The following is a 57671-nucleotide window of genomic DNA, read 5'->3' as shown; positions in this document are numbered from 1 at the left end:
CTCGTGAAGTAAGTTTATGGCCCCTCGAATAGTTCAATTTTTTTGAACAGAGGGGTCAATTTTCACCCTCTATCATCCCAGGCAGATCGGGTCCACACTAAGCCCATCGAAATCATTCAGGGGGCGAATACAAATGATCTACTTACGCAAAGCAAATGAACGCGGTCATGCTAATCATGGCTGGCTGGACTCCTGGCATACTTTCTCTTTTGCCAATTATTACGATCCGAACTTTATGGGCTTCTCCGCGCTGCGCGTGATTAACGACGACGTGATTGAAGCAGGGCAGGGCTTCGGCACTCACCCGCATAAAGATATGGAAATTTTGACCTACGTGCTGGAAGGTACTGTTGAGCATCAGGACAGCATGGGCAATAAAGAACAGGTTCCGGCGGGCGAGTTCCAGATTATGAGTGCGGGTACGGGTATTCGTCACTCAGAGTACAACCCAAGCAGCACTGAGCGTCTGCACCTGTATCAGATCTGGATCATGCCAGAAGAAAACGGTATTACGCCGCGTTATGAACAGCGTCGCTTCGATGCCGTGCAGGGCAAACAGCTGGTGCTCTCGCCGGATGCGCGTGACGGTTCGCTGAAAGTGTATCAGGATATGGAACTGTACCGCTGGGCGCTGGTAAAAGATGAGCAGTCGATACATCAGATTGCCGCTGAACGCCGCGTCTGGATCCAGGTGGTGAAAGGTAATGTCACTATTAACGGCGTAAAAGCCTCGACCAGCGATGGTCTGGCGATTTGGGATGAGCAGGCGATTTCCGTCCACGCTGATAGCGACAGTGAAATCCTGCTGTTCGATTTACCGCCAGTCTAAATTTATCTCACAAACCTTCCTGAGGAATCAGGAAGGTTGTGATGCGTCCGTGGTAAACTAAAGGAATCTATCCCTTTTGTACCTTTCAGGACGATGAAAAAGAAAAGACCCGTACTTCAGGATGTGGCTGACCGTGTAGGCGTGACCAAAATGACGGTCAGCCGTTTTTTGCGTAACCCTGAGCAGGTTTCCGTCGCTCTACGTGGCAAGATTGCCGCCGCTCTTGATGAACTGGGTTATATTCCCAATCGCGCGCCCGATATCCTCTCTAACGCCACCAGCCGGGCGATTGGTGTCCTGTTACCTTCTCTCACCAACCAGGTTTTTGCGGAAGTATTACGCGGAATCGAAAGCGTCACCGACGCGCACGGTTATCAGACGATGCTGGCGCACTACGGTTATAAGCCGGAAATGGAGCAAGAACGCCTTGAATCGATGCTCTCCTGGAATATCGATGGCCTGATCCTTACTGAACGCACCCACACGCCACGCACCTTAAAGATGATTGAAGTGGCGGGTATTCCGGTGGTGGAGCTGATGGACAGCCAGTCGCCGTGCCTCGATATCGCTGTCGGTTTTAATAACTTTGAAGCGGCACGCCAGATGACTGCTGCCATTATTGCTCGCGGGCATCGACACATTGCTTATCTCGGCGCACGTCTCGACGAACGTACTATCATCAAACAGAAGGGATATGAGCAGGCGATGCTGGATGCAGGCCTGGTGCCATATAGCGTGATGGTTGAACAATCTTCTTCTTACTCTTCCGGTATTGAACTGATTCGTCAGGCGCGGCGGGAATATCCGCAGTTGGATGGCGTGTTCTGTACCAACGATGACCTGGCGGTCGGCGCGGCGTTTGAATGTCAGCGTCTGGGGTTGAAAGTTCCTGACGATATGGCGATTGCCGGTTTCCACGGTCATGACATTGGCCAGGTGATGGAGCCACGGCTGGCAAGTGTGCTGACGCCGCGTGAGCGGATGGGCAGCATTGGCGCTGAACGCCTGCTGGCGCGTATTCGTGGCGAAGCGGTGACGCCGAAAATGTTAGATTTAGGTTTCACCTTGTCACCAGGTGGATCTATTTAAGCCTACAAATTTGAAGTAGCTCACACTTATACACTTAAGGCACGGATGGATATTGCTTCTGATTTTGTCCGGCCGGACAATGTTACCGATAACAGTTACCCGTAACATTTTTAATTCTTGTACTGTGGGGGCACCACTTTGAGCACGACTAACCATGATCACCACATTTACGTTCTGATGGGCGTCTCAGGCAGCGGCAAATCTGCGGTCGCCAGTGAAGTGGCGCATCAACTTCATGCCGCGTTTCTTGATGGCGATTTCCTCCATCCGCGCTGCAATATCGAAAAAATGGCGTCTGGTGAACCGCTGAACGACGACGATCGCAAACCGTGGTTGCAGGCGCTGAACGACGCCGCGTTTGCCATGCAGCGTACCAATAAAGTGTCGCTGATCGTCTGCTCTGCACTGAAAAAACACTATCGCGACCTGCTGCGTGAAGGTAATCCGAATCTCTCTTTCATCTACCTGAAAGGCGATTTTGATGTGATTGAAAGCCGCCTGAAAGCGCGCAAAGGCCATTTCTTTAAAACCCAAATGCTGGTGACGCAGTTTGAAACGCTGCAGGAGCCGGGTGCGGACGAAACCGATGTACTGGTGGTGGATATCGATCAACCGCTGGAAGGTGTTGTGGCAAGCACCATTGAGGTTATTAAAAAAGGCAAATAAGTAGTGACTACATTAACGCTTGTTTTAACAGCAGTAGGGTCTGTTTTACTGCTGCTGTTTTTAGTCATGAAGGCGCGTATGCACGCTTTCCTGGCTTTGATGGTGGTGTCTATGGGGGCTGGCCTTTTTTCCGGTATGCCGCTCGATAAAATCGCAGCGACGATGGAAAAAGGGATGGGAGGCACCCTCGGCTTCCTGGCGGTGGTTGTCGCCCTGGGAGCCATGTTTGGCAAGATATTACATGAAACCGGCGCAGTCGATCAGATTGCCGTCAAAATGCTCAAATCCTTCGGTCACAGCCGCGCGCATTATGCCATCGGCCTTGCGGGGCTGGTCTGCGCGCTACCGCTGTTCTTTGAAGTGGCGATTGTTCTGCTGATTAGCGTTGCCTTCTCGATGGCGCGCCACACCGGTACGAATCTGGTGAAACTGGTAATCCCATTATTCGCAGGCGTGGCGGCAGCGGCGGCATTTCTGGTGCCTGGACCAGCGCCGATGCTGCTGGCATCGCAGATGAACGCCGACTTTGGCTGGATGATCCTGATTGGCCTGTGTGCGGCAATTCCGGGGATGATCATCGCTGGGCCGCTGTGGGGCAATTTCATCAGCCGTTACGTTGAGCTGCATATTCCTGACGATATCAGCGAACCGCATCTCGGCGAAGGCAAAATGCCGTCTTTTGGATTCAGCCTGTCGCTGATCCTGCTGCCGCTGGTGCTGGTAGGTCTTAAAACCATTGCTGCGCGTTTTGTACCAGAAGGATCAACTGCTTACGAATGGTTTGAGTTTATCGGTCATCCGTTTACCGCGATTCTGGTTGCTTGTCTGGTAGCAATTTATGGCCTGGCAATGCGTCAGGGCATGCCAAAAGACAAAGTGATGGAGATTTGCGGTCACGCGCTGCAACCGGCGGGGATCATTCTGCTGGTGATTGGTGCGGGCGGCGTGTTCAAACAGGTGCTGGTTGACTCTGGCGTAGGTCCGGCGCTGGGCGAAGCGTTAACCGGCATGGGCCTGCCGATTGCCATCACCTGCTTCGTGCTGGCAGCTGCAGTGCGCATCATTCAGGGGTCTGCCACCGTTGCCTGTTTAACGGCGGTGGGGCTGGTGATGCCGGTCATTGAACAATTGAATTACTCCGGTGCGCAAATGGCGGCACTGTCGATTTGTATCGCTGGTGGTTCGATTGTTGTCAGCCACGTTAACGACGCTGGTTTCTGGTTGTTCGGTAAATTTACCGGTGCGACCGAAGCCGAAACGCTGAAAACCTGGACCATGATGGAAACCATCCTCGGCACTGTTGGTGCCATCGTCGGGATGATTGCGTTCCAGTTGTTGAGTTAAGTCTGTTTACCCGGTAGGTCTTACACTACCGGGCTCCTTCCTGGTAATGCCTCTCGTCACCCCTTCATCCACATCCGAATGCCGTCGAGGAACATCTGGGTTGCCATTATCACCAGAATCAATCCCATCAGACGTTCCAGCGCATTCACTCCTTTCTCGCCCAGCAGACGTAAAAATAGCGATGACTGTAGCAGGATGACAAAGGTGCCGCCCCAGGCCAGCAGCAGCGCAATCACCAGATGCCCCATCTGATTCGGGTACTGGTGAGACAGCAACATTAATGTGGCGAGGATAGTCGGCCCTGCCACTAATGGGATTGCCAGCGGCACAATAAACGGCTCTTCACCTGCCGGAAGCCCACTGCTATTGCCTGAAGCACTGGGGAAAATCATCTTAATGGCGATCAGAAAGAGAATGATGCCGCCAGAAATGGAGACGGTTTCTGCCCGCAGGCTAAGAAATGCCAGAATTTTCTCACCCGCAAACAGGAACACCAGCATCACCATGAGAGCAATAAGCAACTCTCGCACCATGATTGCCCGACGTCTTTTCGGTTCTGTATGTTTCAGTACGGACATAAAAATAGGTAGATTTCCGAGCGGATCCATAATCAAGATCAATAAAACTGCTGCAGAAATGATTTCATTCATAACTCAAGTTCCCTGATAATTGCCGTGGACTTTCTGCGTGCTACGAAAGCAGGATAAGTCGCATTACTGATGGCTTCGCTATCATTGATTAATTTCACTTGCGACTTTGGCTGCTTTTTGTATGGTGAAAGATGTGCCATGAGGACACCGGCACATATATACAGCACACATCTTTGCAGGAAAAAACGCTTATGAAAAATGTTGGTTTTATCGGCTGGCGCGGTATGGTCGGCTCCGTTCTCATGCAACGCATGGTTGAAGAGCGCGACTTCGACGCCATTCGCCCTGTCTTCTTTTCGACTTCACAGTCTGGTCAGGCTGCGCCTTCCTTCGGCGGTGCTTCTGGCACACTTCAGGATGCCTTTGATCTGGAGGCGCTGAAGGCTCTCGATATCATCGTAACCTGTCAGGGCGGCGATTATACCAACGAAATCTATCCAAAGCTCCGTGAGAGCGGATGGCAAGGTTACTGGATTGACGCAGCATCGTCTCTGCGCATGAAAGATGACGCCATCATCATTCTTGACCCAGTCAATCAGGACGTCATTACTGATGGATTAAATAAAGGCATCAGGACTTTTGTTGGCGGTAACTGTACCGTAAGCCTGATGTTGATGTCGTTGGGCGGTTTATTCGCCAATGATCTTGTAGATTGGGTTTCCGTTGCAACCTACCAGGCGGCTTCCGGCGGTGGTGCGCGACATATGCGTGAGTTGTTAACCCAGATGGGCCAACTGTATGGCCATGTAGCGGATGAACTCGCGACACCGTCCTCTGCTATTCTCGATATTGAACGCAAAGTCACGACTTTAACCCGCAGCGGCGAGTTGTCAGTGGATAACTTTGGCGTGCCGCTGGCGGGTAGCCTGATTCCGTGGATCGACAAACAGCTTGATAACGGTCAGAGCCGCGAAGAATGGAAAGGGCAGGCAGAAACCAACAAGATTCTCAACACATCTTCCGTTATTCCGGTAGATGGTTTGTGTGTGCGTGTCGGGGCGTTGCGCTGCCACAGCCAGGCATTCACCATCAAATTGAAAAAAGATGTGTCTATTCCGACCGTGGAAGAACTGTTGGCGGCCCATAACCCGTGGGCAAAAGTGGTTCCAAACGATCGCGAAATCACTATGCGTGAGCTAACCCCAGCTGCCGTCACCGGTACGCTGACCACGCCGGTAGGCCGTTTGCGTAAGCTGAATATGGGACCTGAGTTCCTGTCAGCCTTTACCGTGGGCGACCAGCTGCTGTGGGGGGCCGCGGAGCCGCTACGCCGGATGCTTCGTCAACTGGCGTAATGTTTATTCATTAAATTTGGGGCGTAATGCTGCCCCTTTTAGTGCGTAGTACAGGAGTAAGCGCAGATGTTTCATGATTTACCGGGAGTTAAGTAGAGCATTGGCTATTCTTTAAGGGTGGCGGGATACATACGTATTCAATGCCTTACCTGAAGTGAGGACGGCGTAGAGAGGATGCACAGAGTGCTGCGCCGTTCAGGTCAAAAAAATGTCACAACCAGATGTCAAAAATTAGTTGGATGGGGTGACACAATAAAACAGGAAGACAAGCATGTCCGATCGTATCGATAGAGACGTGATTAACGCGCTAATTGCAGGTCATTTTGCGGATCCTTTTTCCGTACTTGGAATGCATAAAACCACAGCGGGACTGGAAGTCCGTGCCCTTTTACCTGACGCCACCGATGTGTGGGTAATTGAACCAAAAACTGGACGCAAAGTCGCTAAACTGGAGTGTCTCGACTCTCGTGGATTCTTCAGCGGCGTCGTTCCTCGGCGTAAAAATTTTTTCCGCTATCAGTTGGCGGTTGTCTGGCATGGCCAGCAGAATCTGATTGATGATCCTTACCGTTTTGGCCCTTTAATCCAGGAAATGGACGCCTGGTTGTTATCTGAAGGTACCCACCTGCGCCCATATGAAACCTTAGGTGCGCACGCAGATACTATGGATGGCGTTACCGGCACGCGTTTTTCTGTCTGGGCGCCAAATGCCCGCCGTGTCTCGGTTGTTGGGCAATTCAACTACTGGGATGGTCGTCGTCACCCGATGCGCCTGCGTAAAGAGAGCGGCATTTGGGAACTGTTTATCCCTGGCGCGCATAACGGTCAGCTCTATAAATACGAAATGATTGATGCCAATGGCAATCTGCGTTTGAAGTCTGATCCTTATGCCTTCGAAGCGCAGATGCGCCCGGAAACCGCTTCCCTTATTTGCGGACTGCCTGAAAAGGTCGTGCAGACCGAAGAGCGCAAAAAAGCGAATCAGTTTGATGCGCCAATTTCTATCTATGAAGTTCACCTGGGGTCATGGCGTCGTCATGCCGACAACAACTTCTGGTTAAGCTATCGCGAACTTGCCGATCAGTTGGTGCCTTACGCTAAATGGATGGGCTTTACCCACCTCGAACTGCTGCCAATTAACGAACATCCATTCGATGGCAGTTGGGGCTATCAGCCGACAGGTTTGTATGCGCCAACTCGCCGTTTTGGCACTCGCGATGATTTCCGCTATTTCATTGATGCCGCCCACGCAGCAGGTTTGAACGTGATTCTCGACTGGGTGCCGGGTCACTTCCCGACAGATGACTTTGCACTTGCCGAATTTGACGGCACAAATCTGTATGAACACAGCGATCCGCGTGAAGGCTACCATCAGGACTGGAACACCCTGATTTACAACTATGGCCGCCGTGAAGTCAGCAATTTCCTTGTTGGTAATGCGCTGTACTGGATCGAGCGTTTTGGTATCGATGCGCTGCGCGTCGATGCGGTTGCTTCGATGATTTATCGTGATTACAGCCGTAAAGAAGGCGAGTGGATCCCGAACGAGTATGGTGGACGCGAGAATCTGGAAGCGATTGAATTCCTTCGCAATACCAACCGTATTATCGGTGAACAAGTTCCTGGTGCAGTAACGATGGCGGAGGAGTCTACCGACTTCCCGAACGTTTCCCGCCCGCAGGATATTGGTGGTCTGGGCTTCTGGTACAAGTGGAACCTCGGCTGGATGCACGACACTCTGGATTACATGAAGCTCGACCCGGTTTATCGTCAATACCACCACAATAAACTCACCTTCGGGATGCTCTACAACTACACTGAAAACTTCGTCCTGCCGCTGTCGCACGACGAAGTGGTGCACGGCAAAAAATCGATTCTCGACAGGATGCCAGGCGATGCATGGCAGAAGTTTGCCAATCTGCGAGCCTACTATGCCTGGATGTGGGCGTTCCCGGGCAAGAAACTGTTGTTCATGGGTAACGAATTTGCCCAAGGGCGTGAGTGGAACCACGATGCCAGCCTCGACTGGCATCTGCTGGAAGGTGGCGACAACTGGCATCACGGTGTCCAGCGACTGGTACGCGATCTGAACCATACTTATCGTCACCACAAAGCTCTGCACGAGCTGGATTTCGACGCCTACGGCTTTGAATGGCTGGTGGTGGATGACCATGAGCGCTCGGTGCTGATCTTTGTGCGTCGCGATAAAGAGGGTAACGAAATTATCGTTGCCAGCAACTTTACGCCGGTGCCGCGCCATGATTATCGCTTTGGCATTAATCAGCCAGGTAAGTGGCGTGAGATTCTCAACACCGATTCCATGCACTACCACGGCAGCAATGCTGGCAATGGCGGCGCGGTACATAGCGATGAGATCGCCAGCCACGGTCGTCAGCATTCATTGAGCCTTACTCTACCACCGCTGGCCACTATCTGGCTGGTGCGGGAGGGAGAATGACACAACTCGCCATTGGCAAACCTGCTCCCCTTGGCGCGCACTATGATGGCCAGGGCGTCAACTTCACGCTCTTTTCCGCTCATGCCGAGCGGGTAGAGCTGTGTGTGTTTGACGCTCAGGGCATAGAACACCGGTATGACTTGCCAGGACGCAGCGGCGATGTCTGGCACGGTTACTTGCCGGATGCTCGCCCGGGTTTGCACTATGGGTATCGCGTACATGGCCCCTGGCAACCTGCCGTGGGGCATCGCTTTAACCCGGCGAAGTTGTTGATTGATCCTTGCGCGCGGCAAATTGAGGGTGAGTTTAAAGATAACCCGCTGCTGCATGCAGGCCATAATGAACCTGATTATCGTGACAACGCCGCCATTGCGCCGAAATGCGTGGTGGTGGTCGATCACTATGACTGGGAGGATGATGCCCCGCCGCGCACGCCGTGGGGCAGCACCATCATTTATGAAGCCCATGTCAAAGGATTAACCTATCTGCATCCGGAGATCCCGGTTGAGATCCGCGGCACCTATAAAGCGCTCGGCCATCCGGTGATGATCAACTATTTAAAACGGTTGGGTATTACCGCACTGGAACTGTTGCCAGTGGCGCAGTTTGCCAGTGAACCGCGCCTGCAACGTATGGGGCTAAGTAACTACTGGGGCTACAATCCGGTGGCGCTGTTTGCGCTGCATCCGGCATATGCCAGCTCGCCCGAAACGGCGTTGGACGAATTCCGCGACGCAGTGAAAGCCCTGCACAAGGCGGGTATTGAAGTTATTCTCGACATCGTACTCAACCACAGTGCGGAACTGGACCTGGACGGCCCGGTATTCTCACTGCGCGGGATCGACAACCGTAGCTATTATTGGATAAGAGAAGACGGCGATTATCACAACTGGACCGGCTGTGGTAATACGCTCAATCTGAGCCATCCGGCGGTAGTGGAGTACGCCAGCGCCTGTCTACGCTACTGGGTGGAAACCTGCCACGTTGATGGTTTCCGCTTCGATCTCGCAGCAGTCATGGGGCGAACACCGGAGTTTCGTCAGGATGCGCCGCTGTTTACGGCTATCCAGAATTGCCCAGTGCTTTCGCAAGTGAAGTTGATTGCCGAACCGTGGGATATCGCGCCAGGTGGTTATCAGGTGGGCAATTTCCCACCGCTGTTTGCCGAGTGGAATGATCATTTCCGCGACGCCGCACGCCGTTTCTGGCTGCACTATAACTTGTCGCTGGGTGAGTTTGCCGGGCGTTTTGCCGCCTCCAGCGATGTTTTTAAACGTAATGGCCGTCTGCCGAGTGCTGCGATTAATCTCGTTACTGCGCATGACGGTTTTACGCTTCGCGACTGCGTTTGTTTCAACCATAAACACAATGAAGCAAATGGAGAGGAAAATCGCGACGGGACCAACAACAATTACAGTAACAATCATGGTAAAGAAGGGTTAGGCGGTACTCTTGATTTGATTGAACGGCGGCGCGACAGCATTCACGCCCTGTTAACGACGTTGTTGCTCTCCCAGGGTACGCCGATGTTACTGGCAGGTGATGAACATGGTCACAGCCAGCATGGCAATAACAATGCCTACTGTCAGGATAACCAACTAACGTGGTTGGACTGGTCGCAGGCAAACAGTGGGTTAACGGGGTTTACCGCCGCGTTAATCCATTTGCGCAAGCGCATTCCTGCTTTGGTAGAGGATCGCTGGTGGGAAGAAGGCGATGGCAATGTCCGTTGGCTGAATCGATATGCTCAACCTTTAAGCTCGGATGAGTGGCAAAACGGGCCAAAGCAGCTGCAAATTTTGCTTTCGGATCGTTTTTTGATCGCAATAAACGCCACGCTTGAGGTAACAGAGATTGTTTTACCTGCTGGGGAGTGGCACGCCATTCCCCCATTCGCTGGAGAGGATAACCCAGTGATTACGGCTGTCTGGCCGGGACCTGCACACGGATTGTGTGTGTTCCAGAGATGATAAAAAAGGAGTTAGTCATGGTTAGTTTAGAGAAGAACGATCACTTAATGTTGGCGCGCCAGCTGCCATTGAAATCTGTTGCCCTGATACTGGCGGGAGGACGTGGTACCCGCCTGAAGGATTTAACCAATAAGAGAGCAAAGCCTGCCGTACACTTCGGCGGTAAGTTCCGCATTATCGACTTTGCGCTGTCCAACTGCATCAACTCTGGGATCCGTCGTATGGGCGTGATCACCCAGTACCAGTCTCACACCCTGGTGCAGCATATTCAGCGCGGCTGGTCGTTCTTCAATGAAGAAATGAACGAGTTTGTCGACCTGCTGCCCGCGCAGCAGAGAATGAAAGGGGAAAACTGGTATCGCGGTACCGCAGACGCGGTAACTCAAAACCTCGATATTATCCGCCGCTATAAAGCGGAGTATGTGGTGATCCTGGCTGGTGACCACATCTACAAGCAAGACTACTCGCGAATGCTTATCGACCACGTCGAAAAAGGTGCGCGTTGTACTGTTGCTTGTATGCCAGTACCGATTGAAGAAGCCTCTGCATTTGGCGTTATGGCAGTCGATGAAAACGATAAAATTATCGAATTTGTTGAAAAACCTGCTAACCCGCCATCAATGCCAAACGATCCGAGCAAATCTCTGGCGAGTATGGGTATCTACGTCTTTGACGCCGACTATCTATATGAATTGCTGGAAGAAGACGATCGTGATGAAAATTCCAGCCACGACTTTGGTAAAGATTTGATTCCAAAAATCACCGAAGAAGGCCTGGCTTATGCGCATCCATTCCCTCTCTCTTGCGTACAGTCTGACCCAGACGCCGAGCCGTACTGGCGCGATGTGGGAACGCTGGAAGCTTACTGGAAAGCGAACCTTGATCTGGCCTCTGTGGTGCCGGAACTGGATATGTACGATCGCAACTGGCCAATTCGCACCTACAATGAATCATTGCCACCAGCGAAATTCGTTCAGGATCGCTCTGGTAGCCATGGGATGACCCTTAACTCACTGGTTTCCGGCGGTTGTGTAATCTCTGGTTCAGTGGTGGTGCAGTCCGTTCTGTTCTCGCGCGTTCGTGTTAATTCATTCTGCAACATTGATTCCGCCGTATTGTTACCGGAAGTATGGGTAGGTCGCTCGTGCCGTCTGCGCCGCTGTGTCATTGACCGCGCGTGTGTCATTCCGGAAGGCATGGTGATTGGTGAGGATGCAGAGGAAGATGCACGTCGTTTCTATCGTTCAGAAGAAGGCATCGTGCTGGTTACGCGCGAAATGCTACGGAAGTTAGGGTATAAACAGGAGCGATAATGCAGGTTTTACATGTATGTTCAGAGATGTTCCCGCTGCTTAAAACCGGCGGTCTGGCTGATGTTATTGGGGCATTACCCGCAGCACAAATCGCAGACGGCGTTGACGCTCGCGTACTGTTGCCTGCATTTCCCGATATTCGCCGTGGCGTGACCGATGCGCAGGTGGTATCTCGTCGTGATACCTTTGCCGGGCATATCACGCTGCTGTTCGGACATTACAACGGGGTTGGTATTTACCTGATTGACGCGCCGCATCTCTACAATCGTCCCGGAAGCCCGTATCACGATACCAACTTATTTGCCTACACTGACAACGTGTTGCGTTTTGCGCTGTTGGGGTGGGTCGGGGCAGAAATGGCCAGTGGGCTGGACCCATTCTGGCGCCCTGATGTGGTGCACGCGCACGACTGGCATGCCGGCCTTGCGCCTGCGTATCTGGCGGCACGCGGGCGTCCGGCGAAGTCGGTGTTTACTGTGCACAATCTGGCCTATCAAGGCATGTTTTATGCACATCACATGAATGACATCCAATTGCCATGGTCATTCTTTAATGTTCACGGGCTGGAGTTCAACGGGCAAATCTCTTTCCTGAAAGCCGGACTGTATTACGCTGACCATATTACAGCGGTTAGTCCGACCTACGCTCGCGAGATTACTGAACCACAGTTTGCCTACGGTATGGAAGGTTTACTTCAGCAGCGTCATCGTGAAGGGCGACTTTCCGGCGTACTGAACGGCGTGGACGAGAAAATCTGGAGTCCAGAGACGGACTTACTTTTAGCCTCGCGTTACACCCGCGATTCATTGGAGGATAAAGCGGAGAATAAGCGCCAGTTGCAAATCGCAATGGGGCTTAAGGTTGACGATAAAGTGCCGCTTTTTGCAGTGGTGAGCCGTCTGACCAGCCAGAAAGGCCTGGATCTGGTGTTAGAGGCCTTACCGGGCCTTCTGGAACAGGGCGGACAACTGGCGCTGCTCGGCGCGGGCGATCCGGTATTGCAGGAAGGTTTCCTTGCTGCAGCAGCGGAACACCCCGGTCAGGTTGGTGTACAGATTGGTTATCACGAAGCATTTTCGCATCGCATTATGGGCGGCGCGGACGTCATTCTGGTGCCCAGTCGTTTTGAACCGTGCGGCTTAACGCAACTTTATGGATTGAAGTACGGCACGCTGCCGTTAGTGCGGCGTACCGGTGGGCTTGCTGATACGGTTTCTGACTGTTCTCTTGAGAACCTTGCAGATGGCGTCGCCAGTGGGTTTGTCTTTGAAGATAGTAATGCTTGGTCGTTGTTACGGGCTATTCGACGCGCTTTTGTTCTGTGGTCCCGCCCTTCATTGTGGCGGTTTGTGCAACGTCAGGCTATGGCAATGGATTTTAGCTGGCAGGTCGCGGCGAAGTCGTACCGTGAGCTTTACTATCGCTTGAAATAGTTTTCAGGAAACGCCTATATGAATGCTCCGTTTACATATTCATCGCCCACGCTTAGCGTAGAAGCTCTTAAGCACTCTATCGCTTATAAGCTGATGTTTACGATTGGCAAGGATCCTGTCGTTGCCAATAAACATGAATGGCTGAACGCAACGTTATTTGCTGTGCGCGATCGTCTCGTGGAGCGCTGGTTACGCTCGAATCGTGCCCAGCTGTCGCAAGAAACTCGTCAGGTTTACTATCTGTCGATGGAGTTTTTGATCGGTCGTACTCTCTCCAACGCCATGCTGTCGTTAGGTATTTATGACGATGTCCAGGGGGCGCTGGAGTCGATGGGGTTAAATCTCGAAGAGTTGATTGATGAGGAAAATGACCCTGGCCTCGGTAACGGCGGTCTGGGGCGTCTGGCGGCCTGCTTCCTGGATTCTCTGGCGACTTTAGGGTTACCAGGTCGCGGCTACGGTATTCGTTACGACTACGGCATGTTCAAGCAGAACATCGTTAACGGCAGCCAGAAAGAGTCACCGGACTACTGGCTGGAATACGGCAACCCGTGGGAATTTAAACGACACAATACGCGCTACAAAGTGCGTTTTGGCGGACGTATTCAGCAAGAAGGCAAGAAAACTCGCTGGATTGAAACTGAAGAAATTCTGGCCGTTGCTTATGACCAGATAATCCCCGGCTATGACACTGACGCAACTAATACCCTGCGTTTATGGAGCGCACAAGCCAGTAGCGAAATTAACCTGGGTAAATTCAATCAGGGTGACTACTTCGCGGCGGTGGAAGACAAAAACCACTCCGAGAACGTATCTCGCGTACTGTACCCGGACGACTCCACTTATTCCGGGCGTGAACTGCGTCTGCGTCAGGAATACTTCCTGGTTTCCTCGACCATTCAGGACATTTTAAGCCGCCATTATCAGCTGCATAAAACCTACGATAATCTGGCAGATAAAATCGCGATTCATCTCAATGACACCCATCCGGTGCTGTCGATTCCTGAATTGATGCGTCTGCTGATTGACGAGCATAAATTCAGCTGGGATGACGCTTTTGAAGTGTGTTGCGAGGTCTTCTCTTACACCAACCACACGCTGATGAGCGAGGCGCTGGAAACCTGGCCGGTAGATATGCTGGGTAAAATTCTGCCGCGTCACTTGCAGATAATCTTTGAAATCAACGACTATTTCCTGAAAACCTTGCAAGAGCAGTATCCGAACGACACTGACCTGCTGGGACGGGCGTCAATCATTGATGAATCCAACGGGCGTCGTGTGCGGATGGCCTGGCTGGCGGTTGTCGTGAGTCATAAAGTCAACGGTGTTTCGGAGTTGCACTCTAACCTGATGGTGCAGTCACTGTTTGCTGATTTTGCGAAAATCTTCCCGGGTCGTTTCACCAACGTTACCAACGGTGTGACGCCGCGTCGCTGGCTGGCGGTAGCAAACCCATCGCTTTCAGCCGTGCTGGACGAACACCTGGGCCGTAACTGGCGCACCGACCTTAGCCAGCTGAGCGAGCTGCAACAGCACTGTGATTTCCCGATGGTCAACCATGCGGTGCATCAGGCGAAGCTGGATAACAAAAAACGTCTGGCCGAGTACATCGCCCAGCAGTTGAATGTGGTGGTGAATCCGAAGGCGCTGTTTGATGTGCAGATCAAACGTATTCACGAATACAAACGTCAATTGATGAATGTGTTGCACGTTATCACTCGTTATAACCGTATCAAGGCCGATCCGGATGCTAATTGGGTGCCGCGCGTGAATATTTTTGGCGGCAAGGCCGCTTCGGCTTATTACATGGCGAAGCACATTATCCATTTGATCAACGATGTTGCTAAAGTGATCAACAACGATCCGCAGATTGGCGACAAGCTGAAAGTGGTGTTTATTCCGAACTACAGCGTTAGTCTGGCGCAGTTGATCATTCCGGCGGCCGATCTGTCTGAACAGATTTCACTGGCGGGGACGGAAGCCTCCGGCACCAGTAACATGAAGTTTGCTCTTAACGGCGCGCTGACTATCGGTACGCTGGACGGCGCGAACGTCGAGATGCTGGATCATGTCGGTGATGACAATATCTTTATCTTTGGTAACACTGCGGAAGAGGTGGAAGAACTGCGTCGTCAGGGTTACAAACCGCGTGAATACTACGAGAAAGATGAAGAGCTGCATCAGGTGCTGACGCAAATCGGCAGCGGCGTGTTCAGCCCTGAAGACCCAGGCCGTTACCGCGATCTGGTTGATTCGCTGATCAACTTTGGCGACCACTATCAGGTGCTGGCGGATTATCGCAGCTATGTCGATTGTCAGGATAAAGTCGACGAACTCTACGAGCGTCAGGAAGAGTGGACTGCAAAAGCGATGCTGAACATCGCCAATATGGGCTACTTCTCTTCAGACCGTACGATAAAAGAGTACGCCGATCATATCTGGCATATTGATCCAGTGAGATTGTAAGTTCGTAAAGTGATAACTGCCGTGTGTTCCCTTAAAGCTACCGTTAATGGGCACACGGCATTTTTATATCAGATAAACAAAATATCATGAAAATTTACATATGCTATCAATATATAATTAATATTTGTTATTTATTAATAAGGTACCTCATCAGGGAATGTTCCATATAACGAACATTATAAATAAATAATAAATCATTTGTCGTGTTTATATATTTACTCACTCCTCAGTTCTTCTTTCTAAAATAAACTCCTTTGTTTTCAAATGACTGTATTTTTATATAAAGTCAATTATTGCGAGCATTGATTCTTTTAGTTACATTACCAAGCAGCTCATATAATATTTTCCAGCCATTCTATCTCTTAATTTTTCTGGGATTAACCACACCAGCTTTATTCATTTAAATAATGTGATTTGTTAAAGCTGAATGTAAAAATAATCGCCAATATTGCTTGGATTTTTTAACAAAAGGAAAGGTATAAATGAAATTCAATCTATCTAATTTATCCGTAGTTTTACTCGCATCAGGTATGCTGATGTCAACTGCGGTAACTGCTGCGCCAGGCGATGCATCACAATTTGGTGGTGCGGATACAGACTGGAGCACCGTTGATTATCCAAAACTCACCGATATGGATAGCAACACCGATGCGATGGGCGGAAACATCCGCTTTACTGGTCGTGTGGTTAAAGCGACGTGTAAGGTTGCTACAGAATCGAAACAGATTGAAGTGGTACTGCCAGTCGTACCTTCTAACGCTTTCACGGGCATTGATACCGAAGCAACGGGTGCCAGTAACCAGACTGACTTCAACATTAAACTGACCGACTGCAGCAATACAGACAGTCAAAACATTGAATTTCGTTTTACTGGCGTAGCAGACAGTGCCAACCAGACGCTTGCCAATGAAGTTGAAGGGGCCGCTGATGCTGATAGTACTGGCGAAGCAGGTGCAACAGGTGTAGGGATTCGTATTTATTCTAAAAACACTACAGCTGATGGTCTGATTAAACTGAATACACAAACTCCTCAGGGGAGTAGTTCTTCGGCAGCTTACGTGATTCCTGGCGATGCAGCCAAACATGATTATACTGCGGCATTTACTGCGGGCTATGCGCAGAACGGTAGTACCGTTGCACCAGGTCTGGTGAAAGCTACGGCAAGTTTCGTTGTGCTGTACGAATAATTACAGCAAGATAATTTCAGGTTACAGTTAATTGTAGCCTGAAATTAATATTACGTGTTTATTTATAATAAATAGACACGTATCAGCAATTACAATTAATTTCATCTACAAGGATGCAGTATGAGATGGATTTCAAAAAATAAATGTTTAGCCAATAGAAATATAAATTCTTTGCTGAAGACTCAATATGCCATAAGGGCAGCGGCTCTATTTTTGCTGTCCGCCATATCTGTCAACGCTATGGCTGCGGGTGGTTTCGGTCTTGGTTCTACGCGTCTGGTTTATCCATCTGACAGTCAGCAGATTACGTTAAGTGTACAGAATGGTGGGGCTAACACCAGCTATTTAATCCAGTCATGGATTGATGACAATCAAAGCAGTAAAAAAAGTCAGGATTTTGTGGTTACGCCTCCTTTATTTATGTTGCCAACCCGAAAAGAGGCATCATTGAGGATAATGTTTATTGGCAAATCGCAGTTACCGACTGATCGAGAGACATTATTCTGGATGAATGTGAAAGCGATTCCGCCGACGGATGAGAAGAATACTCAGAAAAACACGTTACAACTGGCGTTACAAAACAGAATTAAATTATTTTACCGTCCGACTAATTTACCCATTCAGGCTGGTAAAGCACGGGATATGCTGCGATTTAAATACGAAGGTAAACAGCTGAGAATCATTAATCCTTCTCCCTATTACCTGACGGTGACAGGAATCAGGATGCAAGGGGCAAAATTACCCAATGCGTTTGTTCCCCCGAAAAGTGACATCACAGTTTCTTCTCCGGTGACGTTAGCGGGCGAAATTACTTATCAAACTATCAATGATTACGGTGCCACAACGGCCAGGCAAAAGGGAACGATGCAATAAACCTGGAAGATTAAAACGTTAAAGCAACTCAGGTCAGGGATATGAACCTAAAGCTCAGAAAACTCGAACACTGGATGGCAAGGAAAAAGCAGATGAGGCTGTGTATACCGCTTCTCCTGACACTTTTGCCTACGTGTTCAGTGGCGGGTATGCGCTTTAATCCTGCCTTTTTGTCGGGTGATACAGAAGCTGTTGCTGATTTATCTCGTTTTGAGAAAGGGATGACGTATCTGCCAGGTAGCTATGAGGTTGAAATATGGGTCAATGATTCGCCTTTGACATCACGTAAGGTTACTTTCAAAGCTGATGAGCAGAATCAGTTGATTCCCTGTTTTTCGCTCGATGAGTTAGTTACTTTAGGAATTAACAAAAGTGCATTGCCGGAGCAGGCGCAAGCAGAGGGAAATCATTGTCTCGATTTACGTATATGGTTTGCTGAAGTTCAATATACTCCTGAACTGGATGCGCAACGACTCAAACTGACCTTCCCGCAGGCAATATTAAAGCATGAAGCACGTGGTTATATCCCACCTGAGGAATGGGATAATGGTATCCCGGCAGTTCTTATTAATTATGACTTTTCTGGTAACAGCGATCGTGGAGACTATGCGTCTGATAGTTATTATTTAAATCTTCGTTCAGGTTTAAATTTAGGGGCGTGGCGTTTTCGTGATTATTCTACATGGAGTCGTTCAGCTAATTCATCGGGTAAAATTGCACATGTGAGTAGTACGTTACAACGAGTAATTATTCCTTTTAAAAGTGAGTTAACACTAGGTGATACCTGGTCTTCATCGGATATTTTCGACAGCGTGAGTATTCGTGGTGCTAAACTTGAATCCGATGAAAACATGCTACCAGATAGCCAAAGTGGTTTTGCCCCCACTGTGCGCGGTATTGCTAAAAGTAATGCTCAGGTAACGATTAAACAAAATGGCTATGTTATTTATCAGACATATACTCCTCCCGGACCTTTTGAAATCAACGATCTGAACCCTACGTCTTCCGCAGGGGATTTGGAAGTTACGATCAAAGAGTCTGATAATTCCGAAACTGTCTATACTATTCCTTACGCCGCTGTACCCATCCTTCAACGCGAAGGACATATTAAATATTCCGCAACTGCCGGTAAATATCGTAGTAATAGCTATAATCAAAATAATCCGAATATCTTTCAAGGCGATTTGATTTGGGGGTTACCCTGGGATATTACCGCCTATGGAGGGATACAATACTCTGATAATTATCGGGCAATAGCACTCGGGCTTGGGTTCAACCTTGGTATGTTTGGTGCGACCTCATTTGATTTGACGCAAGCCAATAGCACACTTGCTGATGGCAGTAAACATCAAGGGCAATCGTACCGTTTTCTATATTCAAAATCGTTAGTGCAAACAGGTACAGCTTTTCAGATTATTGGTTATCGCTACTCGACGGAGGGATTTTATTCGTTGAGTGATACCACATACAAACAAATGTCGGGTACGGTTATCGATCCAGATACCCTTAATGAAAAAGACTATGTTTATAACTGGAATGATTTTTATAATTTACGTTATAACAAAAAAGGAAAATTTCAGGCAAATATATCACAACCATTGGGCGAATATGGCTCTATGTATTTGGCAGCGAGTCAACAAACTTACTGGAATACGAATAATAAAGATACCTTATACCAGGCTGGCTATAATACGAGTGTGCATGGGGTTTATTTAAACATTGCTTATAATTACAGCAAATCACCAGGTTCAGATGCGGACAGAATCTTATCCGTCAATATATCATTGCCGATCAGCAATTGGTTATCACCAGCAGTCGATGGGCGCACTGCGACAAATTCTATGACAGCGACCTATGGTTACAGTCAGGATAATAGCGGTCATGTGAATCAGTATGCTGGAGTATCTGGCTCACTGCTGGAACAACATAATCTCAACTATAATATTCAACAAAATTTTGCCAATCAGAATAATACCGGAAATGGCTCGGTAGGTTTAAATTACCGCGGTACTTATGGTTCACTAAATTCCGGATACAGCTACGATAATAATGGTAACCAGCAATTCAACTATGGTTTAAGTGGCGCCTTGGTTGTTCACGAAAATGGTATCACGCTAAGCCAGCCGTTAGGTGAAACAAATATACTGATAAAAGCACCTGGGGCAAACAATGTAAATGTGGAACGCGGAACGGGGGTTAAGACAGACTGGCGTGGCTATGCTGTCGTACCTTATGCCACGGAATATCGGCGTAATAATATCTCTTTAGACCCTATGTCTATGAACATGCATACAGAATTAGATGCCACTAGCATGGAAGTGATACCCAGTAAAGGCGCTTTAGTTCGCGCTGAGTTTAATGCCCATGTCGGTATTCGTGCTTTATTTAATTTGAGCTATCGTAATAAACCAGTTCCATTTGGTGCGACGGCCAGTGTACCCACTGAGGGAACCACTCAGATTACAGGAATAGTGGGTGACAGTGGGCAGGTTTATCTCTCCGGTTTGCCTTTGCAAGGCATAATAAATATACAGTGGGGAGAAAGTTCTTATCAGCAATGTCAGGCAAGCTATCAATTACCGGAAAGTGAGCTAGATAATGCTATTAGCTATGCAAATCTGGAGTGCCGCTGATGAATATATTACAGAAATTTATTTTATTAATTTTCACTTCATTATCCATGATGGTGGTTTCATATAATGCACTGGCTAACGATACCGTAGTGGTCACATTTACAGGCCAGTTATTAGCAAAAACGTGTGATATTACAGCTGGAAGTAAAGACCAGCCAGTAAACATGGGAACTTATGACGTCAATGATTTTTTAAATGTGGGAGATGTTTCTGGTAGCCGTACATTTACAATAAATCTGGAAGGGTGTCCAACGACAACCAGCACTGTTTATAGTTCAGGAGTTAGTGCTAATGTGCGGTTTAGCGGGGATACAGATGCTATCAATACCACCTTATTACGCCTTACTTCCAGTGCAGATAGTGCAACTGGAGTGGGCGTCGAAATTTTAGATAGCAATGATAAAATTATAGCAATTAATGGTGAGTCAGGCTTCCGGGAATTAGTTTTAGATAATAATGGCGATGCCAGTTTGGCCTTTAAACTCCGCTATAAGTCAACTCAGCAAAACGTACATGCGGGGCAGGCGAATGCACTGTTGTACTTTGATATAGACTATCAGTGAGGATAATATGACGCGCTATTGGAATTTAATTGCTCTGTTATTCTCCGTGATATCAATACCATCCATTGCTGATGATACAACGCATGCAGGTATTGTACGTATAGAAGGAATAATAACGGCAAAGACTTGTATTGTTGCCGATGAGTCTAAAAATTTCACGGTTAACATGCCTGATGTTCCCAGTTATAGGGTTAAAAATTCAGGGGATATCACTGAAAAAATTGACTTCTCTATAAAATTAACCCGATGTGGCAGTGATGTCAGTAATGCCAATATCAAATTTGATGGAGCATCAGTGAGTGAAGATACCACTCTGTATAAACTGGAAGAGGGATCTGTTGAGGGGTTAGCACTGGCTATTTATGATAACAACAAACAAAGTATTAGTAATGGTATAAAAAGTACCAGTTATGCCCTTACGCCATTGGTAGATAATACATTGCATTTCTTTGCTGCTTATAAAGCGATAAAAAATGATGTACAACCAGGAGATGCGAATGCATCAGTTTCCTTTATCGTCACTTATGATTAATGTGCTGATATGCTTTTTAATATGTTGCGTAAATGCGCAAGCAGGGGTTGTCGTTGGCGGTACCCGTTTTGTTTACCCAGAAAAGCAGTCATCAATTTCGGTCGAGCTTAAAAATACTGCCAGTAAAGATATGCTGGTTAAAATTTCCGTGACACCTGATGATGGACGTCAGTTAAATGGGACAGTAGAATCTCAGCCTTTACTTCCAGATAAGGCATTTATTGCTACGCCACCATTATTGGTTCTTAAACAAGATAAAAATACCAAAATAAGAATTAATCGCGTAGGTGGTCAGTTACCTACAGATCGTGAGAGTTTATTTATACTGAATGTTGCTGCGTTACCTGCTCAGGAACAAGACTCACAGCTTAAGCACGAAAATCAACTCCAGGTAGCTGTACGCAACCGGATGAAAATATTTTATCGCCCGGAGGCGTTATCAGGTAATCCACTTAACGCTTATCAGCAGTTACGCTGGTCGCGAAGCAATGAGGCTGTCACTGTTTTTAATCCTACACCCTGGTATGTGACACTCTATAATTTATCTATTGATGGTAAAAACATAAATGGTGGCATGGTCGCACCATTTAGCCATCGTCAACAGAATTGGTGTCAGGGGCAAGGATATTGCGAGATTAATTGGCAGACGTTGGATCTTTACAATAATGCTTTACCTGTATGGAGTGTGAAATTAAATGTTTTGCAAAATAATGCTATGGGTACAGCAGCGATACATGGATAACTGGAGAGGCATGATGTTTACTTGTTTTTGGGGAAATGTAAAAGCAATTTTTATATTTTCTATTCTTTTAATCAGTAATTTCTATAACATTGTGTATGCTGAAGATATGGGACGTGATCGCGCTTTTTGTTATCCTGGTTCTCCTGGTAATAACAGTACGCCAGCAGTATTTTCTTATAATTTTGGTACTATTACTGTCTCTGATGTTAATAATAACTCTCCTGGAACGGTATTACCAACGCAGAACTGGAAAATAGGACGTTATAAGGCATATTGCAATTCTCTTGATGATTATGAAGTTTATTTTTCCGGTGTGTCTGGAATTGACCCGTCGGGAGCATCTGGTGATCATCAGGGGAGCGATATATTTATTCCTCTGACTCATGAAATATCTGTCTCGACACATATAAAACTCTATAATAAAAATGGCACAATGACAGATAAAACAGTACCTTTTGATAACTATAGCACCAATTATCCAGCAGACAGAAGTAAACCATCTGATTGGACCTCAGGAACAGAGGGATATATAAAAATCAGACTGGATAAAAAAATAATATCCGATGTCTCAATAAATAGTGTGCTACTAGTTTCTTTGTACGTTAGCCAGTTCCCAACTGAACATGGCCCCGTTCCTGTATTTAATGCTTATATTGGCAACTTAAATATTGAGGTTCCACAAGGCTGCACAATTAATGAGGGCACCAGTTTTACCGTTAATATGCCTGATGTCTGGGCTAGTGAGTTAAGTCGGGCTGGCGCTGGAGTGAAGCCAACAGGTATTTCTCCAGTTGCAACCACTATTCCGATCAATTGCACGAACAAAGATATTGATGCCGTAATGACGCTGGTTTTTGATGGAAATATTTCATCAACGAGAGATGTTAACGGTCGGCAAAGTATTCTTCAGGCGGAGGATAACCCAGACGTTGGCATTATGATTATGGATAGCCAACAGGAGTCCGTAGATTTGAACGCTCTTGCTACTCATGTTGGAGTACCATTTAAGTTAATAGAAAACCGGGCAGCATCCGCTCAGACGGCAGACGTGACTTTTCTGTCTCTCCCCGTCAGTACCACAGGGCGACTACCTGCCGCGGGGCGTTATAACACCCTGGCTGTTTTACGGGTGGAATATCAGTGATATGTGAGTCAGTGCAGAAACGGATTAGCCCGCTTTTAGCCATCGGTAGGGCAGAGCCTGGTGGAAGATGTGGGATATGTGCCGATGTATCCAACAATGAAATAAAATTCGATGCAAAGGAATCAGCGCGATGAATAAATTCACAGGCGTTTTACTGTTAGGTGCAGTATTACTGGCGGGATGCGCCGACCGGGAAGCCTACTATAACAGTGTCAGGGAAGAAGAGAGTCGGGGACTGACTTCTCTGCGGGGAGAACCTGAATTACGTTACAGCGATGATTGGTCAAGATGGCCGAGAGTGTACGGTGCAACAGCTTTATACCCGCTGTATGCTTCTGCATATTATGAATTAGTACCGGAGCCGAAAGATGCGGATCAAACTTCGCTGGCCTGGCAGGCGTATGGTTTACAGCAAACCCGAACAGCGGAAGCCTACGATAGTCTGATTAAAGGTACTGCGACAGTTATTTTTGTCGCGCAACCTTCTGAAGGACAGAAAAAACGTGCAGAAGAAGCGGGAGTTAAGCTGAAATATACCGCGTTTGCCCGCGAAGCCTTTGTCTTTATCGTTGATATCAAAAACCCGGTTAATTCGCTTAGCGAACAGCAGGTCAAAGACATTTTTAGCGGTAAAGTGAGTCGCTGGAATAAAGTAGGCGGTGGTGACGACTGCATAAAAGTCTGGCAGCGGCCAGAAGATTCAGGAAGCCAAACGGTTATGAAGGGACTGGTTATGCAAGACACTCCAATGCTGCCAGCCAAAAAATCCACTGTTATTGATCTTATGGGCGGTTTAATTACCGAAGTCGCCGACTATCAAAACACACCATCTTCCATTGGATACACCTTCCACTATTACGTCACACGTATGAATGACAATATGCTCAAAATGCGCAAACAGATCAAACTGCTGGCTATAAACGGTGTTGCGCCTACAGAGGAAAATATCCGTAACGGCACTTATCCGTACATAATTGATGCTTATATGGTGACGCGTGAAAACTCCACGCCGGAGACGCAGAAATTCGTCGACTGGTTTTTAAGCCCGCAGGGGCAGCAATTGGTAGAGGATGTGGGATATGTGCCGCTGTATAAAACGCAACCTTAAAGCAGGAGAAATAATATGGATACTACTATTATTCGCCTGAACGCAGCAAATGTTCGTTTTATCTATCAGCCGTTTACACACGACCAGCGGGCGAGGGGATAATTATGCAACCCAGCCCCGCCATGCAGGCATTAATTGAGCAGATATATCACACCTTTCACCGTTATCCGGTGCCGAAGCAATGTGTGGTTTGTTGTGAATATTGCCTGAGTCAGCAGGAACAAATAGTAGCTTTGAGCAGGATGATGACGATAAAGCTATTACCGCCCAAATCAATACCTGGGCTGACAACAAGCAATCCATCCTGAAAGAACGCGCGCGGCAAGCGATTGAAAACCCGCTTAAACAGCCTGAACAGGGCACACGATATCAGGTCTGGGAAGATGACTGGATGGTTGATGAGTGTTTATGCGCGATGTATGACGCATCATCCGAATCCTCAGGACAATAAAGATGAATAAAATCAGACTTTATATTCCCCCGCTAATTCTCGGCTTTATTATTGTACCGTTGTTGATATGGCCGACGGTAGTTGCGCTGGCTGCTTCTGTTATAACGCTGAGTTTTCTGGGGGAGATACTGTTCTCTATCCCGCTCATGATCAGGCGTATTTCATTTCTGGAATTACAACTTTGGTTATCGGTCGAATATGCGCTTTTCTTCTGTGTAATGTGCTGCGTCGGTTGGCAATTTGCTCGCAGAACTCAATCTGAATTGAAAAGCAGACTCCATTGTTGGCTGGTATTCGCACCAGTTTATTTCTGGTTGCTGCTGTGGAATATCATTTTTTATGTCGCGCCAGCGCAAATTGCTTTGCTGGAGAATATGCGCAGTTTCTTTCTGACAGTCGTCTGGCTCCCACTGAATTTTTCGCCATTTTGGTCCCAACCGTGGACTGGCTTTGTCGGCCCGATAAGTGCACAGCTTGGTTTTGCGTTGGGATATTATTGCCAGTGGCGTAGCAAAAATAGAAGCCAGGGGCGGATGTGGAGCGAGTGGGGAACGTGCCTTAGTTTTGTTACGTTGGGTATGATGGCGTGGGCTTTGCGGTAATTCCCTGAATCAAAAAGTAGGTCAGATTGAAATCTGACCTGACCACTTTACGTTAAATCACGACGCCAGCGACAACTTCTGCTGCGTATACTCCACCAGCCACTGACTCACACGAGACTGTTGTTCCGCATTCAGCCACATGCCTTGTTTTGTGCGACGCCACAGGGCATCGTCGGCGCGACGGACCCATTCGTGATCCACCAAGTATTTCAGCTCCGCTTCGTAAAACTCATGACCGAAATCTTCCCCGAGGTCGCTTATCGCCCCCGCATTGCCGAGCAGCAGCTCGCTGTTGCTGCCGTAAGTGCGCGCGTAATGACGTGCCAGCGATTCCGTAATGAATGGATAGCGGCGGCGCAAGCGGGCGGCGTAGTCATCGCGGTCGCCTTCAATGGCACCACCCGGCAGCACGCTCTCTTTCGTCCATGCCGGGCCAATGCCCTGATAATACGGCGTTAGTTTTTCCAGCGCGTGTTCCGCCAGTTTGCGGTAGGTGGTCAGCTTACCGCCAAATACCGACAGCAGCGGTGCTTTGCCATTTTCATCATGAATATCAAGGGTGTAATCACGGGTAATAGCCTGCGGCGAGTCGGACTCATCATCACACAGTGGGCGCACGCCGGAGTAGGTCCAGACGATATCATCCCGGCTTAACTGCTTTTTAAAGTGCGTGTTATACACTTTCAGCAGGTAATTGATTTCACTCTCTTCAATCTTCACTGCTTTCGGATCACCTTTGTATTCCACATCGGTGGTGCCGATGATGGAAAACTCGTCCATCCACGGGATCACAAAGACAATACGTTTATCTTCGTTTTGCAGAATGTAGGCTTGTTTTTGGGTATGCACGCGCGGCACCACAATATGGCTGCCTTTGATCAGGCGAATGCCATAAGGCGAGGGCAAATGCATGCCGTCGTCGAAGAACTGTTTCACCCACGGGCCAGTGGCGTTAACCAGGCCGCGCGCCTGCCATGTATATTTTTTGCCAGTATCGATATCTTCCGCTTCCACAATCCACAGGCCGTTTTCGCGGCGAGCAGAAGTGGCACGAGTACGAGTAAGCACTTCACCGCCTTTACGCACCACCATCTGGGCGTTGGCGAGTACCAGACGGGCGTCGTCTACCCAACAGTCGGAATATTCGAATCCGCGCTTAATTTCCGGTTTTAACACTGAATTTGCGCCAAAACGCAAACCGGTTGATCCCGGCAGGCTGGTGCGTTTGCCCAGATGATCGTACATGAACAGACCAATACGAATCATCCACGCCGGGCGCAGATGCGGACGATGCGGCAGGCGAAAACGCATCGGGAAGGCGATATGCGGCGCCATTTTCAGTAGCACTTCACGTTCGGCCAGCGCCTCGCTGACCAGTCGGAATTCATAGTGCTCAAGGTAGCGCAGGCCACCGTGAATGAGTTTTGAACTGGCGGAGGAGGTCGCGCAAGCGAGATCCTGGGCTTCCAGCATCAGCACGGATAAACCGCGTCCAGCGGCGTCTGCCGCGATACCAGCACCATTGATGCCGCCACCTATCACAATCAGATCTTTGGTTTCCATGCTGCCCTCATTCACTTTCGTTAAAGCTCATAAATGTTCGTTATCGAGCATATTAGCAAAGAATCGCGCTTTGGGTAACATTGAAAAAACATTTTAGAGTGATATGTATAACATTATGGCGTTTATCTGCCGCTTCGACGTAAACTGTGCGGTAAATTTGCCCACTTGTTTGTAAAGAAAGAGAGACGCATGGATCAGTTCGAATGTATTAACGTTGCCGACGCGCACCAGAAGTTGCAGGAAAAAGAGGCGGTGCTGGTCGATATTCGCGATCCACAGAGTTTCGCTATGGGGCATGCGGTGCAGGCTTTCCATTTAACCAACGACACGCTGGGCGCGTTTATGCGTGATAACGACTTCGATACGCCGGTGATGGTGATGTGTTACCACGGTAATAGCAGCAAAGGCGCGGCGCAGTATCTGCTGCAACAGGGCTACGATGTGGTCTATAGCATTGATGGCGGTTTTGAAGCCTGGCAACGTCAGTTTCCCACAGAGGTGGCGTACGGCGCGTAAGGCTTTATACTGTCCCCTTTTGTGTGGAATAAGCGACAGCAACAATGTTGATGATTACCTCTTTTGCTAACCCCCGCGTGGCGCAGGCGTTTGTCGATTACATGGCGACGCAGGGTGTTATCCTCACGATTCAACAACATAATCAAAGCGATGTCTGGCTGGCGGATGAATCCCAGGCTGAACGTGTGCGGGCGGAGCTGGCGCGTTTTCTCGAAAACCCGGCTGATCCGCGTTATCTCGCTGCCAGCTGGCAGGCGGGCCATACCGGCAGTGGCCTGCATTATCGCCGTTATCCTTTCTTTGCTGTCTTGCGTGAACGTGCAGGTCCGGTAACCTGGGTGATGATGATCGCCTGCGTGCTGGTGTTTATCGCCATGCAAATCCTTGGCGATCAGGACGTGATGCTATGGTTGGCCTGGCCATTCGATCCGACGCTGAAATTTGAGTTCTGGCGCTACTTCACCCATGCGTTAATGCATTTCTCACTAATGCATATCCTCTTTAACTTGCTCTGGTGGTGGTATCTCGGCGGTGCGGTGGAAAAACGCCTCGGTAGCGGTAAGCTAATTGTCATTACTCTCATTAGCGCCCTGTTAAGTGGCTATGTGCAGCAAAAATTCAGCGGGCCGTGGTTTGGCGGGCTTTCTGGCGTGGTGTATGCGCTGATGGGCTACGTCTGGCTACGTGGCGAACGCGATCCGCAAAGTGGCATTTACCTACAACGTGGGTTAATCATCTTCGCGCTGATCTGGATTGTCGCCGGATGGTTTGATTTGTTTGGGATGTCGATGGCGAACGGAGCACACATCGCCGGGTTAGCCGTGGGTTTAGCGATGGCTTTTGTTGATTCGCTCAATGCGCGAAAACGAAAATAATTCCAGGGATTTATAAATGAAACAAACACAACGTCACAACGGTATTATCGAACTGGTTAAACAGCAGGGTTATGTCAGCACCGAAGAGCTGGTAGAGCATTTCTCCGTCAGCCCGCAGACTATTCGCCGCGACCTCAACGAGCTGGCAGAGCAAAACCTGATCCTGCGCCATCATGGCGGTGCGGCGCTGCCTTCCAGTTCGGTTAACACGCCGTGGCACGATCGCAAGGCCACCCAGACCGAAGAAAAAGAGCGCATCGCCCGTAAAGTGGCGGAGCAAATCCCCAACGGCTCGACGCTGTTTATCGATATTGGCACCACGCCGGAAGCGGTGGCGCACGCGCTGCTCAATCACAGCAATTTGCGCATTGTCACCAACAATCTCAACGTTGCTAACACGTTGATGGTAAAAGAAGATTTTCGCATTATTCTCGCCGGAGGCGAATTACGCAGCCGCGATGGCGGGATCATTGGCGAAGCGACGCTCGATTTTATCTCTCAGTTCCGTCTGGACTTTGGCATTCTGGGGATCAGCGGCATCGATAGCGACGGCTCGCTGCTGGAGTTCGATTACCACGAAGTTCGCACCAAACGCGCCATTATTGAGAACTCGCGTCACGTTATGCTGGTTGTCGATCACTCGAAATTTGGCCGTAACGCGATGGTCAATATGGGCAGCATCAACATGGTTGATGCCGTCTACACCGACGCCCCGCCGCCAGCGGGCGTGATGCAGGTGCTGACGGACCATCATATTCAACTGGAGCTGTGCTGATCCTGCACGGCTTCCCACGTCAGACCAAAACGCGCCAGGTATTTGCGTAGCCGATCCGCGTCATTGACGCTGGCTTTGCCCTGGCGCGAAACGTCAAAAAGTTCACGTCCGGCAGCGGAAAGCGATTTTGCCTGGCGACAAACGGCGATAACGTTTTCCAGTTGCAGGCGGTCGAAGAGATCGATGTTCTCCACCTCTGCGCCTAACAACGTCGTAAGTGCCGAAGGGCGGCTCTCCTGCCAGTTATAGCGCAGACGGTTTATCTCATCTTCAACCACTTCCAGAGTGATGCGTCCGCTAGTGGCAAAGGTTGCCATCCGCGTAACGCTGGCAGAAAGCTCGCGAAAGTTACCGCGCCATGTTGCCTGGGGAGATGTCGCAAAGGCCAGCCAGGCACGCCGCGCTTCGGTGTTAAAACGCACGCTGTCGCCGGTGAGCGCGGCGTGGCGCTCCACTTCATAATCCAGGTTCGGTTCAATATCTTCCTGGCGCTGGCGTAGACCCGGCAGGGTGAAGGTCCACAGATTGATCCGCGCGTACAGATCTTCGCGAAATTTGCCTTCGGCAACCAGCTGGCGCAAATCGCGCACCGTTCCGGCGATAAGCTGAAAATCACTGCTCACCTGGCGATCGCTGCCAAACGGGTAAAAGGTTTTCTCTTCAATGGCTTTCAGCAGCATTGCCTGTTCGTCTGCGCCCAGTTCGCCAATCTCATCGAGAAACAACATCCCGCCGTTGGCGCTACGTAGCAGCCCTTCCCGCGATTCCCGCGCCCCGGTAAACGCGCCTTTAACATGACCAAACAGCGCTGACATGGCGGTATCGCCGCGCAGAGTGGCGCAGTTCACTTCCACAAACGCGCCGCTAAACTGATGCCGCGTCTGTTTTAATTCAAAGATGCGTCGCGCCAGAAATGACTTACCTGCGCCAGTCGGGCCGTTAAGCAGGATCGGTGCGCGGGATTTAATCGCCACTTTTTCGATCTGCTCAATCATGCGGTTGAAGTGGGGGTTACGCGTGGCAATGCCGGATTTGAGGAAATCGAGGGTTTGCTGGCGTTCTTCAGCAAAGCGGCTGGCGATGGCGTTATAACGGCTTAAATCGAGATCGATGATCGTCACTTCACCTGCGCCGCGCGGTTGTTCTTTTTTGCGCGGTGGTGAAGATTGTATCAGCCGGGCGGGCAGGTAACGCGCTTCCGCCAGCAGAAACCAGCAAATCTGTGCAACGTGGGTGCCGGTGGTGATGTGAATTAAATAGTCTTCTTTATCAGGTTGGAATGCGTAACCACGGGCGAAGTCATGCAGGCAGGCGTAAACCTCTTCGAAATCCCACGGGTTATGCAGTTCAATCTCAACGCCCATTACTTCTGTTTCTGGCGAAACGCTGGCGATATCGCGTTTAAGCGTTTCAAATAGCGAGCGCGATCGGGCGTCGTGCAACAATTCCAGTCGATCGATGACCAACGATTCTTGCTGGCATAAACAGAGTGTCGGACGCCATTTTGACCAGCGCTGACTGCCGCGTCCGGCATAATCCAGGACGGTGCCGACAAAACCAAAAGCCACTGTTTTACGCATCTTAGATATCCTTATAAAAGACGATATTTCATTATCGGTAAATTGGCTTTGCGGAAAATCTCCGTTTACGGACGTAAAGATATAATCTATTTAAAAACAATGAATTAAAAAATTAAGCTGCTTATTTAATTTTCTGGCACGACGGTTGCAATTATCAGGACATACCAACGAAAAGAGAAAAACAAAATGAATTACGAATTACTGACCACTGAAAATGCCCCGGTAAAAATGTGGACCAAAGGCGTGCCGGTAGAAGCCGATGCGCGTCAGCAACTTATTAATACGGCGAAGATGCCGTTTATTTTCAAACATATTGCGGTAATGCCTGATGTACACCTGGGTAAAGGTTCCACCATTGGCAGCGTTATCCCGACCAAAGGGGCGATTATTCCGGCGGCGGTGGGCGTGGATATCGGCTGTGGAATGAACGCGCTGCGTACCGCGTTAACGGCGGCGGACCTGCCTGAAAACTTGGCGGAGCTGCGTCAGGCGATTGAAACTGCCGTACCGCACGGGCGTTCCAATAATCGTAGCCGTCGTGATAAAGGCGCATGGGAAAATCCGCCTGTTAACGTCGATGCTAAATGGGCTGAGCTTGAAGCCGGTTATCAGTGGTTAACACAAAAATATCCGCGCTTCCTCAATACCAATAATTATAAACACCTGGGAACGCTGGGAACGGGTAACCACTTTATTGAAATCTGCCTTGATGAGTCGGACCAGGTGTGGATTATGCTGCACTCCGGTTCACGCGGAATTGGTAACGCCATCGGGACTTATTTTATCGATCTGGCGCAAAAAGAGATGCAGGACCAGCTTGAAACGTTGCCGTCGCGTGACCTGGCGTACTTTATGGAAGGTACGGAATACTTTGATGATTACCTGAAAGCTGTGGCCTGGGCGCAGCTTTTTGCCAGCCTTAACCGCGATGCGATGATGGAAAACGTGGTAACGGCGTTGCAGAGCGTTACGCAGAAAAAGGTAAGACAGCCGCAAACGCTGGCGATGGAAGAGATCAACTGTCACCACAACTATGTGCAAAAAGAACAGCACTTTGGCGAAGAGATCTATGTGACGCGTAAAGGGGCGGTGTCTGCGCGTGCTGGTCAATATGGAATTATTCCCGGTTCGATGGGGGCGAAAAGCTTTATCGTCCGTGGGCTGGGAAATGAAGAGTCGTTCTGTTCGTGCAGCCACGGTGCCGGACGGGTAATGAGCCGTACTAAAGCGAAAAAACTGTTCAGCGTGGAAGATCAAATTCGTGCCACCGCGCATGTGGAATGCCGTAAAGATGCCGAAGTGATCGACGAAATCCCGATGGCGTATAAAGATATTGATGCGGTGATGGCGGCACAAAGCGATCTGGTGGAAGTTATCTACACCCTGCGTCAGGTGGTGTGCGTAAAAGGATAAATGATGAAAAGGATGATTGCGCTGGATGGCGCACAGGGCGAAGGCGGCGGGCAGATCCTGCGCTCGGCGCTGAGTCTGTCGATGATAACCGGCCAGCCATTTACCATCACCGGCATTCGTGCCGGGCGGGCGAAACCGGGGCTGTTGCGCCAGCATCTGACCGCGGTAAAAGCGGCTGCGGAAATTTGTAGGGCAACGGTGGAAGGCGCGGAGCTGGGGTCGCAGCGTCTGGTCTTCCGGCCAGGTACCGTGCGCGGCGGCGATTACCGCTTTGCTATCGGTAGCGCCGGAAGCTGTACGCTGGTGCTGCAAACGGTGCTGCCTGCGCTGTGGTTTGCCGATGAGCCTTCTCGCGTAGAAGTGAGCGGCGGCACCGATAACCCGTCGGCCCCGCCTGCGGATTTTATGCGCCGGGTGCTGGAGCCGCTGCTGGCGAAAATAGGAATTCATCAGCAAACCACACTATTACGCCACGGTTTTTATCCTGCCGGAGGCGGCGTGGTGGCAACGGAAGTCGCGCCCGTGACATCGTTTAACACCTTGCTACTTGGCGAGCGCGGAAACATTACGCGGATGCGTGGTGAGGTGTTACTGGCTGGCGTGCCGAGGCATGTCGCTGAACGTGAAATCGCTACGCTGGCGGGGAGTTTTTCCCTGCATGAGCAGAATATTCATAACCTGCCGCGCGACCAGGGGGCGGGTAATACCGTCTCGCTTGAAGTCGAAAGTGAAAATATTACCGAACGCTTTTTCGTCGTCGGTGAAAAGCGCGTCAGCGCCGAAGTGGTCGCGGCACAACTGATAAAAGAGGTGAAGCGCTACCTGGCAAGCACGGCGGCGGTGGGGGAATATCTTGCTGACCAGCTAGTGTTGCCAATGGCGCTGGCGGGCGCGGGACAATTTACGGTCGCCCATCCCTCATGCCATCTGCTGACCAATATTGCGGTGGTGGAGCGTTTCTTGCCCGTGCGGTTCAGTCTGATAGAAACAGACGGCGTAACGCGAGTGAGCGTTGAATGATGCAGAGATGTCAGCCGGATCTGGCGCGTTATCCGGCTAAATTCACACTCCATACCCCATCATCTTCAGCAGTTTCTGCGCGTGTTGTACCGCAGCCTGGCGGTGGGCGACGCCGAGTTTTTGGTACAGATTGCGGATATGCGTCTTGATAGTGGTCGCCGCGACTTCCAGCTCGCCCGCAATTTGCTCGTTGCTGTAACCGGAGTAAATCAGCCCCAGCACCTGCCATTCGCGCTGGGTCAGCGGGCTGGTGCGGATTAGTTCTGGCACTTCCGGATGATTTAGCAGACGTTCAACGAAACTCTCATCGAAATGAGCGAATTTATGTCGATGATGTTGATTGATTTCCCGCAGAATACGCTGTGCGCGGTGCTGTTCCAGTTCCGGCAACGTATTGAGTTGAATCAGCTGACGTAACTGCTGCGCCATCGCTTCGCCTTCAATAACAAAATGACTGATAAATCCAGTGCGGTTTGCCAGTTTTAATGCATCCAGCAACACACGCTGGGCGTCGCTTTTACGCCCGGCTTGCCAGTACAACTGATTGAGTAGAAGCAGGTTACGGTTGAGGTCGCTCATCAACCGCAGACTGCGGGCGTTTTCGTTCAGTTCTTCGAGGACTATTTCCGCCGGTTCAAACTCTCCCAGCAAGATTTGTGCGCGGGCAATGTTGCGCCATTGACCTTGCAGGAAGTGATTGTTCGCAAACTCTGGTTTCGCAGTATGGCTCAGCCAGTTGGCGGCAGCCGCTTTATCTCCGGTCATTTGCCAGTAAATCACCCGGACTTTGTTGGCGTTAGAGATCCAGTCGCTGTGATATTTGCCATTCCCCAGCAGGTTTTCCAGACGGTTTAGCTGGCTACGGGCGTTATCTAAATCGCCACGGGCCAGCGAGCATTGGATCAACATTGCCAGGCACTGAAGCTGTTGCTGCGGCTGATAAGACGACAAGACTTCAATCCCGCTTCGTGCCGAGGCTTCGGCTTCATCCAGCCGCGCCCAGGCCCATAGCAGCTGTGCACGGATGCGCACCAGAAACTCATGCATCGGCAACTGTTCCAGATGCTGCTCGTTTATCAACTGGAACGCTTTTTCCTGTGTTTCCCATGCAGTTTGCAGGAACCCTTGGGCAAACAGAATTTCACTTTGCTGGATTAAACTCCACAAGGCGTAGTGCCAAACATCGTGCTGACGTGCCATTTGTTCGGTCTGCTGCATTAACGCCAGTGAACGGGTCAATTCACCTTTGCAGTGCAACACTTCGCCAAGCACGGAGGTTGCCACAATGCGGCTGTAGAACCAGCCCGGAGGCAGTTCTTCCAGTGCCAGTTTTGCCAGCCGTTCAGCTTCATCCGGATTGCCGTCGTTAATCGCCACCTGGGCGCGCAAAGCGTTAAATTCTGCGTGCATGGTGCCTTCTCTGATGTCCTTGATCTCATGCTCGGCACGTGCAAGCAGGGTGTTCACTTCGCCATAGCGATGTTGGCTTTGCATCAGCCACGCCTGCAACAACACCAGCTGTGGGTTTTCCAGCAGGCTGTCCCACGGCAGGGCGTTGAGCGACTCTTCCAGCAGTGACAGTTCGCTATGGTTGAACAAACTCCATGCGTGATTAAGCAGAATATCGCGCAGCATCAGCGCGTCGCCCGCGGCCAGCGCATGATGAATAGCTTCGCTGGGAAAACCTTGCGCCATCCAGCTTTCTGCAGCGGCACGATGAATTTCGGGCAGTTCCGCCGCCAGTTCCCACTGGCAGCGCTGGCGCAGGAAGTTGCCAAACAACGGGTGATAGCAGAACCACTCGCCGGTATCATCCATCCGTTGCAAAAACAGTCCCTGACGCTCAATTTCTTCGAGGCGCATTTGCCCGTTGTCTTCACCTGTCACGCGGGTGATTAGCGTATCGTTCATCGATCGCAAAATGGCACTTTTCAGCAGGAAATGACGTGTTGCCAGATCAACGTTATCTAACACTTCATCGACCAGATAATCAGAAAGATGGCTGGCATTAATGCCCGCCAGGCGACGTGCGGATTTGTGCGCAGAGTGGGTATTCTGTCGGACGGAGAGGGCGATTAATTGTAAAGCCGTTGCCCAACCAGAAACGTCATCGCAAATCCGGCTACTTTCAGCGGCTCCAATGGGCGAAGACAGACGGCAATCAAAAAACTGCTTGGCTTCCTGGTGGGTAAACGCCAGTTGCTGGCTGCCAATTTCCAGCAGTTGGTCACGTACACGCAAATTGGCAATACCCAGTTGCGGAAGATTGCGCGACAAAACTACCAGGGTCAGATTTTCCGGTTGATGACGAATAAAGAAGCGCATTGACTCGTGAATCACTGGGTTAGTGATCAGGTGATAATCGTCAATAACCAGGTAGAGCGGCTGGTGCCACTCTGCCAGTTCGATAAACAGTTGGGCAAAAAGTGAGGATAGACTGGCATATTGCCGCTTTTGCGCCATCACTTCACTGGCGGGGCAATGCCCGTTGGTGGCCTGTTGAATTGCGGCAATCAGGTAGCTGGCGAAACGTTCTTGCTGGTTATCACCGTCATCCAGCGAGTACCAGCCCAAATCGTTTTTGCCTGCCGCCCATTGGGATATGAGTGTGGTCTTTCCGTAGCCCGCAGGACTTGTGATCAGCACCAGCCTGAAGTTGTTCGCGCCGGAAAGTTTAGCCAGCAGGCGCTCACGAACCACGGTATGGTCGAGTCGAACCGGACGACTTAATTTTGACGGAATCAGCATAGTTAATCACTTCACTGTGGAAATTGAGGAAATATTATTTTTTTTGCGCTTCGTAATTAATGGTTATAAGGTCGGCTAGAAATCTGTGCAATGCAAGCGATGACGGTTTTTTATGTGTCTGAATTTGCACTCTGTCACAATTCAAAACCTTTATTAATGTTTCATCTTAAAACTACGCTGATCCAGCGTAGATACTGGATCTTATGGTGTTTTCTCATGGTTCAATAGTGTTATTAAAGCAATGATGCTTCCTTAATTCATGATGAAAGGTCTATCTAAAAAGATGATCTTAATAAATCTATTAAGAATGAGATGAATCACGATTGGTATTTCATTGCTGAAACTATTTCGCTGCTTTACTTAATTTATAGAGTGGCTTTCCGCTTTTTGATAATACGCGACGCCCTTTCTTACTGTTAATCGTCGGTTTTTTTGCGCTCTTTGGCACTGGGCCGATGCTTTTGCAGTTGATTGCACTACCTTTAAGTGTTCGCGATCACATTTTCTTGCTCATCCCCGTCACTCCTCCCCGCCTAATCCCCCGTAGGATGAGGAAGGTCAACATGGAGCCTGGCAAACTAACGATAACGTTGTGTTTAATGTCTAAGAAAACTGGAACTCCTATGTCACAACCCATTTTTAATGAAAAGCAATTTCAGGAAGCCCTGTCACGTCAATGGCAGCGTTATGGCTTAACTTCTGCAGCTGAGATGACCCCTCGTCAGTGGTGGCAGGCCGTGAGTGAAGCGCTGGCGGAAATGTTGCGTGCCCAGCCTTTTGCCAAACCGACGGCGAATCAGCGCCATGTTAACTACATCTCAATGGAGTTTTTGATTGGTCGTCTGACGGGCAACAACCTGTTAAATCTCGGTTGGTATCAGGCTGTTCAGGATTCGCTGAAATCCTATGACATCAACCTGACAGATCTGCTGGAAGAAGAGACTGACCCGGCGCTGGGCAACGGCGGTCTGGGGCGTCTGGCGGCATGTTTCCTCGATTCAATGGCGACCGTCGGACAATCCGCAACAGGCTATGGTCTGAACTATCAATATGGTCTGTTCCGTCAGTCATTTGTTGACGGTCAACAAATGGAAGCGCCAGATGACTGGCATCGCGGTAACTATCCGTGGTTCAGCCATAATGAAGCGCTTGACGTGCAGGTTGGGATTGGTGGCAAGGTCACGAAAGACGGACGTTGGGAGCCCGCATTTACCATTACCGGCCAGGCGTGGGATTTACCTGTGCTGGGCTACCGAAATGGTGTGGCGCAGCCGCTGCGTTTATGGCAAGCGACACATGCGCATCCGTTTAACCTCACCAAATTCAACGACGGCGATTTCCTGCGTGCTGAACAACAGGGCATTGACGCTGAAAAACTGACTAAAGTGCTCTATCCAAACGACAACCATACTGCCGGTAAAAAACTGCGTCTGATGCAGCAATATTTCCAGTGTGCTTGTTCGGTTGCCGACATTCTGCGTCGTCACCATCTGGCGGGGCGTAAACTGCACGAGCTGGCAGATTACGAAGTCATTCAGCTCAACGATACCCACCCGACTATCGCTATTCCAGAACTGCTGCGCGTGCTAATCGATGAGCACCAGATGAGCTGGGATGACGCATGGGCAATCACCAGCAATACCTTTGCTTATACCAACCATACCCTAATGCCAGAAGCACTTGAGTGCTGGGATGAGAAGCTGGTAAAAGCCCTGCTGCCACGCCATATGCAGGTAATCAACGAAATCAACAACCGCTTTAAGAAGCTGGTGGAAAAAACCTGGCCGGGCGATAAAGCGGTATGGGCGAAGCTGGCGGTGGTGCATGACAAACAAGTTCGCATGGCCAATATGTGCGTGGTAAGCGGCTTTGCGGTAAACGGTGTGGCGGCGTTGCACTCGGATCTGGTGGTGAAAGATCTGTTCCCGGAATATCACCAGCTATGGCCGAACAAATTCCATAACGTCACCAACGGCATTACCCCGCGTCGCTGGATCAAACAGTGCAACCCGGCACTGGCGGCATTGTTGGATAAGTCACTGAAAAAAGAGTGGGCTAACGATCTCGATCAGTTGATCAATCTGGAAAAATTCGCTGATGACGAGAAATTCCGCCAGCAATATCGCGAGATCAAACAGGCGAATAAAGTTCGTCTGGCGGAGTTTGTGAAAGTCCGTACCGGTATTGAAATCAATCCTCAGGCGATTTTCGATATTCAGATCAAACGCCTGCACGAGTACAAACGCCAGCACCTGAATCTGCTGCATATTCTGGCGTTGTACAAAGAAATTCGTGAAAACCCGCAGGCTGACCGCGTACCGCGCGTCTTCCTCTTCGGCGCGAAAGCGGCACCGGGCTACTACCTGGCGAAGAATATTATCTTTGCGATCAACAAAGTGGTTGACGTGATCAACAACGATCCGCAGGTGGGCGACAAGCTGAAGATTGTATTCCTGCCAGATTATTGTGTATCTGCTGCGGAAATGCTGATCCCGGCGGCGGATATCTCCGAGCAGATCTCCACCGCAGGTAAAGAAGCTTCTGGTACTGGCAATATGAAACTGGCGCTTAACGGTGCGCTCACTGTCGGCACGCTGGATGGTGCAAACGTGGAGATCGCCGAGAAAGTCGGTGAAGAGAATATCTTTATCTTTGGTCATACCGTGGAGCAGGTTAAGGCGCTGAAAGCTAAGGGCTATGATCCGGTGAAATGGCGGAAGAAAGATAAGGTGCTTGATGCGGTATTAAAAGAGCTGGAAAGCGGTAAATATAGCGATGGCGATAAACACGCGTTTGACCAGATGCTGCATAGCCTCGGTAAGCAGGGCGGCGATCCGTATCTGGTGATGGCGGACTTTGCGGCTTATGTCGAAGCGCAAAAACGCGTGGATGTGCTGTACCGCGACCAGGAGGCCTGGACTCGCGCGGCGATCCTCAATACCGCCCGCTGCGGTATGTTTAGCTCGGATCGCTCAATCCGTGATTATCAGGCTCGTATCTGGCAGGCAAAACGCTAAGGAAGCGCGATGGAAAGCAAACGTCTGGACAAAGCCGCGTTGGCGGCGGGGATCAGCCCCAATTACATCAATGCCCACGGAAAACCGCAGTCGATTAGCGCCGAAACCAAACGGCGTTTGCTTGATGCGATGCATCAAAGTGCCGCCACGAAAGTGGCGGTAACACCAGTGCCAAATGTCATGGTGTATACCTCCGGGAAAAAAATGCCAATGGCAGTAGAGGGCAGCGGCGAATTTAGCTGGTTGCTGACCACCGAAGAAGGTACGCAGTACAAAGGCCACGTGAGCGGTGGTAACGCGTTCAATCTACCGACGAAGCTGCCGGAAGGTTATCACACGCTGACACTCACCCAGGAAGATCAACGCGCGCATTGCCGGGTGATTGTCGCCCCGAAACGCTGCTACGAACCGCAGGCATTGCTCAATAAGCAAAAGCTGTGGGGCGCTTGCGTTCAGCTTTATACGCTGCGATCGGAAAAAAACTGGGGTATTGGGGATTTTGGCGATCTCAAAGCTATGCTGGTGGATGTGGCGAAACGTGGTGGAGCGTTTATCGGCCTGAATCCGATTCATGCGCTCTATCCGGCAAACCCGGAAAGCGCCAGCCCATATAGCCCGTCTTCTCGCCGCTGGCTGAACGTGATTTATATCGACGTCAACGCTGTTGAAGATTTTCAGCTTAGCGAAGAGGCGCAAGCCTGGTGGCACATGCCGACCACGCAGCAGACGCTGCAACAGGCGCGGGATGCCGGCTGGGTAGATTACTCCACGGTTACCGCCCTGAAAATGACAGCATTGCGGATGGCGTGGAAAGGTTTCGCGCAACGTGATGATGAGCAGATGACCGCGTTTCGCCAGTTTGTTGCAGAGCAAGGCGACAGCCTGTTTTGGCAGGCAGCCTTTGATGCGCTACATGCCCAGCAAGTGAAAGAAGACGAAATGCGCTGGGGCTGGCCAGCATGGCCTGAGATGTATCAGAACGTGGATTCGCCAGAAGTGCGTCAGTTCTGCGAAGAACATCGCGATGACATCGATTTTTATCTCTGGTTGCAGTGGCTGGCTTACCGCCAGTTTGCCGCCTGCTGGGAGATAAGCCAGGGCTATGAAATGCCGATTGGCTTGTATCGTGATCTGGCGGTTGGTGTAGCAGAAGGTGGGGCAGAAACCTGGTGCGACCGTGAACTGTATTGCCTGAAAGCGTCGGTTGGCGCGCCGCCGGATATCCTCGGCCCGCTGGGGCAGAACTGGGGCTTGCCGCCGATGGACCCGCATATCATCACCGCGCGCGCCTATGAACCGTTTATCGAGCTGCTGCGCGCGAACATGCAAAACTGCGGCGCATTACGAATTGACCATGTGATGTCGATGCTGCGTTTGTGGTGGATACCGTATGGCGAGACGGCGGATCAGGGGGCATATGTTCACTATCCGGTGGATGATCTGCTCTCGATTCTGGCACTCGAAAGTCAGCGTCATCGCTGCATGGTGATTGGGGAAGATCTCGGCACTGTACCAGTAGAGATTGTCGGTAAACTGCGCAGTAGCGGTGTTTACTCCTATAAAGTGCTCTATTTCGAAAGCGACCACGAGAAGACATTCCGCGCGCCGAAAGCGTACCCGGAGCAGTCGATGGCAGTTGCGGCGACACACGACCTGCCAACGCTTCGCGGTTACTGGGAGAGCGGTGATTTAACGCTGGGCAAAACGCTGGGGCTGTATCCGGATGAAGAGGTGCTACGCGGTTTGTATCAGGATCGTGAGCAGGCGAAGCAGGGGCTGCTGGATGCACTGCACAAATATGGCTGCCTGCCTAAACGCACCGGGCATAAGGCGTCGCTGATGGCGATGACGCCGACGCTTAATCGTGGTTTGCAACGCTACATTGCCGACAGCAACAGCGCCCTGTTAGGGCTACAGCCGGAAGACTGGCTGGATATGGCGGAACCGGTAAATATTCCTGGAACCAGTTACCAGTACAAAAACTGGCGACGCAAGCTTTCCGCAACGCTTGAGACGATGTTTGCCGATGATGGGGTGAACAAGTTGATTAAGGATCTGGACAAGCGGCGCAGGGCGGCAGCGAAGAAGAAGTAGAGTACGTTTGATGCCGGATGCGACGCTTGACGCGTCTTATCCGGCCTACTAATTAATGCCGAATCGTAGGCCGGATAAGGCGGTCACGCCGCATCCGGCCATCAGTGTTATCAAATCACCATATTCAGCAGCAGACAGCCAACCAGACCGCACACTGAGATAATGGTTTCCAGCATCGACCAGGATTTGATGGTCTCGCCGATAGTCAGGTTAAAGTACTCTTTGAACAGCCAGAAGCCCGGATCGTTCACGTGCGAGAAAATCACACTACCGGAACCAACCGCAATAACCATCAGCTCTGGGCTAACGCCTGTCGTTGCAATCAGCGGCGCAGCGATACCACCTGCAGTGATTGCCGCAACGGTTGCGGAACCCAGCGCGATACGCAGTACGGCAGCAATCGACCAGGCCATCAGCAGCGGAGAAATGTTGGTTTCGTGCATCATGGAAGCAATGTATTTGTCCACGCCGCTGTCTACCAGCACCTGCTTGAACGCACCGCCACCACCGATGATCAACAGCATCATCGCAATGATTTTGATGGAAGAAACCAGCGTGTCGTTAATCTGATCCATTGAACGGCCACGGTTCAGACCAAAGGTGAACATCGCAATCAGCACGGCAATCAGCGTTGCCATTACCGGGTCACCGAGGAATTCCGCCACCGGCAGGAAAGCGTGACCTTTCGGCAGGATCATTTCGGCAATCGCACGCATCGCCATCAGCACAACTGGCACCAGAGAAGTCCAGACGCTGACGCCAAAGCTCGGCATCTCTTCTTCGCTGAAGGTTTTCGCGCTGTACAGACCTTCCGGGATTGGCTTATCGATACCTTTCAGCACGCGAGCGTAAACCGGACCCGCGAGAATCACGGTCGGGATTGCCAGAATGGTGCCGTACAGCAGGGTTTTACCCATATCGGCATTGAAAATGGTGGCAATCGCAGTCGGGCCCGGATGCGGCGGCAGGAAGCCGTGGGTGACAGACAGCGCAGCGGCCATCGGTACACCAACATACAGCAGCGGGATATTTGCCGCAGCAGCGATGGTGAACACCAGCGGCAGCATCAGTACGAAGCCCACTTCATAGAACAGGGCAAAACCAACGGTAAAACCGGTTAGTACCACGGCCCACTGGATATGTTTTTTACCAAATTTGGCAATCAGCGTGGTGGCGATACGTTGTGCACCGCCACAGTCTGCCAGCATTTTGCCCAGCATCGCGCCAAAACCCATGATCAGGGCAAGGCTGCCGAGCGTCCCGCCGACACCGGCTTTGATAGAGCCAATAACTTTATCCAGCGGCATCCCTTGCATTAATCCAACAGCAAGCGCCACCAGGACGAGGGCGATGAAGCCGTTCATTTTGAAGCGGATCATCAGGAGTAATAACAAGATTACACCGATAGCAACAATGACTAATGGCATGATTTACCTGGCCTTTAATTTGTTATGGGTAACGTCAAGTTTCTGACGACAAATCCTGGTTGTCCCAACTGGGAACAGAGATACAACGGCACCACGGCTGATGACTCCTAAAACGAATTAGTGTAGTCAAATGTTATGAGTGTGTTTGGTGCCCATAGGAATGATACGGGTAACATTGCGTGCTTGAGAATCACCAGAGCGGGGTAAATTTAAATTATGAGAGGTTGGTCATATTATCGCGGGGAAACGAAGGGATGGATTTGCCGAGCCAATATAGCGCTAATGCCTGGCAGATGGCCCGAAAAGACGCTTTAGCGTCGCATCGGGCAATCTACAAAAGAGAGGGTAACTTAGTAGTAAGAGTGCTCGCCGCGCTGGTGTTCGGTGAGATCGCGTACACCTTTCAGCTCCGGGAATTCGTTCAGCAGCTGCTTCTCGATCCCTTCTTTCAGCGTCACATCGACCATAGAACAACCGTTACAGCCGCCACCGAATTGCAGAATGGCGTAGCCGTCTTCGGTGATTTCCATCAGCGAAACGCGACCACCGTGACCGGCAAGTTGCGGGTTGATCTGCGATTGCAGCATGTACTCCACACGCTCCATCAGCGGCGCATCGTCAGCCACTTTACGCATTTTGGCGTTTGGTGCTTTCAGCGTCAGCTGAGAACCCAACTGGTCGGTAACAAAATCAATCTCTGCATCTTCCAGGTAAGGTGCGCTTAACTCATCAACATACGCGGTCAGCAGGTCAAATTTCAGGGCGGTATCGGTGGCTTCCACAGCGTCCGGCGGACAATAAGAAACACCACATTCAGCGTTAGGCGTGCCAGGGTTAATCACAAATACGCGGATTTGTGTCCCTTCTTCCTGGTTTGCCAGCAGTTTGGCAAAGTGCGCTTGTGCAGCATCGGAAATACGGATCATAGTAATGGCCTAATAGTTGACTATTTTAGTTGGTTATAATACGCCCATCATCGAGGCTCTACAAGGTTCGACAAAGGCACCAGACCTGGACTGTCGCCGCACCATTGCGTAAAAGCAGCTGCGCAATCTCTGCGACGGTACTTCCGGTGGTAACGACATCATCCACAATCACCATATGGCGACCTTGCACGGGCAATTCAAGGCGAAAAGCATTCTTCAGATTGCGTCTGCGTAGTCGGGCGCTGAGGAAATGCTGGGTCGCAGTGGCTCGTGTACGCATGACGGCTTCGCTATCCCATTGGCAATTCAACCAGCGTGATAACGGCTGACACAGCAAGTCGCTCTGATTAAACCCCCGACGCCAGTGACGGCGCTGCCATAACGGGACGCTGACGATGCGATCCGGCAGTTGTAATCCGGTAGTCCGACGGGCGTGTAAGACTTCTAATAGTAACAGACGTGACAGGGCGCTGGCGATTTCGCTGCGTAGCGAAAACTTAAGCTGGTGGATGAGCGGACTTAAGGGGGGCGCATAGTCGGCGACCGTGACCAGTCTTTGCCAGGGCGGCGGTTTTTGCAGGCAGCGACCGCAAGGAAGATGTGAGTGTGTGGCAGGTAATCCACATTGTGGGCATAGCGTTTTATCTGTACGGGCGGCACGAGAGCATACCGAACAAATCCCCCAGTGACCTAACGCCAGCGGCATTCGGCATAGCCAGCATAATCCCGGTACTGTTAGCATATGTTCATCCTTGTAAGTAAAAAGAGAACAATAGCGGATGAATAACATCTGGTGGCAGACCAAAGGTCAGGGGAATGTTCATCTTGTGCTGCTGCACGGATGGGGACTGAATGCCGAAGTGTGGCGTTGCATTGACGAGGAACTTAGCTCGCATTTTACGTTGCATCTTGTTGATCTTCCTGGCTTCGGGCGCAGCCAGGGATTTGGTGCGATGTCGCTTGCTGATATGGCTGAAGTGGTGCTGCAACAGGCGCCGGATAAGGCCATCTGGCTGGGCTGGAGTCTGGGTGGACTGGTGGCAAGCCAGATTGCGTTAACCCATCCCGAGCATGTTCAGGCGTTGGTTACCGTGGCATCGTCACCGTGTTTTAGTGCTCGTGACGGCTGGCCGGGGATAAAACCGGACGTGCTGGCAGGTTTCCAGCAGCAACTGAGTGAAGATTTTCAGCGCACAGTAGAACGGTTCCTTGCGTTACAAACCATGGGTACAGAAACGGCACGCCAGGATGCGCGAGCGCTGAAGAAAACCGTTCTGGCGCTGCCGATGCCGGAGGTTGACGTGCTTAATGGTGGGCTGGAAATTCTGAAAACGGTCGATCTCCGTCAGTCGTTGCAAAACGTACCCATGCCGTTTTTGCGATTGTATGGCTATCTCGACGGTCTGGTGCCGCGCAAAGTGGTGCCGATGCTGGATGAACTCTGGCCGCACAGCGAGTCATACATCTTCGCCAAAGCGGCCCATGCGCCGTTTATTTCGCATCCGGTCGAGTTTTGTCACCTGCTGGTGGCGTTGAAGCAGAGGGTGTAGGTGGTAAGTGAGAGCTAATTATTGTGGGTCGATTAAATTCACCAGTTTACTGATAACTTCACTAATCAATGCTTCATCGGCAACGGTATGAAATTTAGCGCCACGGGCAATAAGATCGACGGCTTTTAGCTGGTGACAAAGTACAACGCCATGCAGGCTACCGGTTTGCGTATCATGGGGGAGGACGCTCACTGTCACCCCTGTGGAACGCGCTGCATTTGCGCCTGTTGAAATTGGACAGCACATAGCAACTTTTAAAACATTGTTGAGTTCTTTGTCCGTTACCACAATGCAATAATGTGGTCCGCGAAGTTCATGTCCGGCAACCGGATCAGGGTTAAAATACCATATCTCTCCACGATGTGGCGTCCTTGCCTTTACCATGCTTCATTACCTTTTTTTCCTTCAGCCCATCCTTCTGTGGACTGATTTAACTCCGTAATTTCGTTTTCATCGATCTGGCTCAACAACTGCGCGACGGTAAGACGCCCACGTGGTTTGTGCTCTGTTGCGCGCAAATTAACGCTATCGCCTTTTTTCTCCACGGTAAGCTCTGTGCCCGGTGACCAGCCAAGATCGGTGGCAAGATCTCGTGGGATAGTAACGATCATGGCTCCTCCTTGTTGCCGTAATTTCACTGTCTGCATATTAGTTCCTTAAGTGCTACTTTGTGTTACATACAAGATAGCACAAAGTAGCACTTAAGCAGGGGATAGTGTCTACTGACTCGCCGCAGCCAACTCTTCTTCTGACACCCCGGTAAAGCGCATGATGTCTGCAAGAGGGACTCCCGACTCAAGCATTATTTTGGCTATATGTAGGGCTTTGGATTGTTCTCCCTCCTGCCGCAATCTTTCCGCAATAGTCATCAAACTCACCTTGTGTTTCGGTGAACGTTCGGCCACACCGTCGATAAAATCGTTAAAACGTACCGCATCGCCGGTTTGCAATATGTAATTAAACAGCCCTTTGATTTGTCTGTCATTAGCGTATCCACTACTTAATAAGCAGGCCATTTGCTCTACCAGCCCTAACAGATCGCGTTGGCGTATATGTTTTTGAATTAACTCCAAAAGCGCCATACGTCGGTGCTGCATGATTTCATCATCAGGCATGACGGTGACATCAATCAGCGGAAATGCAGAGGCATAGAGCTGCCTTGCCAGTTTGGGATCGGCAAAACAATCCAGCCAACACAGCGAATAGGGATAGGGGCTTTCAATACCATGGTAAAACAACAACGGCACCACCATCGGCAACGTTTTGTATCCGGCATCAAGGTGGTTTTGCATTGCGGCAATGGCGTAACGCATCATGCGAAATGCGATCAGTTTGTTTGAGGTGCTTTGATGTTCAATCAGGCAATAGATGTATCCTGGTCCTTGCTCGGTTTTCACCGACCACAGCACGTCGGAGTAGCTTTCACGCAGATCGTCATCAATATAACTGCTCGACTCCAGCTTGAGGGTTTTCATATCACAGAGCGCGTGAATGGGGGCCGGTAAATGGAACGCAAGAAAATCGCGTGCCGTGTCCGGTTGGCGTAAAAAGAGTTTGAACAGTGCATCGTGTGGGGTGGAACTCTGCTTTTTGCTCATGGCGTTCCTTCACCTGTTGTTTGAATGCCGCGACTCTACGCGCCACTCCACACCTGTGCATTAGCCAGTTTTCATCCCTGCGAGACGCTTTCAGAGGAACTTACGCTGTGCTGCAAGAATTGCATTTTTATGGAAAGCCGCACGCAAAAAAAGCCCGGTAGCAAACGCATACCGGGCTTTTCAAAACAGGCGGTGGAGTAAGGTTAACGCAGCGCCCACCACTCGCGCAGGCAGGCTTTTCCTTCCGGGCAGCTTTTACAACTGCCGGAGAGGCAGCCGTCAGGTTCTTCCTGAATCCGCACTGCTTTGCCCATACTTTCCAGTTGTTGCAGCATGGCGTTAATCATTGGCTGTGGAGTGTTCAATGTCTGGCTTATCTGGGCCGCTTCCATACGGCCCCGTAACGCCAGCAAATCACGCACCTGAATGAGCGAAGCCATTGCTGTATCCTTAGTGGCAATCGCCAGTGGTGCTGGCTGCACAGCAACTGCTTACCGATTTGCGCGTTGCCAGCAGTTCGATATCCACCCGGCTACGCGCGCGGCGCAGCAAACCGATAACCACGATGTTAAACAGGATAACCGCCAGAATGCACACCAGGCTGTAGGTTGGATGCTGGCTGTAGCTGGCAACCTGATAGAACAATGTTGCCAGCGAGTAAGCGATATTCAGCCCCCACAGGATGGAGAAGCCCATCCAGCCACGGCTTGATTCACGGGCGATGGCTCCCATCACCGAGATGCACGGTACATACAGCAGGACGAAAATCAGGTAGCTGTAAGCGGCAGCTGCGCTACCGAATTTCTGATCCATCACGCCCATCGCCCCGGTACCCATTTCGCCGTCGCCTTTGCTTGCTTCAATGGGGTTCATCAGTACGCTAAGACTGAAGGTGTCTTTCAGGCTCTGCCAGGTTTCATCTACCGCGCTGAACAGCTCTTCACCGAGGTTAAATTCTGCAGGATTGAACTCTTCGTCCTGAATATTTTCTGCGGTGTAGAGAGTGTTGAGCGTACCCACCACCACTTCTTTCGCCATGGCACCTGTAAACAGGCCAACCGTTGCCTGCCAGTTATCTTCATGTACGCCAATCGGTTTGAAGACCGGGGTGATCACACGGCTAACGGAAGCCAGTGCCGAGTCGTTGATGTTATCGACGATTTTCCCGCTCAACGAGAAGCTGTTGAAGGCGCTCAGGAAAATGCTGACGATGATGATCACTTTACCAGCACGCAGAACGAAGCCTTTCAGACGCTGCCAGGTCTGGATAATCAGGCTTTTAACGTGTGGTACATGATAGACCGGCAACTCCATGACAAACGGCGTCGCTTCACCGCGCATGATGGTGTACTTGAGCATCAGGCCAGTCAGCACCGCCATCACGATACCCAGCATATACAGCGAGAAGACCGCCAGCGCGCCGTTCTGCCCGAAGAAGGCAGCCGCAAATACTGCGAAGATAGCCAGACGCGCGCCGCAGGACATAAACGGTGCCATCATAATGGTCATCAGGCGTTCACGCGGCGCATCAAGAGTTCGCGCACCCATCACAGACGGCACGTTACAACCGAAGCCGACGATCAGCGGCACAAAGGATTTCCCCGGCAAGCCCAACGCCTGCATCAGACGGTCCATCACAAACGCCGCACGCGCCATATAACCGGAGTCCTCGAGGAAGGAGAGGAACAGATACATCATGCCGATCTGCGGCACCAGTGGCAGCACGGTGTTAATACCGCCGCCCAGGCCCTGGGCGAGGAAGATAGTCAGCCAGTCCGGGAAGTGGAGCGTGTAGCCAATCCACTGAATACCATGCACAAATAGCGCCACGGAGCCGACGTCAAACAGCGGCTGTAACGCCCCGCCGATGTTGATAGCCAGCAGGAACATCAGGTACATCACAAAGAGGAAAATCGGCAGCCCGAGGAAACGGTTGAGCACGATTTTATCCACTGCCGTGGTGAAGCGACTGGGTTCTGCCGTCAGCGTGTTGCTTACCACATCGCAGATAGCAGCAATACACTGGTAACGCGCATCGGCAATATGCAGCGCCGGATCGTCCATCTCATTACGCAGACGGGCGAGGGCGGCATCCAGATGCTGCGACGCTTCACCGGCGTAGGCGCGGCTGTAGATATCGCCTTCCAGCATTTGCAGACCCAGCCAGCGACGCTGTTTGAGCGGAATGTCGGACGGCATCACTTTTGCCAGTGAATCTGCTTCGTTGAGCAGCGGCTGTGCGTAATGCACCAGTTCTACATTGTCGTTGGCTTTGTAGCGGTCAATCGCCAGTTTCAGAGCTTCGATACCGCGACCACGCGTGGAAACCAGCGGGATCACCGGGCAGCCAAGACGCGCCGACAGCGCATCAATTTCAATGCGAATATTTTGCTTCTCGGCAATGTCGAGCATGTTCAGCGCCACGATGCAGGGAATACCGAGTTCCAGCAGCTGCAGCGTCAGGTAAAGGTTACGCTCAAGGTTAGACGCATCCACCACGTTAATCAGCAGATCGGCGTCGCCACTCAAAATGTAGTGGCAGGCGATTTGCTCGTCCAACGACGTCTGCGATGAAATAGTAGTCAGAGAATAAGTACCGGGCAGGTCCACCAGCGTGACCTGATGATCGGTGGTGGAAAACTGACCCTCTTTACGTTCGACGGTAACGCCAGCCCAGTTTCCTACACGCTGACGTGCTCCGGTGAGCTGGTTAAATAAGGTTGTCTTGCCAGAATTTGGATTACCAATTAAGCCAATGGTTAATTTTTTCATTGTTGTTATCACCGTATTAACAGGAAACCGCTTCCACTTCTAATAAGGCCAGATCTTTTTTGCGTAATACCAGGCTTACACGACGGGTTTCGATATGAATGGGATCGCCGAGTGGAGCGACGCGCACCACATTAAAAGAGGAGCCAGGTAACATGCCAAGAGAAAGCAGCTTCTGACGATATGCCGGGCTGATTTCACGGGAAAAGCCAGTGATTTTCCACGCAGTATCTGGAGTGTATTGCATAGGTGCCTACTTGTTTCTCATTAACTGGATAACTACCTCATGGGGCGTTTGACAGCGACATGGGACCAGATGATTTGCCAACGAAGGAGAGATTAAATAATCAACAGTACAATGATAATGAGAATGGTTTCTATCAGCAATACTTAAAATGTGTGCGAATGTTGGTTTAGATAATAATCTGCGTGAATGTTGATGTGGCTCAAGGTTATATCGGAGCAAAAATATAATTCGGAGGACGAATTATTATGGCTGCTTAATGTTTTATTAAGGTTTCAATTGTTAATGTTGTGATAAATATTAACGAAATATAGTGTGAGTTTCGTTGCGGAATAAAAATGCCGGAGATATTCTCCGGCATTTTTATGTCAGGCAAGGCGTTCGTTGCCAGATGTGGCGTGAACGCCTTATCTGGCCTACGATTTCGTGCAAATTCGAACCGTAGGCCAGTCGGAGCGTTTAACGTTTTTTGCCCATTGCTGCCGCCAGCGCATCCATCATCGCGCTATTACCGGCAGGCTGCGCTTCACGCCCACGCGGTTTGGCTGCCGGGCGGTTGTTTTGCGGGCGATCGTTACCGCCGCCGCGACGAGCGTTGGTTTCGCCAGGCTGCTCGTCCAGACGCATGGTCAGGGCGATACGTTTACGCTGAAGATCCACTTCCAGCACTTTCACCTTCACAATGTCGCCTGCTTTCACCACGGTATGCGGATCTTCCACAAACTTGTTCGACAAAGAAGAGATGTGAACCAGGCCGTCCTGATGTACGCCGATATCAATAAAAGCACCAAAATTGGTGACGTTGGTGACAGCACCTTCGAGGATCATACCCGGTTGCAGGTCGTTCATCGTTTCGACGCCATCAGCAAACTGAGCGGTTTTAAATTCCGGACGCGGATCGCGACCCGGTTTTTCCAGCTCTTTGATGATGTCGGTTACTGTCGGCACACCGAATTTCTCATCGGTGAAATCAGACGCTTTCAGATTACGCAGTTCACTGCTGTTACCCATCAGATCTTTCAGCGCCTGCTGTGTTGCTGCCAGAATGCGTTCCACCACCGGATAGGCTTCCGGGTGAACGGTAGACGCGTCCAGCGGGTTATCGCCGTGGTTAATGCGCAAGAAGCCCGCGCACTGTTCGAAGGCTTTCGGCCCCAGACGGCTCACTTTTAACAGTTGCTGACGGTTCTGGAACTGACCATTTTCATCGCGCCAGGCCACGATGTTTTGCGCCATCATGCGCGTCAGGCCCGCCACGCGAGTTAACAGCGGAACAGAAGCAGTATTCAGATCAACGCCAACGGCGTTTACGCAGTCTTCTACTACTGCATCCAGCTTGCGGGCCAGCTGCGTCTGGCTGACGTCATGCTGATACTGACCAACGCCGATAGATTTCGGATCGATTTTCACCAGCTCCGCCAGCGGATCCTGCAAACGGCGGGCGATAGATACTGCGCCACGCAGAGAAACGTCGAGATCCGGGAACTCCTGCGCTGCCAGCTCGGAAGCCGAGTAAACCGACGCGCCAGCTTCGCTGACGATCACTTTCTGCGCGGTAACCTTCGGGAACTGCTTCTGGACATCAAGATAGAAACGCTCGGTTTCGCGGGAAGCCGTACCGTTACCGATCGCTACCAGTTCAACATTATGTTTTTCACACAGGGCGGCAACGGTCATCGCCGCCTTTGCGGCCTGTCCGGTGTGCGGATAAATGGTATCGGTTGCTACCAGTTTGCCCGTTGCGTCGACCACCGCTACTTTTACCCCGGTACGCAGACCCGGATCGAGGCCCATCGTCGCACGCAGTCCGGCAGGGGCCGCCATCAGCAGATCGTGCAGGTTACGGGCAAAGACATTAATCGCTTCATCTTCCGCACGTTCGCGCACGGTTCCCATCAGTTCTGTTTCCAGGTGCATCAGCACCTTGATGCGCCACGTCCAGCTCACCACGCCTTTGCGCCAGCTATCCGCCGGGGCATTGTTCAGGCGCAGGCCGAGATGATCCATGATGATTTGCTCGCAATAGCTCTCTTTTGGCGGCTCATCGAACTGCGGATCGGCATTCAGCGAAAGCTGGAGTATGCCTTCGTTACGACCACGGAACATCGCCAGCGCGCGGTGAGAAGGCACCGTTGACAGCGGTTCGTGATGATCGAAATAGTCGCGGAATTTCGCGCCTTCCTCTTCTTTACCGTTCACTACGGTCGACACCAGATGCGCGTTCTTCCACAGATAATCACGCACTTTCGCCAGCAGCGCGGCATCTTCGGCAAAGCGTTCCATCAGGATATAGCGCGCGCCGTCCAACGCGGCTTTGGTATCTGCCACGCCTTTATCGGCATCAACATATTGTGCAGCGGCGACTTCTGGCGTGTGTGATGGATCGCTCCACAGTAGGTCAGCCAACGGCTCAAGCCCTGCTTCAATGGCGATTTGCCCGCGGGTACGACGTTTCGGTTTGTAGGGCAGGTAAAGGTCTTCGAGTTCGGTTTTGCTCAAGGTAGCGTTGATGGCATTCGCCAGCTCGTCGGTGAGTTTACCTTGCTCAGAAATGGACTTGAGAATAGCCTGACGTCTCTCTTCCAGCTCGCGCAGATAGCTCAGACGCGTTTCCAGATTACGCAGCTGCGTGTCATCCAGACCGCCGGTGATTTCCTTACGATAACGTGCGATAAACGGCACGGTATTCCCTTCGTCAAGCAGGCGAACGGCAGCGTCAACCTGTTCCGGGCGCGCCTGGATTTCACCCGCAATAATGCGGCAGAACGAATCATTCATCATGGTTTGAGTTCATCTTTTCGGATCAAAAATCAGGGGATAGTTATACGGACTGGCTGGCAAAAATGCCAGCCATCGGCAGGAGGTTAAGACTCTTCCTTACGGTTTCACGTACTCGATAGCATTAACATACCAGCTCGCTTCCCCGGCAGGGGTATTCACCACCGCCAGATCGCCCACCTCTTTTTTCAGCAATGCGCGGGCCATCGGGGAATCGATAGAGATGTAATCTTTGCGGCCAAAGATTTCATCGTAGCCGACGATACGGAAACGGTGAGTCACGCCATCGTCGTTTTCAATCTCTACCCACGCGCCAAAGAAAACTCTACCTTCCTGCTGGGGCGAGTAATCGACGATTTTGAGATTCTCCATGCATTTAGTGAGATAGCGCACACGACGGTCGATTTCACGCAGGCGCTTTTTATTATACTGATAGTCAGCATTTTCGCTGCGGTCGCCCAGACTTGCGGCCCAGGTCACCTTCTTTGTGACTTCCGGGCGCTCTTCACGCCAGAGATAATTTAGCTCTTGTTTGAGTTTTTCATACCCTTCCCGGGTAACCAGGGGCGTTTTCATCTCGTTGATTCCCTTTGTCTGTTTGATAATGCGCACATTGGGTATAACGTGATCATATCAACAGAATCAATAATGTTTCGCTGAATAAATTGTATACTTAAGCCGCTGTTTAATATGCTTTGTAACAATTTAGGCTGAAATTCATACCAGATTTAGCTGGTGACGAACGTGAGCTTTTTTAAGAATACACGCTTACAAATTGTTGCGAACCTTTGGGAGTACAAACAATGCAAGAGAACTACAAGATTCTGGTGGTCGATGACGACATGCGCTTGCGTGCGCTGCTGGAGCGTTATCTCACCGAACAAGGCTTCCAGGTTCGAAGCGTCGCTAATGCAGAACAGATGGATCGCCTGCTGACTCGTGAATCTTTCCATCTTATGGTACTGGATTTGATGTTACCTGGTGAAGATGGTTTGTCGATTTGCCGACGTCTTCGTAGCCAGAGTAATCCGATGCCGATCATTATGGTAACGGCGAAAGGGGAAGAAGTTGACCGTATCGTTGGCCTGGAAATTGGTGCTGACGATTACATTCCAAAACCATTTAACCCGCGTGAATTGCTGGCCCGCATCCGTGCGGTGCTGCGTCGTCAGGCGAATGAACTGCCGGGTGCGCCGTCACAGGAAGAAGCTGTGATTGCTTTCGGTAAGTTCAAACTTAACCTGGGTACGCGTGAAATGTTCCGCGAAGATGAACCGATGCCGCTGACCAGCGGTGAATTTGCGGTTCTGAAGGCGCTGGTCAGCCACCCGCGTGAGCCGCTCTCCCGCGATAAGCTGATGAACCTTGCCCGTGGCCGTGAATATTCCGCAATGGAACGTTCCATCGACGTGCAGATCTCTCGTCTGCGCCGCATGGTGGAAGAAGATCCGGCGCATCCGCGTTACATTCAGACCGTTTGGGGTCTGGGCTACGTTTTCGTGCCGGACGGTTCTAAAGCATGAGGCGATTGCGCTTCTCGCCACGAAGTTCATTTGCCCGCACGTTATTGCTCATCGTCACCTTGCTGTTCGTCAGCCTGGTGACGACTTATCTGGTGGTGCTGAACTTCGCGATTTTGCCGAGCCTCCAGCAGTTTAATAAAGTCCTCGCGTACGAAGTGCGTATGTTGATGACCGACAAACTGCAACTGGAGGACGGCACGCAGCTGGTTGTGCCTCCCGCTTTCCGTCGGGAGATCTACCGTGAGCTGGGGATCTCTCTCTATTCCAACGAAGCTGCCGAAGAGGCCGGGCTGCGTTGGGCGCAACACTATGAATTCTTAAGCCATCAGATGGCGCAGCAGCTGGGCGGTCCGACGGAAGTTCGCGTCGAGGTTAACAAAAGCTCGCCTGTTGTCTGGCTGAAAACCTGGCTGTCGCCCAATATCTGGGTACGCGTGCCGCTGACCGAAATTCATCAGGGCGATTTCTCCCCGCTGTTCCGCTATACGCTGGCGATTATGCTGATGGCGATTGGCGGGGCGTGGCTGTTTATTCGTATTCAGAACCGACCGTTGGTCGATCTCGAACATGCTGCTTTGCAGGTCGGTAAAGGGATTATTCCGCCGCCGCTGCGTGAATATGGCGCTTCGGAGGTGCGTTCGGTTACCCGAGCCTTCAACCATATGGCGGCTGGTGTTAAGCAACTGGCGGATGACCGCACGCTGCTGATGGCAGGGGTAAGTCATGACCTGCGCACGCCACTGACGCGTATTCGCCTGGCGACCGAGATGATGAGCGAGCAGGATGGCTACCTGGCGGAATCGATCAACAAAGATATCGAAGAGTGCAACGCCATCATTGAGCAGTTTATCGACTACCTGCGCACCGGGCAGGAGATGCCAATGGAACTGGCGGATCTTAATGCGGTGCTTGGTGAGGTGATTGCCGCGGAAAGTGGCTATGAGCGTGAAATTGATACCGCGCTTTATCCTGACTGCATAGAAGTGAAAATGCATCCGCTGTCAATCAAACGTGCGGTGGCGAATATGGTGGTGAACGCTGCCCGTTACGGCAATGGCTGGATTAAAGTCAGCAGCGGAACGGAGCCAAATCGCGCCTGGTTCCAGGTGGAAGACGACGGTCCGGGTATCGAGCCTGAACAGCGTAAGCATCTGTTCCAGCCTTTTGTCCGCGGCGACAGTGCGCGCACCATTAGCGGCACGGGACTAGGCCTGGCGATTGTGCAGCGTATCGTGGATAACCATAACGGGATGCTGGAGCTTGGCACCAGCGAGCGGGGCGGGCTTTCCATTCGCGCCTGGCTGCCATTACCGGTAACGCGGGCGCAGGGCACGACAAAAGAAGGGTAAATAAACGGGAGGCGAAGGTACCTCCCGTTTTTAGATTGTTTTCAATTGATTGATAATGAAAGGATTCGCTTGCAAAAGCAGGAGCAATTTTCGAGGTGCTCCGGTAGGTTGACGACGTTTGGTTTCCCAGCTTTTTACCAGGTCATAACTTACCCCTACGGCGACAGCAAAATCTTGCTGGCGTAAGCCAGTTGCTTCACGGATCGCTTTTACATCGATTTCGCTAAAAGTATGGACGTGCTCTGGTTCAGGCGTTTTTTCACCCTTTTCGATGCGTACCATTTCTTCTGCGCTGGCAAGAAGATCAGCAAATAATTCATCTTTCATCTGTTTTCAATGTCTCCGTTGGCATTTCGGCCATGGTGGAATTTGTGGAGCTTCAACATTAAAGCAGCTTCTCGGACAATAGTTTCAATGCCTTTCTTTGTTCTTCTGTTAAATCATCCTGTTCATTTTTAGGATAAATCAACGCCAGATAAATTCGGCCATTGCGTGTCACGTTGTAATAAATTATCCGAATGCCACCCCGTTTCCCCATTCCAGAACGGTTCCAGCGAATTTTTCTGAAACTGCCTGTGCCCGCGATAATGTCACCGGCAGATGGATCTTGAATGAGTAGTTCCTGAAAAGCCCGGAACTCATCATCAGGCAACAATAACTGGCGGCGTTTGCTAAATCCTTGTAGTTCAATAAACGTGAACATAATGCATCCTGCGGTCTATTGATAATTATAAGTGTACCATGTACATATTGGTAGCTAATTAGATATAAAAAAACCCCTTATCCGTTTGGATAAGGGGCCAGTGAGATATCTGCTGATTACAGCTTCGGACCAGCCGCTACCAGCGCGGCACCCGCTGGGGTGTCGGTGTATTTATCGAAGTTGTCGATAAACAGTTTCGCCAGCGTTTCAGCTTTTTCCTGCCACTGTTCCGGAGAAGCGTAGGTGTTACGCGGATCGAGGATCTTCGTGTCTACGCCCGGCAGTTCGGTCGGGATCGCCAGGTTAAACATCGGCAGAGTGAAGGTTTCTGCGTTATCCAGCGAACCGTTGAGGATGGCGTCGATAATGGCGCGGGTATCTTTAATGGAGATACGTTTGCCAGTGCCGTTCCAGCCAGTGTTAACCAGATATGCCTGCGCGCCCGCTGCCTGCATACGTTTTACCAGCACTTCTGCGTACTGAGTTGGGTGCAGCGACAGGAATGCCGCGCCGAAGCAGGCAGAGAAGGTTGGTGTCGGTTCGGTGATGCCACGCTCTGTACCAGCCAGTTTGGCGGTGAAGCCTGAGAGGAAGTGGTACTGAGTTTGATCGGCAGTCAGGCGAGAAACCGGCGGCAGTACGCCAAAAGCATCTGCGGTCAGGAAGATAACTTTAGTCGCGTGGCCCGCTTTGGAAACTGGCTTAACGATGTTATCGATGTGATAGATCGGATAAGAAACGCGGGTGTTCTCGGTTTTTGAACCATCATCAAAGTCGATGGTGCCATCTTCACGTACAGTGACGTTTTCCAGCAGTGCATCGCGACGGATAGCGCCATAGATTTCTGGCTCTGCTTCTTTCGACAGTTTAATGGTTTTCGCGTAGCAGCCGCCTTCGAAGTTAAACACACCGTCATCGTCCCAGCCGTGCTCGTCATCGCCAATCAGGCGACGTTTCGGGTCGGTGGAAAGGGTGGTTTTACCGGTGCCGGAAAGGCCGAAGAACACCGCAACATCGCCTTTCTCGCCAACGTTGGCGGAGCAGTGCATAGAAGCGATACCTTTCAGCGGCAGCAGGTAGTTCATCATTGAGAACATCCCTTTCTTCATTTCGCCGCCGTACCAGGTGCCACCAATCAACTGCATGCGCTCGGTGAGGTTAAACGCCACGAAGTTTTCAGAGTTCAGACCCTGTTCTTTCCACTGCGGGTTGGTGCACTTCGCGCCGTTCATGACGATAAAGTCAGGTTTGAAACCTTCCAGCTCTTCATCACTCGGGCGAATAAACATGTTCTTGACGAAATGCGCTTGCCAGGCCACTTCGGTGATGAAACGTACGGAAAGGCGAGTATCCGGGTTAGCGCCACAGAAAGCATCAACCACGAACAGGCGTTTGCCGGAAAGCTGTTTGGTCACCAGGCCTTTCAGATGTTGCCAGGTTTCCGGAGAGAGAGGTTTGTTGTCGTTCTTACCTTTGCCTTTGTCTGCCCACCAGAAGGTATCGCGAGTCGTATCGTCACGGACGATATACTTATCTTTTGGTGAACGCCCGGTGAAGATCCCGGTATCCACGGCAACGGCACCCAGATTAGTTAACACCCCGCGCTCATAACCTGTCAGGCTCGGATCGAGCTCTTCCTGATACAGCAGGTCGTAGCTTGGGTTGTAAACGATATCATGTACGTCACTGATACCATAAGCCTCGAGTTCTTGCGGGGTCAAACCATTGTTAACGCGCATTTCACTGCTCCTTAGCCAATATGTATTGCCTGAATAGTAAAGTCTTTTTGGGGGTGTTAACCGCGACAAGGCTCATAGATTTACGCATCTGGAGAAATTCATATTTGACAAAAAAC

Annotated in this window: 48 protein-coding genes and 1 pseudogene (1 of these 49 only partly in view); 31 read left to right on the top strand and 18 right to left on the bottom strand. The window is 50.7% G+C overall.

Features of this window, described 5'->3' with window-relative positions; all coding sequences use genetic code 11:
* The 5 genes from D9734_RS16810 to gntU form a co-directional block, all read left to right on the top strand.
* Positions 1 to 12 carry the final stretch of an oxidoreductase gene (locus D9734_RS16810; protein WP_130209052.1) on the top strand. It extends 1026 nt beyond the left edge of the window, so 12 of the gene's 1038 nt are visible here — the last part of the coding sequence; the start codon falls outside the window, past its left edge; it ends in the stop codon at positions 10 to 12.
* A 121-nt stretch (positions 13 to 133) separates the two neighbouring features.
* Positions 134 to 829 (top strand): quercetin 2,3-dioxygenase, encoded by a 696-nt coding sequence (gene yhhW, locus D9734_RS16805; protein ID WP_130209049.1) that lies wholly within the window; start codon positions 134 to 136, stop codon positions 827 to 829.
* A gap of 93 nt (positions 830 to 922) precedes the next feature.
* Positions 923 to 1918, top strand: coding sequence for a gluconate operon transcriptional repressor GntR (gntR, locus tag D9734_RS16800; RefSeq protein WP_130209047.1), 996 nt, complete (start codon positions 923 to 925; stop codon positions 1916 to 1918).
* A 138-nt stretch (positions 1919 to 2056) separates the two neighbouring features.
* Positions 2057 to 2584, top strand: a complete 528-nt coding sequence (gene gntK, locus D9734_RS16795) for a gluconokinase (protein ID WP_000108320.1) — start codon at positions 2057 to 2059, stop codon at positions 2582 to 2584.
* Positions 2585 to 2587: 3 nt separating this feature from the next.
* A complete protein-coding gene (gene gntU, locus D9734_RS16790; RefSeq protein WP_000210111.1) occupies positions 2588 to 3928 on the top strand; it encodes a gluconate transporter in 1341 nt (446 codons plus the stop codon).
* Between the two features lie 56 nt (positions 3929 to 3984).
* On the opposite strand, the gene yhgN is transcribed toward gntU, so the two are convergent.
* Positions 3985 to 4578, bottom strand: a complete 594-nt coding sequence (gene yhgN / locus D9734_RS16785; RefSeq protein WP_130209045.1) for an NAAT family transporter YhgN — start codon at positions 4576 to 4578, stop codon at positions 3985 to 3987.
* 191 nt (positions 4579 to 4769) lie between these two features.
* Here yhgN and asd point away from each other — a divergent pair, with 191 nt between their 5' ends.
* The 16 genes and pseudogenes from asd to D9734_RS16705 all read left to right on the top strand — a co-directional run bounded on the left by asd (position 4770) and on the right by D9734_RS16705 (position 25348).
* Complete coding sequence (asd, locus tag D9734_RS16780; RefSeq protein ID WP_064527660.1) at positions 4770 to 5873, top strand: aspartate-semialdehyde dehydrogenase; 1104 nt, start codon at positions 4770 to 4772, stop codon at positions 5871 to 5873.
* Positions 5874 to 6144: 271 nt separating this feature from the next.
* On the top strand, positions 6145 to 8331 hold the full coding sequence (gene glgB, locus D9734_RS16775; protein ID WP_130209043.1) for a 1,4-alpha-glucan branching enzyme: 2187 nt from the start codon (positions 6145 to 6147) through the stop codon (positions 8329 to 8331).
* Positions 8328 to 10301 carry a glycogen debranching protein GlgX gene (gene glgX / locus D9734_RS16770; protein WP_130209041.1) on the top strand — a complete coding sequence of 658 codons (1974 nt, stop codon included), beginning with the start codon at positions 8328 to 8330 and terminating at the stop codon, positions 10299 to 10301. The genes glgB and glgX overlap by 4 nt, the downstream gene beginning before the upstream one ends.
* 17 nt (positions 10302 to 10318) lie before the next feature.
* Positions 10319 to 11614: a glucose-1-phosphate adenylyltransferase gene (gene glgC, locus D9734_RS16765; RefSeq protein WP_130209039.1), complete on the top strand. Its 1296-nt coding sequence runs from the start codon at positions 10319 to 10321 to the stop codon at positions 11612 to 11614.
* Positions 11614 to 13047, top strand: a complete 1434-nt coding sequence (gene glgA / locus D9734_RS16760) for a glycogen synthase GlgA (protein WP_130209037.1) — start codon at positions 11614 to 11616, stop codon at positions 13045 to 13047. The genes glgC and glgA overlap by 1 nt, the downstream gene beginning before the upstream one ends.
* Positions 13048 to 13065: 18 nt before the next feature.
* Complete coding sequence (glgP, locus tag D9734_RS16755; protein WP_130209035.1) at positions 13066 to 15513, top strand: glycogen phosphorylase; 2448 nt, start codon at positions 13066 to 13068, stop codon at positions 15511 to 15513.
* A gap of 482 nt (positions 15514 to 15995) precedes the next feature.
* Positions 15996 to 16700 (top strand): fimbrial protein, encoded by a 705-nt coding sequence (locus D9734_RS16750; protein ID WP_130209033.1) that lies wholly within the window; start codon positions 15996 to 15998, stop codon positions 16698 to 16700.
* A 120-nt stretch (positions 16701 to 16820) separates the two neighbouring features.
* Positions 16821 to 17573 carry a fimbria/pilus periplasmic chaperone gene (locus tag D9734_RS16745; RefSeq protein ID WP_130209031.1) on the top strand — a complete coding sequence of 251 codons (753 nt, stop codon included), beginning with the start codon at positions 16821 to 16823 and terminating at the stop codon, positions 17571 to 17573.
* A gap of 41 nt (positions 17574 to 17614) precedes the next feature.
* On the top strand, positions 17615 to 20206 hold the full coding sequence (locus tag D9734_RS16740; protein ID WP_165383293.1) for a fimbrial biogenesis usher protein: 2592 nt from the start codon (positions 17615 to 17617) through the stop codon (positions 20204 to 20206).
* The gene (locus D9734_RS16735; protein ID WP_130209029.1) at positions 20206 to 20769 is read left to right on the top strand and encodes a fimbrial protein; all 564 of its coding nucleotides are present in this window, start codon (positions 20206 to 20208) and stop codon (positions 20767 to 20769) included. The genes D9734_RS16740 and D9734_RS16735 overlap by 1 nt, the downstream gene beginning before the upstream one ends.
* A 7-nt stretch (positions 20770 to 20776) precedes the next feature.
* A complete protein-coding gene (locus tag D9734_RS16730; RefSeq protein WP_130209027.1) occupies positions 20777 to 21301 on the top strand; it encodes a fimbrial protein in 525 nt (174 codons plus the stop codon).
* Positions 21267 to 22043 carry a molecular chaperone gene (locus D9734_RS16725; protein WP_130209025.1) on the top strand — a complete coding sequence of 259 codons (777 nt, stop codon included), beginning with the start codon at positions 21267 to 21269 and terminating at the stop codon, positions 22041 to 22043. The genes D9734_RS16730 and D9734_RS16725 overlap by 35 nt, the downstream gene beginning before the upstream one ends.
* Positions 22044 to 22056: 13 nt before the next feature.
* Positions 22057 to 23187, top strand: coding sequence for a fimbrial protein (locus tag D9734_RS16720; RefSeq protein ID WP_205712821.1), 1131 nt, complete (start codon positions 22057 to 22059; stop codon positions 23185 to 23187).
* Between the two features lie 130 nt (positions 23188 to 23317).
* Positions 23318 to 24295 (top strand): PstS family phosphate ABC transporter substrate-binding protein, encoded by a 978-nt coding sequence (locus D9734_RS16715; RefSeq protein ID WP_130209023.1) that lies wholly within the window; start codon positions 23318 to 23320, stop codon positions 24293 to 24295.
* A gap of 104 nt (positions 24296 to 24399) precedes the next feature.
* Positions 24400 to 24746: pseudogene (locus tag D9734_RS16710) on the top strand (hypothetical protein).
* A 2-nt stretch (positions 24747 to 24748) separates the two neighbouring features.
* On the top strand, positions 24749 to 25348 hold the full coding sequence (locus tag D9734_RS16705; RefSeq protein WP_130209021.1) for a hypothetical protein: 600 nt from the start codon (positions 24749 to 24751) through the stop codon (positions 25346 to 25348).
* Between the two features lie 57 nt (positions 25349 to 25405).
* Here the strand turns inward: D9734_RS16705 and glpD are convergent, their stop codons facing one another.
* Positions 25406 to 26911 (bottom strand): glycerol-3-phosphate dehydrogenase, encoded by a 1506-nt coding sequence (gene glpD / locus D9734_RS16700; RefSeq protein WP_130209019.1) that lies wholly within the window; start codon positions 26909 to 26911, stop codon positions 25406 to 25408.
* A 189-nt stretch (positions 26912 to 27100) separates the two neighbouring features.
* Between glpD and glpE the strand changes: the two genes are divergently transcribed.
* From glpE to D9734_RS16685, 3 genes are read left to right on the top strand one after another with little or no spacing between them, the layout of a single operon-like run.
* Positions 27101 to 27427, top strand: a complete 327-nt coding sequence (gene glpE, locus D9734_RS16695; RefSeq protein ID WP_054494570.1) for a thiosulfate sulfurtransferase GlpE — start codon at positions 27101 to 27103, stop codon at positions 27425 to 27427.
* 44 nt (positions 27428 to 27471) lie between these two features.
* The gene (gene glpG, locus D9734_RS16690; protein ID WP_130209017.1) at positions 27472 to 28302 is read left to right on the top strand and encodes a rhomboid family intramembrane serine protease GlpG; all 831 of its coding nucleotides are present in this window, start codon (positions 27472 to 27474) and stop codon (positions 28300 to 28302) included.
* A 16-nt stretch (positions 28303 to 28318) separates the two neighbouring features.
* Complete coding sequence (locus tag D9734_RS16685) at positions 28319 to 29077, top strand: DeoR/GlpR family transcriptional regulator (protein WP_130209015.1); 759 nt, start codon at positions 28319 to 28321, stop codon at positions 29075 to 29077.
* Here the strand turns inward: D9734_RS16685 and rtcR are convergent.
* A complete protein-coding gene (rtcR, locus tag D9734_RS16680; protein ID WP_130209013.1) occupies positions 29059 to 30657 on the bottom strand; it encodes a DNA-binding transcriptional regulator RtcR in 1599 nt (532 codons plus the stop codon). The genes D9734_RS16685 and rtcR overlap by 19 nt on opposite strands.
* Positions 30658 to 30843: 186 nt before the next feature.
* Between rtcR and rtcB the strand changes: the two genes are divergently transcribed.
* Positions 30844 to 32070, top strand: a complete 1227-nt coding sequence (gene rtcB / locus D9734_RS16675; protein WP_130209011.1) for an RNA-splicing ligase RtcB — start codon at positions 30844 to 30846, stop codon at positions 32068 to 32070.
* 3 nt (positions 32071 to 32073) lie between these two features.
* Positions 32074 to 33090, top strand: coding sequence for an RNA 3'-terminal phosphate cyclase (rtcA, locus tag D9734_RS16670; protein WP_130209202.1), 1017 nt, complete (start codon positions 32074 to 32076; stop codon positions 33088 to 33090).
* Positions 33091 to 33132: 42 nt separating this feature from the next.
* Here the strand turns inward: rtcA and malT are convergent, their stop codons facing one another.
* Complete coding sequence (malT, locus tag D9734_RS16665; RefSeq protein ID WP_130209009.1) at positions 33133 to 35838, bottom strand: HTH-type transcriptional regulator MalT; 2706 nt, start codon at positions 35836 to 35838, stop codon at positions 33133 to 33135.
* Between the two features lie 623 nt (positions 35839 to 36461).
* Between malT and malP the strand changes: the two genes are divergently transcribed.
* A complete protein-coding gene (gene malP / locus D9734_RS16660; RefSeq protein ID WP_130209007.1) occupies positions 36462 to 38855 on the top strand; it encodes a maltodextrin phosphorylase in 2394 nt (797 codons plus the stop codon).
* A 9-nt stretch (positions 38856 to 38864) separates the two neighbouring features.
* Entirely contained in the window at positions 38865 to 40949 is a 2085-nt protein-coding gene (gene malQ / locus D9734_RS16655; protein ID WP_130209005.1) for a 4-alpha-glucanotransferase, read from the top strand.
* Between the two features lie 110 nt (positions 40950 to 41059).
* Here malQ and gntT read toward each other — a convergent pair whose 3' ends face one another.
* The 3 genes from gntT to gntX all read right to left on the bottom strand — a co-directional run bounded on the left by gntT (position 41060) and on the right by gntX (position 44044).
* Positions 41060 to 42376, bottom strand: a complete 1317-nt coding sequence (gene gntT / locus D9734_RS16650) for a gluconate transporter (RefSeq protein WP_001131743.1) — start codon at positions 42374 to 42376, stop codon at positions 41060 to 41062.
* A 350-nt stretch (positions 42377 to 42726) separates the two neighbouring features.
* Positions 42727 to 43302, bottom strand: coding sequence for a Fe-S biogenesis protein NfuA (nfuA, locus tag D9734_RS16645; protein WP_000619389.1), 576 nt, complete (start codon positions 43300 to 43302; stop codon positions 42727 to 42729).
* Positions 43303 to 43360: 58 nt separating this feature from the next.
* Entirely contained in the window at positions 43361 to 44044 is a 684-nt protein-coding gene (gntX, locus tag D9734_RS16640) for a DNA utilization protein GntX (protein ID WP_130209003.1), read from the bottom strand.
* 37 nt (positions 44045 to 44081) lie between these two features.
* On the opposite strand from gntX, the gene bioH reads away from it, so the two are divergent.
* The gene (gene bioH, locus D9734_RS16635; RefSeq protein WP_130209001.1) at positions 44082 to 44852 is read left to right on the top strand and encodes a pimeloyl-ACP methyl ester esterase BioH; all 771 of its coding nucleotides are present in this window, start codon (positions 44082 to 44084) and stop codon (positions 44850 to 44852) included.
* Between the two features lie 18 nt (positions 44853 to 44870).
* On the opposite strand, the gene D9734_RS16630 is transcribed toward bioH, so the two are convergent.
* From D9734_RS16630 to greB, 8 genes are all read right to left on the bottom strand, one after another.
* Positions 44871 to 45236 (bottom strand): type II toxin-antitoxin system PemK/MazF family toxin, encoded by a 366-nt coding sequence (locus D9734_RS16630; RefSeq protein ID WP_130208999.1) that lies wholly within the window; start codon positions 45234 to 45236, stop codon positions 44871 to 44873.
* A complete protein-coding gene (locus D9734_RS16625) occupies positions 45230 to 45499 on the bottom strand; it encodes an AbrB/MazE/SpoVT family DNA-binding domain-containing protein (RefSeq protein WP_130208997.1) in 270 nt (89 codons plus the stop codon). The genes D9734_RS16630 and D9734_RS16625 overlap by 7 nt, the downstream gene beginning before the upstream one ends.
* Positions 45500 to 45571: 72 nt before the next feature.
* Positions 45572 to 46450, bottom strand: coding sequence for a recombination-promoting nuclease RpnA (gene rpnA, locus D9734_RS16620; RefSeq protein ID WP_130208995.1), 879 nt, complete (start codon positions 46448 to 46450; stop codon positions 45572 to 45574).
* Between the two features lie 203 nt (positions 46451 to 46653).
* Positions 46654 to 46890: a [Fe-S]-dependent transcriptional repressor FeoC gene (feoC, locus tag D9734_RS16615; protein WP_000157586.1), complete on the bottom strand. Its 237-nt coding sequence runs from the start codon at positions 46888 to 46890 to the stop codon at positions 46654 to 46656.
* A 10-nt stretch (positions 46891 to 46900) separates the two neighbouring features.
* Positions 46901 to 49222: a Fe(2+) transporter permease subunit FeoB gene (gene feoB / locus D9734_RS16610; protein ID WP_000736997.1), complete on the bottom strand. Its 2322-nt coding sequence runs from the start codon at positions 49220 to 49222 to the stop codon at positions 46901 to 46903.
* A 16-nt stretch (positions 49223 to 49238) separates the two neighbouring features.
* Positions 49239 to 49466 (bottom strand): ferrous iron transporter A, encoded by a 228-nt coding sequence (gene feoA / locus D9734_RS16605; protein ID WP_001200455.1) that lies wholly within the window; start codon positions 49464 to 49466, stop codon positions 49239 to 49241.
* 456 nt (positions 49467 to 49922) lie between these two features.
* On the bottom strand, positions 49923 to 52244 hold the full coding sequence (locus D9734_RS16600; RefSeq protein ID WP_130208993.1) for a Tex family protein: 2322 nt from the start codon (positions 52242 to 52244) through the stop codon (positions 49923 to 49925).
* Between the two features lie 96 nt (positions 52245 to 52340).
* The gene (gene greB, locus D9734_RS16595) at positions 52341 to 52817 is read right to left on the bottom strand and encodes a transcription elongation factor GreB (protein ID WP_167850492.1); all 477 of its coding nucleotides are present in this window, start codon (positions 52815 to 52817) and stop codon (positions 52341 to 52343) included.
* A gap of 227 nt (positions 52818 to 53044) precedes the next feature.
* Here greB and ompR point away from each other — a divergent pair, with 227 nt between their 5' ends.
* A complete protein-coding gene (gene ompR / locus D9734_RS16590) occupies positions 53045 to 53764 on the top strand; it encodes a two-component system response regulator OmpR (RefSeq protein WP_001157751.1) in 720 nt (239 codons plus the stop codon).
* Positions 53761 to 55113: a two-component system sensor histidine kinase EnvZ gene (envZ, locus tag D9734_RS16585; RefSeq protein ID WP_130208989.1), complete on the top strand. Its 1353-nt coding sequence runs from the start codon at positions 53761 to 53763 to the stop codon at positions 55111 to 55113. Before ompR ends, envZ begins: the two co-directional genes overlap by 4 nt.
* 30 nt (positions 55114 to 55143) lie before the next feature.
* On the opposite strand, the gene nadS is transcribed toward envZ, so the two are convergent.
* The 3 genes from nadS to pckA form a co-directional block, all read right to left on the bottom strand.
* Entirely contained in the window at positions 55144 to 55440 is a 297-nt protein-coding gene (nadS, locus tag D9734_RS16580) for a NadS family protein (RefSeq protein ID WP_130208987.1), read from the bottom strand.
* Positions 55441 to 55498: 58 nt separating this feature from the next.
* Positions 55499 to 55816 carry a type II toxin-antitoxin system RelE/ParE family toxin gene (locus D9734_RS16575; RefSeq protein WP_130208985.1) on the bottom strand — a complete coding sequence of 106 codons (318 nt, stop codon included), beginning with the start codon at positions 55814 to 55816 and terminating at the stop codon, positions 55499 to 55501.
* 116 nt (positions 55817 to 55932) lie between these two features.
* A complete protein-coding gene (gene pckA, locus D9734_RS16570) occupies positions 55933 to 57555 on the bottom strand; it encodes a phosphoenolpyruvate carboxykinase (ATP) (protein WP_130208983.1) in 1623 nt (540 codons plus the stop codon).
* Positions 57556 to 57671: the final 116 nt, after the last annotated feature.

Origin of the sequence: Escherichia sp. E14S1 (assembly GCF_004211995.1) — a bacterium.
GTDB lineage: Bacteria > Pseudomonadota > Gammaproteobacteria > Enterobacterales > Enterobacteriaceae > Escherichia.
This window is presented reverse-complemented; position numbering and strand designations above follow the sequence as displayed.

Bases quoted from the DNA above. Each gene is read 5' to 3' on its own strand.
- glgA (WP_130209037.1), top strand. From the start codon at position 11,614: ATGCAGGTTTTACATGTATGTTCAGAGATGTTCCCGCTGCTTAAAACC.
- nadS (WP_130208987.1), bottom strand. From the start codon at position 55,440: ATGAAAGATGAATTATTTGCTGATCTTCTTGCCAGCGCAGAAGAAATG.
- D9734_RS16750 (WP_130209033.1), top strand. From the start codon at position 15,996: ATGAAATTCAATCTATCTAATTTATCCGTAGTTTTACTCGCATCAGGT.
- greB (WP_167850492.1), bottom strand. From the start codon at position 52,817: ATGAAAACGCCCCTGGTTACCCGGGAAGGGTATGAAAAACTCAAACAA.
- D9734_RS16575 (WP_130208985.1), bottom strand. From the start codon at position 55,816: ATGTTCACGTTTATTGAACTACAAGGATTTAGCAAACGCCGCCAGTTA.
- envZ (WP_130208989.1), top strand. From the start codon at position 53,761: ATGAGGCGATTGCGCTTCTCGCCACGAAGTTCATTTGCCCGCACGTTA.
- D9734_RS16715 (WP_130209023.1), top strand. From the start codon at position 23,318: ATGAATAAATTCACAGGCGTTTTACTGTTAGGTGCAGTATTACTGGCG.
- D9734_RS16735 (WP_130209029.1), top strand. From the start codon at position 20,206: ATGAATATATTACAGAAATTTATTTTATTAATTTTCACTTCATTATCC.
- glpD (WP_130209019.1), bottom strand. From the start codon at position 26,911: ATGGAAACCAAAGATCTGATTGTGATAGGTGGCGGCATCAATGGTGCT.
- D9734_RS16745 (WP_130209031.1), top strand. From the start codon at position 16,821: ATGAGATGGATTTCAAAAAATAAATGTTTAGCCAATAGAAATATAAAT.
- gntR (WP_130209047.1), top strand. From the start codon at position 923: ATGAAAAAGAAAAGACCCGTACTTCAGGATGTGGCTGACCGTGTAGGC.
- gntT (WP_001131743.1), bottom strand. From the start codon at position 42,376: ATGCCATTAGTCATTGTTGCTATCGGTGTAATCTTGTTATTACTCCTG.
- rpnA (WP_130208995.1), bottom strand. From the start codon at position 46,450: ATGAGCAAAAAGCAGAGTTCCACCCCACACGATGCACTGTTCAAACTC.
- glpE (WP_054494570.1), top strand. From the start codon at position 27,101: ATGGATCAGTTCGAATGTATTAACGTTGCCGACGCGCACCAGAAGTTG.
- glgP (WP_130209035.1), top strand. From the start codon at position 13,066: ATGAATGCTCCGTTTACATATTCATCGCCCACGCTTAGCGTAGAAGCT.
- gntX (WP_130209003.1), bottom strand. From the start codon at position 44,044: ATGCTAACAGTACCGGGATTATGCTGGCTATGCCGAATGCCGCTGGCG.
- glgX (WP_130209041.1), top strand. From the start codon at position 8,328: ATGACACAACTCGCCATTGGCAAACCTGCTCCCCTTGGCGCGCACTAT.
- feoA (WP_001200455.1), bottom strand. From the start codon at position 49,466: ATGCAATACACTCCAGATACTGCGTGGAAAATCACTGGCTTTTCCCGT.
- yhhW (WP_130209049.1), top strand. From the start codon at position 134: ATGATCTACTTACGCAAAGCAAATGAACGCGGTCATGCTAATCATGGC.
- D9734_RS16600 (WP_130208993.1), bottom strand. From the start codon at position 52,244: ATGATGAATGATTCGTTCTGCCGCATTATTGCGGGTGAAATCCAGGCG.
- yhgN (WP_130209045.1), bottom strand. From the start codon at position 4,578: ATGAATGAAATCATTTCTGCAGCAGTTTTATTGATCTTGATTATGGAT.
- bioH (WP_130209001.1), top strand. From the start codon at position 44,082: ATGAATAACATCTGGTGGCAGACCAAAGGTCAGGGGAATGTTCATCTT.
- glgC (WP_130209039.1), top strand. From the start codon at position 10,319: ATGGTTAGTTTAGAGAAGAACGATCACTTAATGTTGGCGCGCCAGCTG.
- D9734_RS16630 (WP_130208999.1), bottom strand. From the start codon at position 45,236: ATGGTAAAGGCAAGGACGCCACATCGTGGAGAGATATGGTATTTTAAC.
- D9734_RS16705 (WP_130209021.1), top strand. From the start codon at position 24,749: ATGAATAAAATCAGACTTTATATTCCCCCGCTAATTCTCGGCTTTATT.
- D9734_RS16625 (WP_130208997.1), bottom strand. From the start codon at position 45,499: ATGCAGACAGTGAAATTACGGCAACAAGGAGGAGCCATGATCGTTACT.
- rtcB (WP_130209011.1), top strand. From the start codon at position 30,844: ATGAATTACGAATTACTGACCACTGAAAATGCCCCGGTAAAAATGTGG.
- glgB (WP_130209043.1), top strand. From the start codon at position 6,145: ATGTCCGATCGTATCGATAGAGACGTGATTAACGCGCTAATTGCAGGT.
- rtcR (WP_130209013.1), bottom strand. From the start codon at position 30,657: ATGCGTAAAACAGTGGCTTTTGGTTTTGTCGGCACCGTCCTGGATTAT.
- ompR (WP_001157751.1), top strand. From the start codon at position 53,045: ATGCAAGAGAACTACAAGATTCTGGTGGTCGATGACGACATGCGCTTG.
- rtcA (WP_130209202.1), top strand. From the start codon at position 32,074: ATGAAAAGGATGATTGCGCTGGATGGCGCACAGGGCGAAGGCGGCGGG.
- glpG (WP_130209017.1), top strand. From the start codon at position 27,472: ATGTTGATGATTACCTCTTTTGCTAACCCCCGCGTGGCGCAGGCGTTT.
- asd (WP_064527660.1), top strand. From the start codon at position 4,770: ATGAAAAATGTTGGTTTTATCGGCTGGCGCGGTATGGTCGGCTCCGTT.
- malT (WP_130209009.1), bottom strand. From the start codon at position 35,838: ATGCTGATTCCGTCAAAATTAAGTCGTCCGGTTCGACTCGACCATACC.
- D9734_RS16720 (WP_205712821.1), top strand. From the start codon at position 22,057: ATGTTTACTTGTTTTTGGGGAAATGTAAAAGCAATTTTTATATTTTCT.
- D9734_RS16740 (WP_165383293.1), top strand. From the start codon at position 17,615: ATGAACCTAAAGCTCAGAAAACTCGAACACTGGATGGCAAGGAAAAAG.
- D9734_RS16730 (WP_130209027.1), top strand. From the start codon at position 20,777: ATGACGCGCTATTGGAATTTAATTGCTCTGTTATTCTCCGTGATATCA.
- feoB (WP_000736997.1), bottom strand. From the start codon at position 49,222: ATGAAAAAATTAACCATTGGCTTAATTGGTAATCCAAATTCTGGCAAG.
- malP (WP_130209007.1), top strand. From the start codon at position 36,462: ATGTCACAACCCATTTTTAATGAAAAGCAATTTCAGGAAGCCCTGTCA.
- feoC (WP_000157586.1), bottom strand. From the start codon at position 46,890: ATGGCTTCGCTCATTCAGGTGCGTGATTTGCTGGCGTTACGGGGCCGT.
- D9734_RS16685 (WP_130209015.1), top strand. From the start codon at position 28,319: ATGAAACAAACACAACGTCACAACGGTATTATCGAACTGGTTAAACAG.
- nfuA (WP_000619389.1), bottom strand. From the start codon at position 43,302: ATGATCCGTATTTCCGATGCTGCACAAGCGCACTTTGCCAAACTGCTG.
- pckA (WP_130208983.1), bottom strand. From the start codon at position 57,555: ATGCGCGTTAACAATGGTTTGACCCCGCAAGAACTCGAGGCTTATGGT.
- D9734_RS16725 (WP_130209025.1), top strand. From the start codon at position 21,267: ATGCATCAGTTTCCTTTATCGTCACTTATGATTAATGTGCTGATATGC.
- malQ (WP_130209005.1), top strand. From the start codon at position 38,865: ATGGAAAGCAAACGTCTGGACAAAGCCGCGTTGGCGGCGGGGATCAGC.